Here is a 53,618-nt window from a genome sequence, read left to right on the forward strand (position 1 = left end):
TGAAGGGTGCTTTTATCGGCCCCCTATTTGGGGCCTTCATCGGGGTCTTCTTTCCCGACACCTCGGAAAACGAATTTGAACGGCAGGGCCCAGAGCACTCCCAAAGCCACATAAACCAGAAATTCCAACCAGATAGGTGGGCGCTCAAGCCAATTCACAACCGTTACAACAGCAACGATGTATATAGGCAACCCAACCAGCAATAGAACCATCGACCAGCGGCGACGGGCCTTATAGCTGAGCCCTGTCTTTTGGCCCTTTACCATCAGTCAGCAAACGGGTCGGTCACCAGAATGGTGTCCTCCCGCTCCGGACTTGTGGACAGAAGCGCAACGGGGCATTCGATCAATTCCTCGACCCGGCGCACGTATTTGATAGCGTTGGCGGGCAAATCCGCCCAACTGCGCGCGCCTTCTGTGGACTCACTCCATCCCGGCATTTCCTCGTAAATCGGAGTGCATCTTGCCTGCTGATCCGCCGCGGTTGGCAGATAATCCAGACGGGTGCCGTCCAGTTCGTAGCCGACGCAGATTTTCAGCGTCTCGAATCCATCCAGCACGTCCAGCTTGGTCAGCGAAATACCGTTCACACCGCTCGTCGCACAGGTCTGGCGCACCAGACAAGCATCGAACCAACCGCAACGACGTTTGCGGCCGGTGGTGGTGCCGAACTCATGCCCTCGCTCGCCCAGGCGCTGGCCATCTGCATCCTCCAATTCGGTCGGGAACGGGCCTTCTCCAACGCGGGTCGTATAGGCTTTGACGATTCCCAATACGAAATCTATTGAGCCTGGTCCGATGCCCACACCCGTCGCTGCCTGCCCGGCGATCACGTTTGATGAGGTTACAAACGGATATGTCCCAAAATCGATATCAAGTAACGCCCCCTGTGCGCCTTCAAACAGGATGCGCTTGCCCGCTTTGCGCTTTTCGTTGAGCACTTTCCAAACGGGCGCTGCAAAAGGCAATATCTCTCCGGCAATGTTTTTCAGCTGAGCAATCAGCGCGTCGCGATCCACCGGATCAATCCCCAAACCCTTGCGCAGCGGATCATGGTGCTGCAACGCACGGTCCACGCGTGCCTCAAGCGTCGCCTCATCGGCCAGATCGGCGACACGAACCGAGCGGCGCCCAACCTTGTCCTCGTAAGCCGGGCCGATACCGCGCCCAGTGGTACCGATCTTGGTGCCCTTACTCGCAGCCTCTTCCCTCGCGCGGTCCAACTCACCATGGATCGGCAAAATCAGCGGCGTATTTTCGGCAATCATGAGCGTTTCAGGCGAGATGTCGACGCCTTGTGCGCGTATTGTCCCGATCTCTTTGATCAGATGCCATGGGTCCAAAACAACGCCATTGCCAATCACACTCAGTTTGCCGCCGCGCACCACGCCCGAAGGCAACGCGTGCAGCTTGTAGACCTCGCCATCAATAACCAGGGTATGTCCGGCGTTGTGCCCGCCCTGAAAACGCGCGATCACGTCCGCCCTCTCGCTGAGCCAATCGACGATCTTGCCTTTTCCTTCGTCACCCCACTGGGCGCCGACAACAACCACATTGGCCATATCCGGTCCTTTTGCGCTGAGTTATCAAACTCGGCTCGTATAGCGATGTGTCCACCGCAGGGAAACCGGTATTTCGCCGCAGTCCAGAACCGCGCTGCGCGCGGTGCCTCCGGCGGGGATATTTTTGGCCAGATGAAGAACGGATCCCCAGCTTCATCTGGCTCTAAATATCCCGGGGGAGTCGCCCGAAACGGGCGGCGGGGGCAGCGCCCCCAATCTAGGACGGTATCAAGCGAACCGGTTGGCCATGGGGCGTCGTAAGATAGGCGTCTTCCCAAGCGGTTTTCAGGTCGGCGACGTCCTGCTTGGGTGCATCCCCTTTTTCTGCCAACAAAGCTTCGAGAGTCTCGAGCCACGCGTGAAAATAGTCATCCCCACCATCCAGGTCGCGGTTCAGGCCGTTGCGTTTCAGTGTACCCGAAAATCGCTCGGCCCAGTCGGGCCAGTCAAAACGTCCCGCTTCGTTCAATGCGACCGTGACCGCAAATACCTGCGCATGCCAAGGTTCCGCAAAGACTGGTTCTGGGGCTGCATGGGATAGGCACTCTGTCATGCGGGCTCCAGATAGCTTTGCCACAAGTCCAGAACCACTTCGTCCTTGGGGTTTTCCGGCCTCGCCCAAAGCTCGGACGCCGGGAATACTACGGCATAGAGTGGCTCGGGCGCTTCACCGAGCCCATGCGCATTGGAGTCCGGCAGTACGTGTGTGCCATGCATGCGCAAGACCCGTCCCGTCGCCGCTGCCGCGTAGACCGGCAGTCGCGTGTGTCCGCCATCCACCAACCGGTTCGCCACCGGTTGAACGGTCCGCACCGCCTGCCCGACTTCGAATTTCTGCTGCACATCAGACGGACGATCCGCCGGACCGCCCTTGGAAAGAGCCGCAGATACGGCATCGGCTTTCAGCGCGCGAGAGGCTAGAGGGTGAAGACCATCAGAATCTGACGACGTGAGGTCATCGCGCGTCAGAACCCCCTGCTCCACCAACAAGTCGGTCAAACCGGCAAGCCATTTTTCATAGTAGGAAAAGCGCGCATAGTCCTTTGGCGACAGTCTTTCGCGGGCATGGCGAGAAATATCGATGTTCCATTGGCCTAGAAACCCCGCCGCCAACGTGACCGCCAGCGCACGACCATGCCATTCTTCAGGAAAAACAGGACCGTTTTCGTCTTCGGGAATGACGGGCCCATCCCCAAACCGCCCGCCCATGTCATGAGCACGAGTCATGATGGCACCGTGGGTAGGCCCGTTCCGATCATGCTGTCGCGGGTCACCAATGCAGCCAGCGCGTCTTCGTCCAGTCCTTCGGTGTTTTCAGGGCGCATCGGCAGGACTAGGTAACGCATCTCGGCCGTGGAATCCCAAACTCGAACAGCGCTCGAATCGGGCAAAGTAACGCCAAATTCGGACAGAACCTTGCGCGGTTCACGCACTGCTCGGGCACGGTAGGCGTCGGACTTGTACCAGCCGGGAGGAATCCCAAGCAGCGGCCAAGGGTAACAGCTACAGAGGGTGCAGACGACCATATTGTGTTGTTCGGGCGTATTCTCGACAACAACCATATGTTCGCCTTGACGACCATAGTATCCCATATCGGCGACAACTGGAGTCGCATCCTCAAGCAAGGCTGCCTTGAATGCGGGATCGCTCCAGGCCTTGGCGACGACGCGTGCACCGTTCTGCGGGCCGATCTTGTTCTGATAGGTGTCGATGATCTCATCCAGCGCCGCCGGATTGATCAGACCCTTGCGGGTCAGAATCGTCTCAAGCGCTTTGACACGAAGCGCGGGTTCGGGCGGCAAAAGGGCGTGCGGGTGGTCGTGATCGTCATGTGGCATGAGACGCAGCCTGCGTTACAGATCAACGCCCTGTCCAGTCCCTTTGCCGTGATGTGCAACATCACCGACCGTGATGCCAACTCGTCCCTTGCCCCCGGAACCAAACTTGCATAAGTACCACGCGATACACGCCACGCTGTACAGGACCACCATGGAAAACGTCGTTCTCATCATCCATCTTCTTCTGGCTTTGGGCCTGATCGCCGTCGTTCTGATGCAGCGGTCCGAAGGTGGAGGCCTTGGCATGGGTGGCGGCGGTGGCGGGGCCATGACGGGCCGTGCGGCGGCGACGGCGTTGGGCAAAGTCACTTGGATTCTGGCCGGGTGCTTTATCGTCACCTCAATCACACTGACCATTCTGGCGGCTCAGAAATCTTCAGGCAGTTCGGTCATTGACCGTCTGGGCGTTCCTGCCCCGGCCGCGACCGAGGAAAGCTCGCCTGCGGTTCCGTCTGCGGATGACCTTTTGCCACCGGCACAGGGCGACAACGCGCCGCTGATCCCGCAGGCCGACTGACACACAAAACCTAGAATTGAGAAAGAGAACTGCAACAGCATCTTGCGGTTCTCTTGCGCTTTGGGCGCGAATCCTTTATACGTGAAGTCCCGTGGTGCTGCGGTTTTTTCAAGCCGCCGGGCAGCTGATTTTGACGTCTCACGGGAGCAGCCGAAAAACATGGCGCGTTTTATATTCATCACTGGTGGTGTGGTTTCGTCCTTGGGCAAAGGGCTGGCTTCGGCGGCTCTGGGATCGCTGTTGCAGGCACGGGGATACTCGGTGCGTTTGCGCAAGCTAGACCCCTATCTGAACGTGGATCCGGGCACAATGTCACCGTTTGAACATGGCGAAGTGTTCGTCACTGATGACGGGGCCGAGACCGATCTGGACCTTGGTCACTATGAACGTTTCACCGGCGTGGCGGCCCGCAACACCGACTCAGTCAGCTCGGGCCGGATCTATTCCAACGTGCTGGAAAAGGAACGCCGGGGTGATTACCTGGGCAAGACCATTCAGGTGATCCCCCACGTCACCAACGAGATCAAGGATTTCATCGCCATTGGCGAGGATGAGGTCGATTTCATGCTTTGCGAAATTGGCGGTACCGTGGGCGACATCGAGGGCCTGCCTTTCTTCGAAGCCATTCGTCAGTTCAGCCAGGACAAGCCCCGCGGTCAGTGCCTGTTCATGCACCTGACCCTGCTGCCTTACATCAAAGCCTCGGGAGAGTTGAAAACCAAGCCGACCCAGCACTCGGTGAAAGAGCTGCGCTCAATCGGTCTGGCCCCTGACATTCTGGTCTGCCGGTCCGAAGGCCCGATCCCGAAGAAAGAGCGCGAGAAGCTCGCCTTGTTCTGCAACGTCCGCCCTGACAGCGTGATCGCCGCACAGGACCTTTCGACGATCTACGACGCGCCTCTGGCCTACCACAAGGAAGGTCTGGATCAGGCGGTTCTGGATGCATTCCAGATCAGCCCGGCCCCCAAGCCCGATCTGACGAAGTGGGAAGATGTCAGCGACCGCATCCATAATGCCGAGGGCGAAGTGAAAGTCGCGATTGTCGGCAAATACACCCAACTCGAGGACGCCTACAAGTCGATTGCTGAGGCGCTGACCCATGGCGGCATGGCCAACCGTGTTAAAGTCAAAATCGAATGGGTCGATGCCGAAGTGTTCGACACCGAAGACGCCGCCCCCTATTTGGAAGGTTTCCACGCCATCCTTGTTCCCGGCGGGTTTGGCGAGCGCGGTACCGAAGGTAAGATCAAGGCCGCACAGTATGCGCGCGAGCATAAGGTGCCCTATCTGGGCATCTGTCTCGGCATGCAGATGGCCGTGATCGAGGCGGCCCGCAATGCCGCTGGAATTGCCGAGGCAGGTTCGGAAGAATTTGACCATGAGGCTGGTAAAAAACGTTTTGAACCAGTTGTTTATCACCTGAAAGAGTGGGTGCAGGGCAACCACAAGGTCGAACGCAAAGTCGGCGACGACAAGGGCGGTACCATGCGCCTGGGCGCGTATAACGCGGTTCTGGCCGAAGGTTCGAAGGTCGCGGACGTCTATGGCGGCACCCAGATCGAAGAACGTCACCGTCACCGCTATGAGGTGGATATCAAGTATCGCGACAAGCTGGAAAAGGCGGGCCTGAACTTCTCGGGCATGTCTCCGGACGGTCGCCTGCCCGAGATTGTGGAATGGTCGGATCATCCGTGGTTCATCGGCGTTCAGTATCACCCGGAACTGAAGTCGAAACCTTTCGACCCGCACCCCTTGTTCCGCGAGTTTGTGCGCGCTGCGAAAGACACCTCGCGCCTCGTCTAAGTCACCGCAAAGTGAGGGCTGCTGCGAAAAAAACTATACGCAGCGGCCTTTGTCACGGTTAACTGTCGGCAAGCAACCGACAGGAGACCGGCCATGACTGATCAGATCACGCGCGCAGAAACCTTTGCCGCCCTGCATAAGAAGGGCAATCCGGTCATCCTTTACAACATTTGGGACGTCGGCAGCGCCAAGGCGGTTCAGGATGCTGGTGCTCAGGCGCTGGCTACTGGCAGCGCACCAGTTGCGATGGCGCAAGGGTTCAGCGATGGCCAGAATATCCCGATGGACTACGCGCTGGATAATGCGCGCCGGATCGTTGGCGCGGTCGACCTGCCGGTCACATTGGATTTCGAAGGGGCCTACGCCGAAGACGCATTGGGCATCGCCAACAATGCGCGACGCGCGCTGGAGACTGGGGTCATTGGCTTCAATTTCGAAGACCAGATCGTCGGAACCAAGGACCTCCACGCCATCGAAGCGCAAGCAGCACGAGTCGCTGCAATGCGCGAAGGTTGTGACGCGGCTGGTATTCCCGCATTCATCAACGCGCGGACTGACATCTTTCTGAAGGCCGCCCCTGACACGCATAGCGAGGCAATGCTGGAAGACGCAATGGCGCGCGCGAAAGCATACGAGGATGCCGGTGCCAGCGGATTCTTCGCGCCGGGATTGAAAGATGAAGACATGATCGGACGTCTGTGCGAGGCAACTGCCCTTCCGGTCAACATCATCGCCCTGCCCGGCACGCCGGACACGCCGACGCTTGCCAAACTCGGCGTGGCGCGCATCAGCTATGGACCCGTACCCTACCGGCAGATGGTTGCATGGCTGCAGGAGAAGGCCAGCGAGGCCCTGCAGTCCGGGGGCTGAACGTTATTAGGGGATTGCAATCTGAGACGTTCCTTCGCACCTTGCGCTGGATAGCGGAGGAGGAATTAGATGGCCAAAGGGTATTGGGTTGCACATGTCGACGTGGACGACATGGAGACATATAAGAACTACATCGCGGCAAACGCCTCACCATTTGCTGAATACGGCGCGAAATTCCTGGTCCGTGGCGGCGAAAGGACCAATGTCGAGGGCAAAGCCCGCGCGCGGACGGTTGTAATCGAGTTCTCCAGCTACGAACAGGCGCTGGCCTGTTACGAAAGCGAAGGGTACCAGAAAGCCAAAGCTTTGCGCGATCCAGTTTCAACCGGCGATTTAGTGATCATTCAGGGCTATGACGGGTAGTCACCGCTTGGCGGACCACAAAATATGGAATAGGCTGGCCTCATGCTAAAGAAACTCTTTCAGGCGTTTCGCCCGCCACAGCACGACAACTTGCCAGACCCGGATGCCGAATTGGCGCTGGGTGCGTTGATGGTGCGCGTCGCGCAGGCGGATCGGGACTATAAGCTGGAAGAAATCAGTCTGATCGATCGAATCCTCGCCAGGTTGTATCAGCACAACGCGATTGAGGCCGCCAAAGTGCGCGCAACGTGCGAGAAACTGCACGCCGCCGCTCCGGAAACCGATACGTTCGGCAAGCTGATCCGTGAAACGACTGATCTGCAGGAACGCCTCGCCGCGCTGGATGCGCTGTGGGAGGTGGTTCTGGCCGATGGCAACTCGGACGAAGGTGAGATCAAGATCGTCGAGGAAGCCCGCGCCGCAATGGGGCTGAGCTTCAATGACAGCAAGGCCGCACGAGAACGCGTGCAAAGCCGCTTGGAAGCCAGTTAAGCCGGGGCTATATCTGTTCCCATGTTCAGTGAATTTCTGTCCAGGCTCACGCAGCCTCAGCCCGACCCACTTGCCGACGACGACGCCCGACTGGCCCTGACGGCCCTTCTGGTGCGCATCGCCCGCTCTGACAACGACTATGCCGACAGCGAAATGGCGCGAATCGACCGGATTTCGGCGGAACGCTACGGCTTGTCCCCTTTCGAAGCAGCCGGCCTGCGCGCCCGCGCCGAAGATCTTGAGGCCGAGGCCCCTGACACCGTTCGTTTCACGCGCGCCATCAAGGAAGCTGTGGCCTATGAGGATCGCTTGGCCGTAGTTCAAGCCATGTGGTCGGTTGCTTTGGCTGATGGGCACCGGACCGGTGAAGAGGACTCACTGCTGCGGCTGGTGGTTAGCCTGCTGGGGGTCAGCGATGTCGATTCGGCTTTAGCCCGCCAAAAGGCCGCCAAATCGTGATTGCGATGCTGGGCATGTACGACATGCCCGCGCTGCAATCGGTTAATGACCGGCTTTGGTCGTCGATTCGCGACAATCTAGGATTTGGACCCGATCACCTGACGCGCGACCGCGACGTTTGGGACGTCTGGCAGGACCCGGAACTGGTGCTGGCGCAAACCTGCGGCATGCCTTACCGCACCCGTCTGCACGGCAAAGTGCAGTTGGTCGGGACGCCACACTATGACCTTCAAGGCTGTCCGCCTGGCTACTACTGCTCGGTTTTTGTCGCCCGAGCCGAAGACAATCGCGACCTCCACGACCTGACCAAGGGCACCTTTGCTTTTAACGAGGCCGTGTCACAGTCCGGATGGGCCGCGCCGATTACTCACCTGACAAAGTTGGGTCTGGCCCCCGGCGAATTGCTGGAAACGGGCGGCCATGCGCTGTCCGCGCAGGCAGTTGAGGACCGGCGCGCTGACTTTGCGTCGCTTGACGCGCTGACTTGGGTCTTGCTGCAGGAAAACACCGAATTGGGTGGTGCGTTGCGCGAAGTTGCTACCACGCGTCCCACGCCTGCCCTGCCCTTCATTACCGCATTGAACCAGAACCCACACCGGATCGCAGAGGCCGTTCGTGCGGCGATAGGCGACATGCCAATCGTAGATCAGAGATCTTTGCATCTGTGCGGTCTGATCGATATTCCTGCCGATCAGTACCTCAGCGTCCCCAATCCGCCCACGCCAAAGGCATTGCGCGCATCGAACTGACGATTTCGGGCAGAACGTCTGGTCAATTTGGCCGTATCTGCGCTTGATCTTATCATTTGCGCATTGCATTGGTCCGATTTTTCGGCCCTAGTACCGCATCAACACCAACCACTCTTGGACCGCCCGTGACAGAAACCGCTCCCGTCATCGAGATCAGAAACCTTCACAAGAGCTTTGGACAACTCGAAGTCCTCAAGGGTGTCGACATCACGGCCCATCGCGGCGATGTGGTGTCATTGATCGGGTCATCCGGTTCGGGAAAATCCACGCTTTTGCGTTGCTGCAACCTCTTGGAAGACAGCCAGGAAGGTGAAATTCTGTTCAAGGGTGAACCGGTTCGGTGGGCCGGCAACCATCACCACCGCCGCCCTGCCGACCCCAAACAGGTCCTGCGCATCCGTACCAACCTGTCGATGGTGTTTCAGCAATTCAACCTGTGGGCTCATATGACCATCCTGCAAAACGTGATGGAGGCCCCGATCACCGTTCTGGGCCGCGACAGGGCCGAGGTCGAAGATAGTGCGCGCAAGTATCTGGAAAAGGTCGGCATCGGCGACAAATGTGATGTCTATCCCGCGCAATTGTCGGGCGGTCAACAACAACGCGCGGCAATCGCACGCGGTCTGTGCATGGAGCCCGAAGCGCTGTTGTTCGACGAACCGACCTCGGCGCTGGACCCCGAGCTGGAACAGGAAGTGATCAAGGTCATCAGAGACTTGGCCGCCGAAGGGCGAACCATGATCATCGTGACCCACGACATGAAAATGGCTGCCGATATCTCGAGCCACGTGGTGTTTCTACATCAAGGCCGGATTGAAGAAGAGGGCCTGCCAGAGGACCTCTTTACCACGCCCGAATCCGAAAGGCTTCGGGGTTTTCTCTCCGCCACTCAGGCGGCATAACTCAGGACAGAACAACTTAGGGGAGTTACCAATGAAAAACCTGATTCTGACCACTGCAGCGCTGGCGCTGACAGCCGGTTTCGCGATGGCCGACACCGTGCGCATGGGCACCGAAGGCGCCTACCCTCCGTACAACTTCATCAACGATGCCGGTGAGATCGACGGGTTCGAGCGTGACGTCGGCGATGAGCTGTGCAAACGCGCCGGTCTGGAATGCGAATGGGTCAAGAATGACTGGGATTCGATCATTCCGAACCTTGTCTCGGGTAACTACGACACCATCATCGCAGGCATGTCGATCACCGACGAGCGTGACGAAGTGATCGACTTCACTCAAGACTACTATCCTCCAACCGCTTCGGCATATGTAGCGACCTCTGACGCGGCGGATGTGGCAGGCGGTATTGTTGCTGCGCAAACTGCCACCATCCAGGCAGGTCACGTCGCCGAAACCGGTGCAACCCTTGTCGAATTCGCAACGCCTGAAGAAACCATCGCGGCCGTTCGAAACGGAGAAGCCGATGCCGTTCTGGCAGACCGTGATTATCTGGTCCCGTTGGTAGAGGAATCGGGCGGTGAACTGGTCTTTGTTGGAGATCCGGTTCCGCTGGGCGGTGGCGTCGGCATGGGCCTGCGTGAAAGCGACGGTGAGTTGCGCGGCAAGTTCGACGAAGCCATCACTTCCATGAAAGCCGATGGCACACTGAATGAAATGCTGATCAAGTGGTTCGGTGAAGAAACCGCCACTTACGGTACTGACGGTTCAGTCGTCACCAACTAGTACCTAACACATTCCGGCCCGGTGCCTCAGCGCCGGGCCGCGACACCGGCGTTGCCGGTAAAGACGTTCGAAAGACGCCATATGTTCTCCTACTGCGCTGATCCCGACACGCTCGGCACGTTCCGATGGTTTTCGTGTTATCTGACCAATGGCGTCCACTGGTCGTTTTACCTGTCATTCATCAAGGTCCTTGCCCTGCTGGCCGTCACCGCCCCGGTTGCGCTGAGTTTTGGTTTTTTGGGCGCAATGTCTGCCCGGTCGCACTTCCCGCCGCTAAGCTGGCTGGGCAAAGCGTATATCGCCATCGTGCGTGGCGTGCCCGACATCGCATTCTTTCTGTTTTTCGTGATTGCACTTGATCAGGGATTCGAGTGGCTTCGCCACAAGGTCTTGTGCCCCGAATGGACCGACCCGGTGCGCCAGGGCAATGACTTCATCGTTTGTCAGGCCGCGAAACTGCCGCTGGGAACGTCACCGGAATGGGTGCATGAAACCTACGGGTTCTGCCTGGCCGTCATCACCTTCTCCATCGTGTTCGGAGCCTTCGCAGCAAACGTCCTGTTCGGCGGCATGCGCGCCGTGCCTCACGCCCAACTGGAAACGGCCGAGGCCTATGGCATGACCCGCCGCCAGACCTTCTGGCGCATTCTCGTGCCGCAGATGTGGGTCTACGCTCTGCCCGGCCTGTCGAACCTGTGGATGGTCCTGATTAAGGCCACGCCGCTGCTGTTCCTGCTAGGCATCGAGGACATCGTTTATTGGGCCCGCGAACTGGGCGGCACCAAAACCTCGCGCTTTACCGACTACCCCCACGGCGACTGGCGCATGTGGTATTTCCTCGCACTGCTGATCTTCTACCTCGGCATGACCCGCGTGTCCGAGATCGGTCTTGAAAAACTGATGCGCCGCCTGTCCCACGGTCAGGCCACATCCGGCGGAGAGCTTCTGCGAAAGGAGACTACCGCATGAGCTGTCTCCAGACCATTCAGGATTACGGCCTGCGCTCGCTGGGCTTTGGCGAACGCCTGCTACCCAAAACTGATTTCACACTGTGCGAGCATTTCACGCTGATCGGCTCGGGCATGATCTGGAATATCTATTTCGGCATCATGGCGATGGTCACCGGCTTCTTCCTTGCTACCGCGCTGGCAGTCGGAAAGGCCTCGCCGAACAAATGGCTGCGCAATCCGGCCGAGTGGTTCATCTTTCTCTTCCGCGGTTCGCCGCTGTTTATTCAGTTCTTCTTTGCCTATTTCTTCTTCCTGTCGCTAAAGAAACCCTACCCGATGTTCGATGCCTTCACATCGGCGTGGTTGGGGGCATTGATCGTCCTTTTCCTGAACACCTCGGCCTATTCGGGCGAGATCTTCTATGGCGCACTTCGTTCGATCCCTAAAGGCGACATCGAGGCGGCAGACGCCTATGGCATGTCCGGCTGGTCGCGCTTCCGGCGCATTGTCTGGCCTACCATGCTACGACTGGCGTGGCCTGCCTATACCAATGAAGCGATCTTTGTGTTTCAGTCCACCACGCTGGTTTTCTTCTCGGCCTTCCCGGCCTGGCAGCAACGGGGTGACGCCCTGTATTACGCCAGTTACTTCGCGGACAAGACGTTCAACCCTTTTGTCCCTTACCCGATTCTGGCGTTCTATTTCATCCTCTTGACGCTTGTGATCGTCTGGAGCTTTGGCCGCGTCAACAAACGCCTGAACCGCCATTTGCCGTCAGACAAACGTGGCAAAATGCGGTTCAGATTGAACCTGGCGCGCTAGCTCCAGTCCGCCGGGTTCAACCTGAATAGCTGCGAAAGTTGTTCGTAAACCGCCGGAACTTCGTGCTTTAGCGCGCGGGGCTGCTCGAAGAACACTTCGACCGAGACAGCAAAGAACTCTTCGTGTCCAGTCGCGCCGTAAGGATCGATTACAGTGTGTTGTCCGCGCTCGACCGCTTGAACATGGGCGTCATAGGCGGTTAAAAACACCCTCTCCCATTCGGCAAAACTCTGCCCTTTGCTCAGGATCGGAACGCCATTGGTGCCGCCTGAAAGGTCATCGATCTGATGTGCGAATTCATGCAGGACCACGTTTTGACCGTCATGGTCGTTCAAAGCGCCTTGTTGGCTGTGTGCCCAGGACAGGATCACCGGACCCCGATCCCAGCTTTCCCCGGTGCGGACGATCTCTTTTTCGGTGACAACATATCCGGAATGCCGCTGCTGTTTTGACTTAAATGCATTGGGATAAATCAGGATCGTCGTCAGATTGTCGTACCAAAGATCGCTGTTGATCACGAGCAAACAGGCCTGTGCGGCGATAGACAGTTCCATCTCCTCAGTCACGTCCAGCCCGTCGCACCCGACAAAACTCACCTGATCCAGGAACAAGATAACCTTTCCATCCAGCTTGCTGCGCAAATCCTTTGGCAAGCGTTTGATGATCGGCACTTGCGCGTCAATCACACCGCGCTGATGTTCGGTCAGATTGGAGGCCAACAGGCGGTCACGTTTTTGCTTTTTGAACCAAAACCAAAGGGCGACCCCACCCGCAACAAGTGCCAGAAATAAGAACCAGTAAACCATAGGCGGACACTATCCCGTTCCAGAACGACAGGAAAACGGAAACTTAGATGGTCTGTTCACACCGACGCGTGCCGCTTTCACATAGTGCCGAGGACTCTTGGCGTATAATTTGATCAAATTTCGTGACATGCCAACAGACGTCATTTAAACCTAGTTCAGACAAATGTCCGGAGGATCAGATGGACCTGAGCGCCCTACACACTTTTCGCGTTGCCGCATGTGACCTGAATGGCCAGATGCGCGGCAAACGGGTGCCTTCCTCTTATGCCAGCAAACTGGACAAGGCAGCGGTTCGGATGCCGTTTTCGGCCTTGAACGTGGATCTTTGGGGGGCCGACATCGAGGGCAGCCCGTTGGTATTCGAATCCGGTGACGCAGATGGAGTGCTGTTGCCGACCGAGCGTGGACCTATTCCGGTGCCATGGCTGGACGTTCCTACGGCGCTTGTTCCGATGTGCATGTACGATGATGACCGTGTTCCGTTTGCAGGCGATCCTCGTCACGCATTGTCGCGGGTTTTGCATCGCTACGCGTCGCGCGGCTGGTCCGTCGTCGCGGCGACGGAGTTAGAATTCACCCTCATAGACGCCAGCGGTAATCAACCGCGCCCTCCGATCAATCCTGCAACCGACCGGCGACTATCGCACGAAGCGGTTCTGTCGATGGCGGAAATGGACGCGTTCGACGCGTTTTTCAACGACCTTTACGATGGGTGCGCCGCAATGGGCATCCCGGCACAAACCGCGATTTCGGAAAGTGGAATCGGTCAGTTCGAGATTAATCTCAACCATCAAGACGCGATGCGATGCGCCGACGACACATGGCTTTTCAAGGCTTTGACGCGCGGAATTGCACGTAAACACGGGTTTGCAGCCACGTTCATGGCCAAATCCTATGCCGATGACGCCGGAAACGGAATGCATGTGCATTTTTCGGTCGTTGATCGTCAGGGCAAGAACGTCTTTGACAATGACGGGCCTGACGGAACCGACATTCTACGCTCGGCGATTGCTGGCTGTCTGGCAGCGATGCCCGGCTGCACACTGATCTTCGCACCACACGGAAACTCTTACGCGCGGCTGGTGCCGGGCGCACATGCGCCGACTGGAGCAAGCTGGGCCTATGAAAACCGCACTGCAGCCCTGCGCGTTCCTGGGGGTGCTCCTTCAGCGCGACGGATTGAACATCGCGTGGCAGGGGGTGACATCAACCCCTACCTTATGCTGGCCGCTGTATTGGGTGCCGCGCTGAACGGAATCGAAGATGCCGCGCAACCGCCCGCTCCGATCACGGGCAACGCCTACGACATCGACGGGTTACCACAACTGGCAGGCAGTTGGGACGCAGCCATTTCCGCTTTTGAAACTGATCCGCATGTCGCGCGCATCTTCCCGGCTGACCTGATCCGATACATGGCCATGACCAAACGGCAGGAAATCCGCCGATTTGCCGACCGCGCACCCGAGGATCACTGGCTTAGCTATGTCGAGGCTGTCTGAGCCCCCTTGCCCGCCCAGTTTCCCTCGGCTACACTTAATTTGATCAAATTTGGTGACCCATGAAAATCGGTATCCTTGTAACCGGCCACCCTCCGGACGAGCTTTTCGACGAATTCGGTGAATATGACGGGATGTTTCGCGCCCTTCTGGATGGCAACGGTTTCACGTTCGAAACGTTCAACGTTGTCGACAATCAGTTTCCTGATGGCGTTGAAGACGCCGATGGCTGGGTCATAACTGGCTCGCGCCACGGTGCTTACGAAGACCACGCGTGGATCCCGCCACTTGAGGACCTGATCCGCGAGATCCAACGCGGCGGTAACCCTCTGATCGGAGTTTGCTTTGGCCACCAGATCATTGCGCAAGCGCTTGGCGGCAAGGTTGAGAAGTTCAAAGGCGGTTGGGCTGTCGGGCGCACGGATTATGACTTTGACGGTCAGACGGTTGCGCTGAACGCATGGCATCAGGATCAGGTTGTCGAATTGCCCGACGGCGCACGCGTCACTGGCTCTAACGACTTTTGCCAGAATGCCATGATTGCGTATGGCGATACGATCTGGACCGTGCAGGCCCACCCGGAATATGGCGACGCGTTCATTCAGGGTCTCATCGAAACGCGCGGCAAAGGGGTGGTCCCTGACGCGCTGTTGCAGGGTGCGACCAAGCGCATGAACGCGGGCAATGACAATCCGAAAATCGGTCAGCTCATGGCTGAATTTCTGAAGAAAGAGAGGGCCTGATGGCCGAATGGACAGAGCAGCTGCCACAGGCGGCCCGCACCTATATTGATGGCCACCGTTTAGACGAGGTCGAGTGCATCATCTCGGACCTGCCCGGCATCGCGCGGGGCAAGGCCGTGCCAGCGACCAAATTCGCCCGCCAATCCTATTTCCACCTGCCCGATAGCATCTTCTACCAAACCATCACCGGCGATTGGGGCGAAGCCGCGGGCGAGGATGGGTTCATCGAACGGGACATGATCCTGAAGCCGGATTTCTCGACCGCATCCGCCGCGCCATGGACCGGCGACTGGACGTTGCAGGTGATTCATGACGCCTATGATCGGGACAACAACCCGATCCCGTTCAGCCCGCGCAACGTGCTGAAACGCGTGGTCCAGATGTATCACGACAAAGGCTGCAAACCCGTCGTCGCGCCCGAGATGGAGTTTTTTCTGGTCGCCCCAAACGTGGACCCTGCGCAAAGCATCAAGCCGATGATGGGCCGCTCGGGTCGCCCGGCGGCGGCACGTCAGGCCTATTCCATGACCGCCGTAGATGAGTTCGGCCCGGTGATCGACGACATCTATGATTTCGCCGAACATCAGGGTTTTGAGATTGACGGCATCACGCAAGAAGGCGGCGCGGGCCAACTTGAGATCAACCTGCGCCACGGCAATCCGGTCAAGCTGGCGGATGAGGTATTTTATTTCAAACGCCTGATCCGCGAGGCCGCGCTGCGCCACAACTGCTTTGCCACCTTCATGGCGAAACCGATCGTGGATGAGCCGGGCTCGGCCATGCATATCCACCACTCGATCATCGACATGGAGACCGGGCAGAATATCTTCTCGGGACCGCAAGGGGGAGAGACGGACGCGTTTTACCACTTCATCGCCGGGTTGCAAAACCACCTGCCGTCGGGTCTGGCGGTGATGGCGCCATATGTGAACTCGTATCGCCGCTACGTGAAAGACCACGCCGCGCCGATCAATCTGGAATGGGCGCGCGACAACCGCACGACGGGCATCCGTGTGCCTCTGTCGGGGCCTGAGGCGCGACGTGTTGAGAACCGCATCGCCGGGATGGACTGCAACCCCTATCTAGGCATCGCTTTGTCGCTGGCCTGCGGTTATCTGGGACTGGTTCAACAGGAACGCCCACGCCGTCAGTTCTATGGCGACGCTTACGAAGGCGAAGGCGATATCCCGCAGGTCATGGGCAACGCGCTGGACCTGTTCGATGAGGCGACCGCCTTGCACGAGGTTCTGGGCCCCGAGTTTGCCCGCGTCTACGGCATCGTCAAGCGCGCCGAGTATGAAGAGTTCCTGCAGGTCATCTCTCCGTGGGAGCGCGAGCATCTTCTGCTGAACGTCTAAGACACGACGATGAACCTGCTTTATTCCAACGACCGCAAGGCTGAGTATCCGGCCAGTTGGTACGCGGCCACGGCCAATCCGATTGATCGCTTTCCCGCGCTAGCGGGTGATGAAAAGGCCGATGTCTGCGTGGTCGGCGGCGGCTATACCGGCCTGTCCGCGGCGCTGCATCTGGCCGAGGCCGGGTTCAGCGTGACCTTGTTGGAAGCGCATCGCGTGGGCTTCGGCGCGTCGGGCCGCAATGGCGGTCAGTTGGGCAGCGCGCAGCGAATGGATCAGGAAGACCTGGAGCGGCTGGTCGGTGACGGCGACGCTGCCAAGCTGTGGGATCTGGCTGAGGATGCGAAAGCTCTGGTCAAATCCCTGATCGCCAAACACCAGATCGACTGTGATCTGAAACCGGGCGTTGCCGTTCTGAGCCTGTCCGCCAGTGAACAGCAGGAATTGCACGACCACGCAGCGCATCTGTCCGACCGCTATGGCTATGACCAGATGGAGATTCTGGACGAAGGCGCGGGCCATAGCCTGTGCCCCTCGCCCGCTTATCGCGGAGGCTATCTGGATATGGGGGCCGCGCACCTGCACCCGCTTAACTATGCTCTGGGGCTGGCGCAGGCGGTGGCCAAGGCGGGCGTGCGGATTTATGAAAGTGCCGAAGTGACGCGAGTCGAGGAAACCGCGCCCGCCATCGTCCACACCGCACAAGGCAAGGTCACTGCCGATCACGTCATTCTGGCCTGCAATGGATACTTGGGCGATCTGAACGGCAAGGTCGCCGCGCGGGTCATGCCGATCAACAATTTCATCGCCGCCACGGAACCTCTGGGCGCGGACGCCGCTCGCGTATTGACCCGAGACGTGGCGGTGGCCGATACGAAATTCGTGGTGAACTATTTCCGGCTCAGCGCGGATAACAGACTGCTGTTTGGCGGCGGTGAAAGCTATGGCTATCGCTTCCCGGCAGACATTGCCGCCAAGGTGCGCAAGCCCATGGTCGAGATTTTCCCCCATCTGCGCGACGTCAAGATCGACTATGCTTGGGGCGGCACGCTGGCGATTACCATGCGGCGCATGCCTTATCTGTCGCGGGTTGCGCCCAACATCCTGTCCGCCTCGGGCTATTCCGGCCACGGGGTTGGCACCGCAACCCATGCCGGGCAGTTGATGGCGCTGGCTATACAAGGCCAGGCAGAAGGGTTCGATGCCATGGCCCGCGTCCCCGCACTGCCTTTCCCCGGAGGCCCTTCGCTGCGCAGCCCCCTGCTGGTGCTGGCGATGACCTGGTTTGCGCTGCGCGACAGACTGGGCATTTAAATTACGACAGATTGGTGAAATTTCGCCGCCCGGACGAATGGAGCCTTGGATTGTTTCGCATTTATATTTATTATATCCAAAGATAGAATTCGGGAAAATCAAATATGAAGCTTCCTCCAAATGTTCATGACGCCGAACCCATCCCCGCAGCCGCCCGCGAAGCCATCGATGCCCTGATGCAATCCGGCGACCTGTTTCGCTATTCCGCACCGCAGGACGCGCCGGTTGCACTTCTGGAAAGTGAATTCGCAAATTTGCTTGGCACGAAATATGCGCTGGCGGTTTCGTCCTGCTCGGCCGCGTTGTTTCTGTCGTTAAAAGCGCTCGGACTGCCCCGCGACGCGCGCGTGCTGATCCCCGGCTTTACCTTTGCCGCCGTACCGTCCTCGATCGTGCACGCAGATTGCATTCCGGTGCTGTGTGAGGTCGGTGAAAACTATCGCATCGACATGGCTGATTTCGAGGCCAAGCTGGACAGCGTTCAGGCCGTCATAATCAGCCACATGCGCGGCCACACGTCCGACATGGACGCAATCATGGCGCTATGCAACGCGCGCGAAATTCCGGTGATCGAAGACGCGGCCCATTCGCTGGGCACCACCTGGCATGGGCAAAATATCGGAACGATTGGCAAAGTCGGCTGTTTCTCATTCCAGTCTTACAAGATGATCAACGCAGGCGAAGGCGGCATCCTGATCACGGACGATGCCGACTTGGTAGCACGCGCGGTGATCATGTCAGGTGCGTATGAGCACAATTGGAAGAAACACAAAACCCCGCTCGGGGAAAACTCGCCCGAGTTGGAGCAAGCCTTTGCCCGCTGGCAGAATAAGCTTCCACTCTATAACCTGCGGATGAGCAATCTCAGCGCAGCTGTTATCCGCCCTCAGATCCCCGAACTTGCTGGGCGTGTGCATGACGGGTTGGAGAACCACGACTATGTCGCCGCGCGGCTGAACGGGTCCGAATTTATTGACGTCCCTGCCCCGCTTGCGCCTGAGCGTCGCGCGCCGGATTCGATTCAGTTCAATCTGGTGGGCCTCAGTGATGATGAAATCCGCGCTTTTGCTGCCGCATCAGAAGCGCGTGGCGTCAAAGTTCAGGTCTTTGGGATGAGCGAAGATAACGCGCGCGCCTTCTGGAACTGGCAATTCCTGCCCGAACAGTTCGAATTACCGCAGACACGAAAGATGCTCATGAAGGCCTGCGACGTGCGTTTGCCTGTACGACTGACCCGCGAAGAGCTGGACGTCATCACCGACATTTTGCTGGCTTCGGTTGGCGACATTGCCGGGCCTGTGCCAGTTTATGGCACTTGAAGCCCTAATTATCGCGCAAGCTGAATAGGCTGACATCCAGTATCAAAGCGTCAATCCCATTTGGGGTTGGCGCAATGCGCGACAGGATACCGGCGACCGCGAACCCGTCCTTGGTCGGAACCAAAAGCGGCGCGCCGGAATCGCCCATCATCACCGGACAGATAGCCTGCATTAAGCGATCGGTGATTTGCCGAGCGTTGCAAGTTCCTGTGCGGCTCAGAACATGACTGCGCAAACCGGAATAGCCAACGACAAAGGCGTTCTGGGTGCCCTCGTCAGCAAGTTCGAGGTACCCGAGGTGCCGGCCAATCGGGTCTGCCAGTTCCAAAACCGCCCAATCCAGTTCTGGGCGTGGGTCAAAGCGACCCTCTTGCCCTTGCTCGGCGGCCACGCGGTAAGCCGCAACGGTTGCCACCCCCTCGGCACCGCCGCGCTGGTATCCGGCTGCGAAACGAATGCTTGATGCCGGGATCCAACGTTTGCGGGACGCATTGTAAAGACAATGCGCGGCAGTCAAAACTTGCCGTTCCGAGATTAGCACACCGGTGCAATGAGAACGCTGCGCGAGCCCGGCAAAGTTCACGCGCCCGACAGCGTGCCACGGGTTTGTTGATGCGTCCAGTATTTCGCGGGCGCGAATGTCGTCGCACCCGGTGCTGGCGTCGCTACCCATCGTACAAACAGGTTGCCAAATGGCCGAGAACTTACCCTGCCCTGCCGCGGCATCTGCCCAAAGCAGAATGCCGAGGAGAAGAAGGATACGCATCGAGAAGGCTCAGCTGAGTTTGGACAGCTTTTGCTGCAATTCGGCCAACTGCTTTTTGATGTCGTCCAGATCCTCGGTCGGCTCGGGCTTGGGCTGTTCTTCGCTATCGGGGCCGGACCAATTGCCGGACAATCCGCCGGTCATAGCCTTCAAAAATGCCTGTTGCTGCGCCTTCATAGCCTCGAAACCCGGCATCTTGCTCATGGGGTTCATGGCGCTCATGTTTTCCATCATTTTGCTTTGGCTTTCGCGCAACATCTCAAATGATGACTGCAGGAATTGCGGCATCATCCCACCGCCGGGCAACATGTAACTGCGCACCAGATCGTTGAGCACGTTTACCGGCAGAACATTCTCACCGCGGCTTTCGTGCTCGGCAATGATTTGCAGCAGGTATTGCCGCGTCAGATCATCGCCTGTCTTCAAGTCAATGATCTGCACCTCGCGCCCGTCGCGGATAAACACCGCAATATCTTCCAGCGTGACGTAATCGCTGGTTTCGGTGTTATACAGCCGACGGCTGGCATAGCGTTTGATCAGCAACGGTTTTTCTTGGTCTGACACCGTTTACCCTCCCCAAGGATGATGCATTGCAGCAAAAGTTATGCGACTGCAGCACAAAAAGAAAGGGCAGGTCAATAGACCTGCCCAACGCGATTGCACCGAATGGGAGGAGTTAGGTGCTTTCGCGGCCTTACCTTACTTGGTGGCTGTTGCTTTCTTGGCAGCAGCAGTCACGTCGTTGGTGGCTTTTTTCACAGCTGCGGTTGCGTCTTCAGCAGCGTCTTTACCAGCAGCCATCAGCAGCTCGACGGTTTCGGTCTGTACTTTTTTCGCGATTTCAGCGAAAGCAGCCAGGTTTTCAGCAGCAACTTCAGCCGACGCGCTTGCGAAGTCGGTTGCAGCTTTTGCGTAGTCAGCAGGCTCGGTTTTTGCTTTCGACATCTCGGTCAGTTTGGCCAGAGTTTCCTTGGTCCATTTGTTCGAGATTTCAGCCGATTTGCCTGCGGCTTCCAGAGCAACACCCGACAGTTTTTCGTTCAGGGTTGCGGTCGATTTGAAGGCACCTTCCAGAGCGGAAGTGTCAACAGGGAATGCGCCCATGATGTCTTTCAGGGTCGCGGTGAAGTCTTGCGCTTTTGCCATTGTCCTAATCCTTTGTTTGCCGAACCAGGACCACCCCGGTTTTGATCAGCTTGAGGACAATATGATTGCTGCAGTGCAGCATTGCAATAAAAATCTTGCTGCAGTGCAGAAAATTTTTCGAAATCCAGCAAATTCAGTTGGTTGATTTGACCAAAACATACGTCCCAGGCGCTGGTGCCAGACGGGAATGCTGCGAATCGCCGGTATCTCGGGCTGGAACTTGCTTGCCTGACCTCTTCTTCAGCCAGGCTTCCCAAAGCGGCCACCAAGAGCCCTCGTGGAAATCGGCCCCTTTCAACCAGGCGTCCGGATCGACCTTCAGATCAGCGTTGGTATAGTGGCCGTATTTCTTCTTGCTGGGCGGATTGACTATTCCGGCAATATGGCCCGACTCGGACACAACAAAGGTTTTCGATCGCGAGCCCATCTGCTGAACCCCACGATAACAATTCTTCCACGCGGCAATATGATCGGTCTCGCATGTAATCGCCATCACAGGCACATCGACATCGCGTACATGCAACTTGTGACCCATCAGTTCCAACCCTTCGTTGACGAAGTCGTTGCTCTGACACAAACTCCGCAGGTACTGCACGGCCATACGCCCGGGCAGGTTCGCCCCATCACCATTCCAGAACAGCAGATCAAATGCCGGAGGGGTTTCGCCCATCATGTAGCTGCGGATTGCCGGGGCATAGACAAGATCATTGGATCGAAGGAAGGACATTGTGCGACCGATCACCCACGCCTTGAGCACGCCGTCTTTGCCAATCTGGTCTTCAATGCCATCTACGAAATCATTCTGCAGGAAAGGCGTGAACTCCCCTTGATCGCCGAAATCCGTCAGGGCGGTAAACAGCGTTGCGGACTTGACGGACTTGTCACCGCGCTGCTTGAGCAGCGACACCGTCAGACTCAGCGTCGTCCCGGCGATACAGTACCCTACGGCGTTGACCTGCTTTACCTTGCAGATCGATTTGGCCTCTTCAATGGCGGTCAGGAAACCGTCGCGGATATAGTCGTCCATCCCGATATCGGAATGGGACTTGTCGGCATTCGCCCAGCTGACCACAAACAGGGTATACCCCTGTTCGGTGATCCATTTGATCAGGCTGTTTTGCGGTTTGAGGTCTAGAATATAGAACTTGTTGATCCAGGGCGGAAACAAAACAATCGGAGTTTCGTGCACCGTCTCGGTTGTCGGTTTGTACTGGATCAGTTCCATCAGGTCGTTACGATAGACCACGTCACCAGGTGTCGTGGCCAGATTGCCGCCGACCTCAAAAGCGCTGTCGTCGGCCAGTCGCACGACCATTTCGCCATCATTGGCCTCGAGGTCCGCAACCAGATTCTCTAGCCCTTTGATCAGAGATTCACCTTCGGTTTCGACTGCCTTTTCCAACGCATCCGGGTTCGTCGCCAGAAAATTGGTCGGGGCCATCATGTCGATGACCTGCTGCGAGAAGAACTGAAGACGCTTTTTGTCCTTGCTTTTCATATCTTCGACCGAGGCAACCGCTTGCCGGATGGCCTCAGCATTGATTTGATACTGCTGACGTATCAAGCGGAAATAGGGGTTGGTTTCCCACAGCGGGTTCGAAAACCGTCTGTCGGCCGGTGCGCGGTCGCTGTTCTCAATCTCGCCTTTCGCAAATGCCTGCTGCGCTTCGGCAAAATTCATGACGGATTTTCCCCAGAATTCGATCTGGTGCTCAAGCAGCTTGGCGGGATTGTGCATGGCCTCGGCCCAATAGGCCGTTGCTGCTTTTGCAAAAAGCTCTTGATTCGGGCCGTCCAAGGCCGGCGTATGCGGCGTCTTTCCGGCCATCACGTCGACAAGCCGCCTGGACAAGGCTTCGACCTTCGCCATATTTTTCTTAAGGCGTTCAATATGTTCGTCGGTCAGCTGCTCGGTGCGGCCGTCACTTGTTGTCATTTTAACAATTCCCCCCTAACCTTGCTGCTATGCAGAATAACGCCGCGCATGCCCAAGGGTAAAGCGGCGAATAGTCCCAACTAAACGGCTGACACTCAGGAGCCAGACGAAATGCGCTATATGATGACCTACGACCTGATGGAAACCATGCGCAACACCAACCAGTGGCTTGGTGCCACGGCCAGCGCAATGGCATCTTACCCGCTGTTTTCGATGGTTCCAAATCCGGCGTTCAACTGGATGGCAGCTTGGGGCGAAGTGACTGAACGGACATTTCAGCGCATGGTGGTCAAACCTGACTGGGGTATTCGTACCTTTACCTGCGAAGACGGAAAGGACCATCTGGTCGACGTTGCCACGGTTCTGGAAAGACCTTTCGGTGATTTGGTTCATTTCCGCGTGAATGGCCGCGAAGAGCAGCCGCGGAAAGTGTTGCTGGTCGCGCCGATGTCTGGCCACTATGCAACGCTGTTGCGTTCGACCGTGAAAAGCCTGCTGGTCAATTGCGAAGTGTATATCACCGATTGGCATAACGCGCGCGATATCCCTGTTTCCGAAGGCAAATTCGACGTCGAAGACTACACGCTTTATCTTGTCGATTTCATGAAGGAGCTGGGCCCAGAGACACATGTCGTTGCCGTATGCCAGCCCGCACCGCTGACACTTGCGGCTACCGCCTATCTGGCCGAGGTCGAGCCCAAGGCACAACCCAGCACGCTGACCTTGATCGGTGGTCCGGTTGACCCCGATGCTACGCCGACCGAAGTCACGGATTTCGGGCGTCGCGTGACCATGGGACAGCTCGAAGAAACCATGATCCAGCGCGTCGGCTTCAAATACAAAGGCGTTGGGCGCATGGTGTATCCCGGCCTGCTGCAACTGGCATCATTCATGTCAATGAACGCAGATCGACACAGCAAGGCATTCTCGGACCAGATTCAGCGCGTCATTCGTGATGAGGCGTCAGATCATGATGCACACAACCGCTTTTACGATGAGTACCTAGCGGTCATGGACATGACGGCTGAATTCTATTTGTCCACTGTCGAACGCATTTTCAAATACCGCGAAATCGCGCGGAACGAATTTGTAGTGGCAGGTCACAAGATCGATATGGGCAAAATTACCGACGTGGCCGTCAAGACCGTCGAAGGTGCGAATGATGACATCTCGGCTCCGGGTCAGTGTATCGCCGCTCTGGATCTTTGTACTGGATTGCCGGATAGCAAAAAAGCCAGTCATGTTGAGCCCGGCGCCGGACATTATGGTATATTCGCCGGCCGCAGCTGGCGTGATAACATTCGCCCGCTTGTCATTGATTTCATGAATGAAAATAGCCGCAAGCCCAAACGCCGCGCTGCGAATAAAAACCGGGTCGCCTGATCTTCATGAGCAGCGAGACGTCACAAAAGCTCGCCTTTTCCTGCACCTGTGGGGCCATGCAGGGCCACATATCGGAAATCGGTCTTGCGCACGGAACGCATGTAGTGTGCTTTTGCCAAGATTGCCGGGCGGCCCAGCGATACTTTGGTCAACCCGACCCTGCACCTGGTCCGGTAGAGGTTTTTCAAACCACACCCGAGGACATACTCTTTGACGCTGGGGGCGAGAATCTGGCCGTCATGCGGCTTAGCCCGAAAGGTATGTACCGGTGGTATGCAATATGCTGCAACGCGCCGCTTGCAACGACGTCGCTGACACCTAAATTCCCCTTCGTTGGGTTCATCGTTGACAGAATACGGGACCCTGCTCCTTTGGGTCCAATCCGCACCCGCGGGTTCATTCCCGGCCCCAACGGCAAACAAAAGCATGAAAAGGTAATGTATGCGATTGGTGGGTTGCTGGTGAGGGTTTTGAAATCGCGCCTCTCTGGAAGCTGGAAGAAAACCCCTTTCTTCCGAATCGAAACCGGGGCTCCGGTCGCCGAACCGACAATACTGACCAAAGAGCAGCGCGCCAATCTGTACGGCTAGCGTGGGAACAAAGGCTCTTGCAGCCAAGTGCTTAATAGTCCTGTCACCTGCTCTGGTGCTTCAAGTGTCGGCAGGTGCCCAGCATTGTCGATTACTCTAAGCGTTGCGCCCGGAATCATCTCGGCCATGAACCTGTGTTTTCTTTCTGGCACCAGAGTATCGTGTGCGCCGCAAATGATCAGCGTCGGAACCCTGATGCAGGACAAGGCCGCTTGCTGATCCACACGTCGCTGCAATGCGCGCATCTGTGTGGCAAAAACTTGCGGTCCCAAATCATCAGCCATCTGCAATACATCGTTCATGATAGGAATACGGCGCGGCCCAGGTGCCAGGGCGTCCGACCCCATGACCTTGCGCATAACTTCATCCAAGCGACCGGCCTGCGCGCCAATGATCAACTCTTCTCGGTCCGCAGCAATGATCGGAGTGTCCGCCTGAGCGTCCGTGGATATCAGGCACAGACGTGTCACCCTGTCCGGAGCCTGATTGATCACCTCAAGCGCCACGACCCCGCCCAAACCGTGACCCACCAGAGCGAAGCGACCGGGCAGCTGCTCCAAAAGGGCGGTCGCAATGTCTTCGATACGCTCCGCCGCAGCGACAGGTGCCACGGTCACGGCCCTGTCACGCGACAACGGCTTGATTTGCTGTTCAAACAGCCGCACGTCGCACATGAAACCGGGCAACAGAACCAACGGCTCGATCACTTTACCCCCCTGTTCTGCAACTCCATTAACGCCATGAGGCCTTGCGGGATCAGTGCTTCCTGCGCGTTGGGCAAGTGCGATGTTCATGGGTATTGCACCCCACGAAAAGCTGGGAAATCGGCGTATCTTGCCCGGCGGGCTGACACGGGCTCAATCGGTTCCTGACCTGGGCGCAACAGACACCCACGGGGTGCGATGTAACTGTCGATCCGCCGCAACGGCGTTGGCCGCCAGACAAGGTTGAACGCGCAGAGTTTGGGGAAAAACCAAATCTCGGAATAATCCAGATGGTCGTGCATCCACCACGCCAAATCGCGCCAGTCGCGCCCGTGGTCAAACTGATCGGCAAACCAGGGCACAACAATTGACGCTCCAGCAATGCGCGCGTCACCTTCTCCACGATCCCAGATGTGACACTCCAAAGGATTGTCATTGCGCGCACAGTTCAATTTGTTCTCATTCCCGAATTGGTTCAGCGCAGGTGACCGATAACCCGAACGCACGGCGATACGGCCAAAGGTTTCCTCTAATGGGTCAAGCAGTGTTTCGCAAAACGCGCGCCCTGTCTCGATCGCCAAGTCAGGGTCGTCGGGGATATTCTGTAGCTGATGAAAGTTACCAATTTCGGAATACAGGAAATCCCGCATGAAAAAGTGCCGGGACAGGCGCACCCGTCCTAAGGTTTCGAGGCTCCACATACTGCCCGGTTTTCGCATATCGGGTCTGAGCCCCCTTCGATCAATCTATGCCCAGCGATGCGAGCCAGTCCAATATCCCTGCAACCGTTGTGTCAGTCTGCCCCGGAGACATCAAACGCCCGGCAACCACGTGCGACTGCGGATCATCCCCCGGCCCCATCGTCACATTTTGCACTGTAACTGGCCCGCCCCACGCATCAGCAACGGCTTGCGTCCGGTCTGGACGCACCACCTTATCGTCAAGCGAGAACCAAAACAGCGCCGGTATATCCGTGGCCGAAAAGTCCAGATTGCGGACGACCGCAACAAGCGCGGACATCGGAACCACAGCCTCCCAAGGGTAATCGGAAGTCCAATACTTGTCGCGTTCTGAACCTGTGCTTGGGACATCGTTCCTGGGCCCCATGATCACAGGAAGCCAGATCCGCGCCCAAGGCAGCGTGGGTATCCAGTCCCCTGCCTGATTCACGCCGAAGTTCGGTGAAACGAATACCATGGCAGCCACATTCTCGCTGAGATCCGGATTCAACGCGGCAGCTGCGGCCAACGTCCCGCCGGTGGACGTTGAAATCACGATGACCTGCTCTCCCACAGCCCGTGCCGCAGCCAGACCTTCTGCTGTATCCTGCATCCAGCCCGCCGCGGTCGCTTCGGCCATAGCCGGTCCATCCCGACCATGCCCGCGCAACCGCGTGTAAACCAGATTTGCACCCAAGGCATCGGCGACCCGATCCGGCACAGGGCGGATTTCTTCGGATGACGCGGAAAATCCGTGTATATAGAGCACCGAATACCGCGTCCTCTGCTCTTTGAAACCATGCTGCCAAATCACCCGCTTTTCGACACCGGGCACGATATCATCAAAGCCCGATTCAATGCTTTCAAAATAGACCTGTACGCCTTCTCCAAACTTTCGAGGATCAAATTCCGGGTTCAGGTCAACCTCTTCCTGCGGACCGAAAAAGTAGATCAATCCTGCAAGCAGTGTCAGGCCAAATAGAAGACGCCCGAGTATACGTCCAAACCGACGCATCACGCCGCCGCCATGACGTCGAGAATTGCGCGTTCGATTAGACCCAGACAGGGCCCATCAGAGAACCTATGATCCGCGTCCTTCACCACCTCCAACCGGATATCCGGACCCGACGCATGCTCCAACAACCTGATCGCTGTCTCAACGGATACGGCAGTGTCGGCTGTTCCCTGCAGAAACCTTACCGGGAAGGGCAGATGCAGCGGGTCGCGCAGGACAAGGTTCTGCCGCCCGTCCTCAATCATTCGCTTGGAAATGATGTAGGGCTCCATATAGTCCGACGGCAATTCCACATGTCCGACTGTCTCAAGCGCTGCCTTTTGCGCGTCGGTGAACGACGCCCAATACCCGTCTTCGGTGAAATCCGGCGCTGCCGCGATTGTGACCATTCCGGCAATTCGTTCCGGCAATCGCCGCGCCAGCAACAAAGCCTGCCATCCGCCCATAGAAGAACCAACGACGATCAATGGCCCCTCGGTCAAAGCCTGCACGGCAGCAACCGTGTCCTCATGCCAATCGCCGATACTGCCGTCCTCAAACTTCTCCGAGCTTTCCCCGTGACCGGAGTAATCGAACCTCAGGTATCCCTGCCCGCGCGCCTGCGCCCACGCCTCAAGATGCACCGCCTTGGTGCCTTCCATATCCGACTTCAGGCCGCCCAAAAAAACGACCATCGGCCCGGCACCCTCACTCTTATGATACGCCAACCGCCGGCCTTGGGCCGTATCCAAAAACTCCGTCGCAGTCATGAATTCCCTCACTCCGTTTTCTGCATCATGCACGGTGCCAACCCAAGTTCAAATCCCCGATCCGATCTTCATCTGGCCAAAAATATCCCGGGGAGCTGCCATTGGTGCGCCATTGGTTCGAGCGCCAATGGCAGCGGGGCTGGCCCCTCGCTCCCGCCCTTGACACCTAGGCCGCCACCTGCCAAAGCAGCCGAACACATAAACCCGCAACCGGGCGTTCAGTGGGCGCCAAACCGACGAGGAGAGCCGATATGGCCCTGGATTCAAAATCCGTCTCACTCACCTTCCCCGATGGCAATGCACGATCCTATGACGCCGGCGTCACGCCCGCGCAGGTGGCGGCTGACATCTCGACCTCGCTGGCCAAAAAAGCCATCTCGGCCACGGTCGACGGCAAGCATTGGGATTTGCAATGGCCCATCAACGCCGACGCGCAAATCGCCATCCACACCATGAAGGACGAGGCGCAAGCCAATGAGCTGATCCGCCACGATCTGGCGCATGTGATGGCGCGCGCGGTGCAGGAAATCTGGCCCGCGACCAAGGTCACCATCGGACCCGTTATCGAAAACGGCTGGTACTATGATTTCGACCGCGAAGAACCCTTCACGCCTGAAGACCTTGGCCTCATCGAGAAAAAGATGAAGGAAATCATCAACAAGCGCGACCCCGTAACCACTGAGGTCTGGGATCGCGACCGCGCGATCGAATTCTACAAAGCCAATAATGAGCCCTACAAGGTCGAACTGATCGAAGCCATTCCCGGGGACGAACCGCTGCGCATGTATTGGCACGGCCATTGGCAAGACCTCTGCCGCGGTCCGCACCTGCAGCACACCGGCCAACTGCCCGGCGACGCGTTCAAGCTGATGTCCATCGCAGGCGCCTATTGGCGCGGCGACAGCAGCCGCGCGATGTTGCAGCGCATCTATGGCGTGGCCTTCACCGGCAAGGAAAAGCTGAAAGCGCACCTGCACATGCTGGAAGAGGCCGCCAAACGCGACCATCGCAAGCTGGGCCGCGAGATGGACCTGTTCCATATGCAGGAAGAGGCTCCGGGTCAGATCTTTTGGCATCCGAACGGCTGGACCGTCTACACGCAACTTCAGGACTATATGCGACGCCAGCAACGCAAGGGCGGCTATGTCGAAGTCAACACCCCTCAGGTCGTGGATCGCAAACTGTGGGAAGCCTCGGGTCACTGGGACAAATATCAGGAAAACATGTTCATCGTCGAAGTCGATGAGGAACACGCACGCGAAAAGGCGATCAATGCGCTGAAGCCAATGAACTGTCCCTGTCACGTTCAGATATTCAATCAGGGCCTCAAATCCTACCGCGACCTGCCGTTGCGAATGGCCGAATTCGGGTCGTGCAACCGTTATGAACCTTCCGGCGCTCTGCACGGCATCATGCGCGTTCGCGGGTTTACGCAGGATGACGGCCACATCTTCTGTACCGAAGAACAGATCGAATCCGAGACCGCCGAGTTCATCCGCTTTCTGTCGGAGATCTACAAGGATTTGGGATTCGAGAAATTCTCAGTCAAATTCTCGGACCGTCCGGAAAAACGCTCGGGCTCGGACGACGTCTGGGACAAGGCCGAGGCCGCACTGCTCAGCGCAACCCGCGCGGCAGGCATCGAACCTAAACTGAACCCCGGCGAAGGTGCGTTCTACGGCCCCAAACTGGAATTCGTTCTGACCGACGCGATTGGCCGGGATTGGCAATGCGGCACCCATCAAGTGGATTTCGTTCTGCCTGAACGGCTGGACGCCACCTATATCGGCGCGGATGGGGGCAAACACCGGCCTGTCATGCTGCACCGCGCCACGTTGGGCTCGTTCGAGCGCTTCATAGGCATTTTGATCGAGGAGCACGCAGGCAAGCTGCCCTTCTGGCTGGCTCCGCGTCAGGTCGTCGTCGCCTCGATTACGTCCGAGGCAGACGACTATGTCATGGAAGTGGTCGATACCCTCAAAGCCGCAGGTGTCCGCGCCGAAGCCGACATTCGCAACGAAAAGATCAACTACAAGGTCCGCGAACACTCCGTCGGCAAAGTACCCGTGATTCTGGCCGTTGGTCACCGCGAAGTGGATGAGCGCACGGTCAGCGTCCGCCGCCTGGGCGAAAAACAAACGCAGGTTCAGTCGCTTGAGACTGTAACAAACGAGCTGTCACAGGCGGCAACCCCGCCGGACCTGCTGTAACATTCGGCGGTGAATTGCCGGAAATCCGGCCCCGGAATTGGGGCCGGACTGAAACAATTAGCATTTTTCTTTTCTAAAACAATTTGTTAACCTACAAGAGTGCATGACCAACTTTGACGGGGTTGTGAGACACGGGCTCGTGAATTCAACTACGCCGCTCCAAGCACTACCTTTGTCAGTGTCACAAACAGACATACGCAGTCACCAAAAGGATTACCGAGATGTCGAACACCGCAAAAACACTGGTTATCGCAAGCGCAGTCGCAGCCGCCGTTTCGGGCGTTGCCACCACAGCCAGCGCGCAAGCGAAAGAGAAATGCTATGGCGTATCGCTGGCCGGTCAGAACGACTGTGCCGCAGGTCCGGGCACCACTTGCGCGGGCACCTCGACCGTTGACTATCAGGGCAACGCATGGACGCTGGTCGACGCAGGCACCTGCGCCGAAATCGAACTGCCCAAATCGGCAGACGGCGCGGCACGCAAAGGTTCGCTTGAGCCGCTGGAGCGTGATCTGCCCGCATAACGTCGGCCATACGAATTCCGGGGGGCGGGCAATCACGCCCGCCCCTTTGTCGTGATCAGGGAATCTGCACATGTTGGACGATGCACTCAGGTCGAACCGCTTACCCGCAGCGCCGGGTGTTGGCTACAAACCGCAGCATTTTTCGCAAATCCTGGAACACGCAAAGCCAGTTGCATGGCTGGAAATTCACGCCGAGAATTACATGGGTGATGGCGGACGACCTTTGGCGCAACTGCGTCACTTGTCCGAGCAGTTTCCGATTTCCGTCCACGGCGTTGGCCTGTCGATCGGTGGCGAAACGCCGCTGGACGCCAATCATTTGGCGAGACTCAAACATCTTGTCGGCTGGCTGAACCCCGCCAGTTTTTCCGAACATCTGGCATGGTCTACCCATGACAGCCACTTCTTGAACGACCTTTTGCCCCTGCCCTATACCGATGCCACGCTGGCACGCGTCTGCGACCACATCGATCAGGTGCAGGAAACTGTGCGGCGGCAGATGCTGTTGGAAAATCCATCCAGCTACCTGGCCTTCGAAGAAAGCACATGGTCCGAACCAGATTTCCTGCGCGAAATCGCCCGCCGCACCGGGTGTGGCTTGTTGCTGGACGTGAACAACGTCTTCGTGTCAGCGACGAACCTGGATTTCTCACCGCAAGGCTATATCGACGCCTACCCGCTGGATCAGGTCGGCGAAATTCACCTCGGCGGTCACGATGAGGACGAGGACGACCACGGCAAGCCCCTGCTGATCGACAGCCACGGGCGCGAAGTCGTCGACCCGGTTTGGGCCTTGCTGGATTACGTTTTGGATAAATCCGGACCGAAACCTGTGCTGGTTGAGTGGGATACGGATGTCCCCGACTGGCCTGTTCTGCGCGCCGAGGCCGAGCGTGCCCAAGTTGCGCTGGATCGGGTTCCGGCATGAGCGTGTCTCAGACAGTTTTTCACGCGGCTCTGCTGGATGCCGGCCAACCCGTCCCGGACGGTTTGCTGGATGCAGAAAACCGGCCCGCCGGTCGCAGGTTCAGTGTTTACCGCAATAATGTCGCCGTCTCGCTGACCGAGGCGATGCATCAGGCCTTTCCGGTGATCACCAAGCTGCTGGGCACCCAGAACATGGACGGTTTGTCCGGGATGTTCCTGCGCCAACATCCTCCGTCATCGCCGCTGATGATGTTCTATGGCGAGACTTTCCCGGATTTTCTCACTGGTATGCAGCAACTGTCGCATCTTGGGTATCTGCCCGATGTCGCCCGGCTGGAACTGGCCCTGCGTCGGTCATATCACGCGGCCGACTGCCAGGCGATCGAGGCCGAGGCTTTGGCGATTGATCCCGAAGACCTGATGCGAGCAAAACTGACCTTTGCGCCTGCGTTGGAAATTGTGCGATCCGAATGGCCGATCCATTCAATCTGGCGCTTCAACTCGCAGGATGGTGCGCCCAAACCTGAACCCGGCGCGCAGGATGTCCTAATCACGCGCGCGGAATACGACCCTTCCCCGGGCCTTCTGCCCGAAGGCGGGGCAGATTGGATCACTCTGACCAAAGACGGCAAAACCATTGGCGAAGCCTATGAGACCGTCGCCGCTCACACCCCCAATTTTGATCTGGGGACCACTCTGGCACTGCTTTTACAGGGCGGTGCGATAACCTCTGTGACTATCGAAAGGCTGGACACATGACTGCCCTGATCTCAACCTACAACGACACGATGGAAAAGGTGGACAACGCGTCCGGCTGGCTCACGCCGACGCTGGCACGCCTGGTCTTCATCGCGGTCTTGCTGGTCTACTACTGGAACTCCGCGACGCTGAAGATCGACGGCTCGATCTTTTCGCCCTCAGCTGGCGCATTCGGCCAGATCTTTCCCAAAGCGGCCGAGGCGGTTCTGTATGACGTCACTCAGATGACCTTCTTTCAGCGCATCGTGATCTTTTTTGGCACCGTGGCTGAATTTGTTTTGCCTGCGCTGTTGCTGGTCGGTCTGCTGACCCGCCTGGCTGCACTCGGCATGATCGGGTTCGTTTGGGTTCAGACCCTGGCCGACGTCACCGGACACGGTGTCAAACTGGGCGGATTGTTCGACAACGCGATCACGTTGGTGGATCAGCGTGTGATGTGGACGTTCTTGTTGCTGGTCATCGTCATCAACGGCGCGGGCCCGCTCTCGTTGGATCGTATTCTGCGCCTGAAATGACTTAGAAATGCGCCTTGGGCTGGTCCGGCTTACCCGCCGCCAGCCCAAGCACCCCAGCGACGCCTGCAAAGGCAATGGGGAACATCGTGAAAACGCCAAACCCAAACGCGTAATACATCCCACCTGCCGAAATCAGCAGCAAAATCCCAGCCAACAGAGCCCGCGAATGCGCCATAGCTCCACCCGCAATGGCAAGCAACGGCGCCACGATTGAAGCGGTTTGGACAAGACCCGGGTTGCCAACCTGCTCAGCGATGCCTTCGATTTCGCCGAATTGTCGAATGACCTCGACAAAACCATAGCCGAAAAACCCGACGATCATTCCAACCAATCCGGCGATAACGCCCAGAACCATTGCAGCGTTGCGCATTCAATTCTTCTCCGCAATTGAACCAATCACATAAGTCGTCGCTCAGGCGACGCCAAGACCCTGCTGCGTTTCGACGGTCCAGCCTAGAAACAACTGACCCTCAGATTCGATCAAAGGCCGCTTCATGAGTGCAGGATGGGCTTTCAGCAACTCCAGCACGGTATGATTGCGTTCCTCGTCGCTCAAATTACGCCAGGTTGTGGATTGGGTGTTGAGCAAAACACTGCCGAAACGCTCAAATGCGTCAGAAAGCACTTCGGTGGGAACACCTTGCGCCCGCACATCAACCAATTCAGCTTGTGGAAGTGATTTCAACGCCTTACGGCACGTATCGCATGTCTTCAGGCCAAAAAGACGCATATTTTGATTGTTCCTTGTTTCGATACAAAATTGAGCAAAACGGTTGGTTTGCCACAGTTATTCTTGATTTTTTACTTTACCGTGCAATGTTGAAAAAGGCGCAACACCAATCTCTGACTATTTCGCGCAAGCGAAACAGCCAAGTGTTGCGACTGCGCCAACCACAGCCCCACCAATTTGTGGGACAACGTGAAAGTAAAAAGGAGACACGGGAAATGCCTACCGGCACCGTGAAATGGTTTAATACCACTAAAGGCTACGGGTTTATTGCCCCCGATGAAGGCGGCAAAGACGTGTTTGTTCATATCTCAGCCGTGGAACGTTCCGGTCTGACCGGGCTCGCTGACAATCAGAAAGTCTCGTACGAACTGCAGGACGGTCGTGACGGACGTCAGATGGCGGCTGATTTGAAGCCATTATAAAAGCATCTTCGTCATATAACGAAGCGCATGAAGAAAGGTTGGCGGCCTATTGATCGGCCGTTGACCGCCCTTTCGATAGACCATTACCCGCGCGCCGGATCATCCGTGACGTGAGCGGACCAGTTTTCCCCCATCGCAACAATGCAGGACGTACCTGTGGCGTAAGTCACAACCATCGTCCAGTCGCCCGATTTGCTGGTCCAGACCTCCATGATCTGTTCCGGTCCACGCATTCCGGTTGCCGCCCGCTCCGAACCGAACTGGCGCGTCAGTTTTTCATGCATTCGACCCGTGGGTTCGCAGATCACTTCGGCTATCGGCGATTTGGCTTGCGCGGGGCAAGCCAGTACCGACGCCGCGCAAAGCCCGAGAAGATGTCTGGTTGCTGTCATGCACCGAATGTAACAGGCTCATGACACTGCGTATAGACAAATGATATGCGATGTCAGCCTTCGCGGATCACCGCCTCGAACTCGCGCCATTCCCGTGCGGTCATGCCCGAGTTTTCCTGCGTCACCGCCTCACCCGACAGCATCCGGCGCAGACAGGTAACCATCTGAGCCGACAAGTTGACCGCGCCCAAACGATAATCCTCGAACGCGCGATAGGCGAACGGCACCCAGTCCGAGACGATCTTGCACATCATCTCGGCATAAACCCGAATTTCGTATTGCGCGTGCGGATCGGCGCGCAAACGCAGGAAATGGAACAGGTTGTGCAGGTCAACTTTCCAGTACCACTGCGTATAGATGTTGGCCGGCAGGTTCATCCGGGCGAGTTCCCGCGCCAGACCCTGCTGCCCATCCTGCCCGATCATCGCTTCGTAATTGTCATAGCACCGGGCGCTGTCAGCCTTGAGGATTTCAAGGACACGCGCCGCCTCTTTGCCTTGCAGCGCGTCACCGCGCCCCTGGTTGTTGACCTCGGACTGGGCCGCAACATGCTCTGGCGTGGGGATATAGAATTCACGATCCAGAATCGAATACCGCGCCGAGTATTCGTTCACATTCGCCGTCCGATGTCGAATCCACTGCCGGGCGACAAACACGGGCAATTTAACGTGCAGCTTGATCTCGCACATTTCGAATGGGGTCGAATGCCAATGCCGCATGAGGTAGCGGATCAGGCCCTCATCATTCTGGACCGACTTTGTGCCCTTGCCGTAAGACACCCGCGCGGCCTGACAGATGGCCGCATCATCGCCCATATAGTCGATGACGCGGACAAAGCCGTGGTCCAGCACCTGGTGCGCCGTGTACAGATGGTCTTCCATACCTTCGGCTACAACACGCCGAGTTGGGCTCGAATGTGCGCGTTGCGCTTCGATCTCGGCCAATTGGTCGGAAGAAAGAGGCATGAAGGTATCCTTTCCAGCAATGAGTCGCCGACCACTATATATCGAGCCTCACAGCACAGGAACCGCGATATGTACTGTCGCGTGCGCATTCTTTGGATTCATGGCCGGCGCGCCTCTCGACACGCCGCCTTCACGCGCTAAGCTGCTGGACATCGCAATCCAAAATAGGGAAACCCGCAATGGGGCTGACATATCTGCATACCATGGTCCGCGTGAAGGACCTTGAAAAATCCATGGCGTTTTACCAGTTGCTGGGCCTGAAAGAGACCCGCCGCTATGAAAGCGAAGCCGGGCGATTCACGTTGATTTTTCTGGCCCCTCCGGGGCAGGAGGATGCGCCGATCGAGTTGACATACAACTGGGATGGCGATGACGGCCTGCCCGGTGACAGCCGTCATTTCGGTCACCTCGCCTATGGCGTCGACAACATTTACGAGACATGTCAGACGCTGCAGGACAATGGCGTTATCATAAACCGCCCGCCGCGTGACGGCCACATGGCGTTTGTGCGCTCGCCCGACAATATTTCGATCGAATTGCTGCAAAACGGCGATGCTTTGGCCCCTGCGGAACCGTGGGCCAGCATGGAAAGCACCGGTCACTGGTGATCCGGTGGCTAACCTGCCTGGGGCCGACCGTTTGTGTCGGCCCCGCCTGGGCCGAGCAATGTCGATTGGCCCTTGCCCTGGCGATGGACATTTCAACGTCTGTCGATGCGACCGAGGACATGCTGCAACGCCGTGGGCTAGCTAGTGCACTGATCGCACCCGAGGTTGAAGCGGCGTTTTTCGCTTCTCCCCTTCCCGTTGCGCTGGCGGTTTACGAATGGTCGGGCAGCTTCAATCAAACCTTGATCGTGGATTGGCGGCTGATTGACAACCCTGCCACGTTGATCTCTACCGCGCACCGGATCGGCACCTCTACACGTTCGGCGATGGATTCTCCTACTGCAATGGGTCATGCGCTGGCCTACGGAGCGCGGCTGATGCAGCGCGCACCTGACTGCCTGTTTCAGACCATCGATATTTCCGGCGATGGAAAAAACAATGATGGCTACGGCCCCAGGACTGCATATAAGCACTTTCCCTTCGAGACCGTAACCGTGAACGGCCTTGTCATCAACGCCGCCGATTTCGAGGGTGAAATCGACCTGATCCCTTTTTTTCAACAAGAAGTTCTGCATGGCCCCGGGGCGTTTCTGGAAATCGCCGAGGGGTTCGAGGATTTCGAACGCGCCATGCGACGCAAGCTTGAACGGGAATTAAAAGGTCTGGAGCTAAGTGCGTTACCTTTGAACCCTAAACGGTAGCCCTCTGATCCGGTGTCGCGGCCGCTCACGTCAATAAATGTAGCGGATCTGATCTGTCCAATACCGCTCGACCCGTTTCAGTGACCCGGTGATGTCCTCGATCCCTTCAATACCCAAAACACCGCGCCCCTGTAGCCCTTCCGCATGACGTGCAAAAAGTTTCGACACGATATCCCGAATCTCCCGACCCTGCGGTGTCAGCCGCACCCGCACTGAACGGCGATCAATCTCGCAGCGTTGATGGTGCATATAGCCCATCTCGACCAGCTTCTTGAGGTTGTAGCTGACGTTGCTGCCCTGATAGTAACCTCGGCTTTTCAATTCGCCCGCCGTAACTTCATGGTCGCCGATATTGAACAGCAACAACGCCTGTACAGCGTTGATTTCCAGAATACCGACCCGCTCGAACTCATCCTTGATGACGTCCAGCAATAGTCTGTGCAAACGCTCAACCAGTGCCAACGCTTCAAGGTAACTGGTCATGAAGCCCCTGGTCTCCTGCGCAGAGACCTGCATTTCCATACTCATCCGATCCTCCGATTCACTCGCGCCGTTTTCAGCACGATGACGTGAATTTCCGAAAAATCAGTTAAGCAGAATTATACCTTATTTTTGAAAGGTTTGAGCAATATCCGCGATCAATTTGGCGAATTGCTGGGGCGGCGGCACCTGCCCAGTGACCCATTGATAGAGGTCCTGATCATTCTCGTGCAGCATCGCATCATAAAGGTTCAGACCCGCGTCATCCATCCCGGCCAGATTGCGCTCGGCATAGGCGGAAAGGATCAGGTCCATTTCTTTGATCCCACGCCGCATCGAGCGCATTTTCATGCGCTTGATACGGGTGTCACGTGGTTCGTTCACTGCGACTGCTCCAGCATAAGGCGCAACTTTTTCTCAAGCCGGGCAGCGCGTTCGGCGCTCGCCCGCATCTCGCCACGGATTGCGCGAAGCTCGGCAACGGCCCCGGCGAGGTCCAGATTGCTGTCATCTACATCGACAGGCGCATCCATACCTTCGCCCTCGCCGGTCAGCAGCCACATGATCGAGACGTTCACCATCCCGGCCAGCATCGACAATCGATTGGCCCGTGGTTCGGAAAGATCGTTTTCCCAAGCCGCAATGGTCGCCTTCTTGACCCCAAGCCGTCGCGCAATCTGCGACTGGGTCATTCCCGCCGCCTCACGCGCGCCTGCCAGCCGGTCCCCGAAGGTGGCCGCGTCCGGCCCGTACCAGTCTTTGTCGTCGTCCATCGGGGTCTCCAAAATCCATTCTTCATATTGCTTGATCGTCATTCGGGCGCACCCTATGACAGACAGGTTGATCATACAAACCGAGGCCGGTCATGAGTTTCCTGTCTGCGACACTCTCTCGCGTAAAACCATCACCCACAATCGCAATGACGGCCAAAGCCGCCGAATTGAAGGCCGCAGGACGTGACGTCATCGGCCTCAGCGCGGGCGAGCCGGATTTCGATACGCCACAGAACATCAAGGATGCGGCCGTAGCGGCAATCGCGGCGGGTAAAACCAAGTACACGGCACCGGATGGGATTCCTGAACTCAAGCAAGCCGCCTGCGCCAAGATGAAACGCGATCACGGGCTGGATTACACGCCGGCCCAGATCTCGGTCGGGACCGGTGGCAAGCAGACGCTTTACAACGCGCTGATGGCCACCATGAACGAAGGCGACGAAGTTATCATTCCCGCGCCCTACTGGGTCAGCTACCCGGATATGGTTTTGCTGGCAGGCGGGACGCCGGTGGTTGTCGAGACGACGCTTGAGAATGCGTTCAAGCTCACCGCCGCACAGCTTGAGGCTGCGATCACGCCAAAGACCAAGTGGTTCATCTTCAACTCGCCATCCAACCCGACCGGCGCGGGGTACAGCCGTGACGAGTTGAAGGCCTTGACTGACGTTCTGATGCGCCATCCGCATGTTTGGATCATGTCCGATGACATGTATGAACATCTGGCCTATGACGGGTTCCAGTTCTGCACCCCGGCCGAAGTTGAGCCTGGACTGTATGACCGCACCCTGACTTGCAACGGGGTCTCCAAAGCCTATGCGATGACCGGGTGGCGCATCGGCTACGCGGCAGGCCCGGTTGAGATCATTGCCGCAATGCGAAAAATCCAGTCGCAGTCGACCTCGAACCCTTGCTCAATCAGCCAATGGGCTGCGATTGAGGCGCTGAACGGAACGCAGGAGTTTCTGGCTCCGAACAACGTGACCTTCAAACGCCGTCGCGATCTGGTGGTTGAGATGCTGAACGCCATTGACGGCATCACCTGCCCGGTGCCCGAGGGGGCGTTCTATGTCTATCCGTCCATCGCCGGTTTGATCGGTAAGACCACGCCAGCAGGTACTCTGATCGACTCGGATCAGGCGTTCGCGACAGCATTGCTGGAAGAAGCAGATGTTGCCGTCGTCTTTGGTGCGGCGTTTGGTTTGTCTCCGAACTTCCGGGTCAGCTATGCGACCTCGGATGAAGCGCTGAACGAAGCCTGCACGCGCATCCAGAACTTCTGCGCTGCGCTCACGTAACCCCGGGGGTCCGATGTCCGAACTTCTGCCCGACTACTACTTCCGTATCCGCGAAAACGGCGCGGTGGTTTTCAGGATCGACACTGAAAACCGCCACCGCCGGATCGAGATGGAGCAAATCGCTGTCGTCAACATCCGCAACGGTGAGGTGAAGCCTCAGGGGCAACGGGAATTGACCGACGCGGATCAGGCGGAAATTGCGCGCTGGATGAATGAACGCACCGCCCTTCTGGCCCGCCGGGATATCGATGACATCCACCGCACAGTCGACCACCTGAACCTGACGACGCAATGGGCGCAGTCCAAGGCGACGGACGAGCAGCTTGAGGACGTCACTGACCGGCTGCTGATGGCAATGCACGATCTGCGCTCGGTTCTGGTGCGCAAGAAATCGGATCGTCTGAGCGACTAGGCGCTATTCGGCGGCCACGCCAACGGTCCGCACAGACCGCATCCAGAACCGCGCCATCAGCAAGACCCCGGCGCAGGCAAGCCCAAGCACGAGGCCCAGCCAAACGCCGATGCCATCCATGCCCTGAATGAAACCAAAGTAATAAGAGGCCGGGATACCCACGGCCCAATAACTGAGCGCTGCCATCACCATCGGAATCTTGGCGTCCTGCAATCCGCGCAGCAAACCCAAGGCGATCACCTGAGCCCCGTCCACCAGTTGGAACAGAGCTGCCATTGCCAACAAGCCGCTGCCGATCAAAAGAATCTCGGGACGTAGAGGATCGTCAGACTCCATGAACAACGAGATCAGCGGTTCGGCGCAGGTCAGGAACAGGATGATCGTCAGAAGCGACATGATCAGCGACATGGCCGTCACTACGATCGCCCCTTTTTCCAGATGTGCCCGATCCCGGCGGCCCAGCGCATTGCCCGCTCGGATCGTAGCAGCGTTGGACAGTCCCAAATGCACCATGAACGTGGCTGAAGCCAGGTTCAGCGCGATCCCGTGCGCGGCCAGCGGCACCTGCCCCAGCCACCCCATCATGATAGCGGAGGTGGCGAACAGCGACACCTCGGCCAATGTGGTCAGGCCAATGGGAACGCCCAGTCGCAAAACGCTGGCAAACATCTCCCAATCCGGTCGCCAAAAGCGTTGGAACAGGCTGTGCTCGGGCAAGGCCCGTACCGCATAAGCGACTACTGCCACCAAGGACACCATCTGCGTAACGACTGATGCGATGGCGGCACCGATCACACCCAGTTCCGGCGCGCCCCAATTGCCAAAGATCAACGCATAGTTGGTGACAGCATTTACGACCGCGGCAGTCACGGTGATCCACAGAACGATCTGCGTGCGCTCCAATGCAGCCAAATACGATTTCAGTACCATGACGAACAGCGCGGGGAACAGGCCCCACCCGGCCACGCGCAGATATTTGGAAGCGGTTTCAGCGACTTCCGGTTCTTGCTTCAACGCAATCAGAATTGGGTACGACCACCAGAGCAGCGGCATCATCAGCCCCGCATAAAGCAGTGACAACCACAACCCCATACGGGTCGAGCGGCGAATACTGGTCTCATCTTCCTCAGCCGCAGCCGTAGCGACCATCGGCATGACGGCCCAGCCGAACCCGGCCCCGAAGAGGAACAGAACAAAGTAGTAGCTATTGGCCAACGTCACGGCCGCAAGTGCTTCGACCCCGTACCATCCCAACATGATCGTGTCGGTCAACCCGATGGCAAACTGCGCCAGATGCCCGCCGATCAAAGGCAGGCCCAGCACAGCGATGGCCTTGGCGTGGCCACGATATGTCATCGGATTGCTCATCCCGCCAGCCTTAGGCGCGGCCCGCGCCTGAGACAAGTGGGGATGCACAAAATTTCAGCTTGAGACTTGAATTCCCGCCGCCCAACCGAAGGCGGCGGCGATCAATCTGCCGCGCCGACTATGACACCTTGCCATCAGGATGCAGCGACGTGCCCAGAATGTGCTCGGACCGGTGAATGACATGATGCGCCTGCCCGACAATCAGCGGGTCGGGCTCACCCACGACCGAGTGATCCTTGTCCGGATAATCCAGCGTCGACAGGAAGTGCCGCATACAATTCAGACGCGCGCGTTTCTTGTCGTTGGACTTGACGATGGTCCAGGGCGCATCTGCGGTATCTGTGTAAAAGAACATCGCCTCTTTCGCCTCGGTATAGTCGTCCCATTTACTAAGGCTGGCCTTATCGATCGGCGACAGCTTCCACTGCTTCAGCGGGTCTGTTTCGCGGCTTTTGAACCGGCGCTGCTGTTCTTCCTGCGTAACCGAGAACCAGTATTTATAAAGCTGTATACCCGAGCGAACCAGCATTCGCTCCAACTCGGGCGTCTGCCGCATGAACTCCAGATATTCGTTGGGTGTGCAGAACCCCATAACGCGCTCAACGCCCGCGCGGTTGTACCAAGAGCGGTCGTAGAACACCATTTCGCCAACGGTCGGCAATTGCTGGACATAGCGCTGGTAGTACCACTGCCCCTTTTCTTCCCATGTGGGTTTGTTCAAAGCCACGACGCGGGCCTGACGTGGGTTCAGGTGCTCCATGAACCGCTTGATCGTACCGCCTTTGCCAGCCGCATCCCGGCCCTCGAACAAAAGAACAAACCGCTGACCCGTTTCCTGCGCCCAAAGTTGAACCTTCAACAATTCGGCCTGCAACTGGGCCTTTTGCCGTTCATAGACGCCCCGCGCCATTTTGCGGCCATAAGGATACTTGCCGCTTTCAAATGCGTGCCGAATCTTGTCCGGGCTTGGCAACGCGGGCTCGGTTTTGATTTCGGGCAAAACTTCGATCTGGGGTGATTTCTCTTCGGTTTGTGCAATCGCAGCCATTCAGTTTCTCCAATTGTTCACTGTCTGGCTAAGCGCTAGCAAAATATCAGGATTTCTGCTTTGATCAGCATCAAATTGCAGTGAAATACTGACCTCGAACAACCCAAAACACACATGAAAGGGCGTCCGATGGAAAGCGACTTTGTTACATTGAATGACCAGCAGTTTTTCGTCCGTCGCTGGGGAGATTCTTCGAGACCGCCACTGCTGATGTTGCACGGTTTTCCCGAATATGGCGGCGCATGGGGCGATCTGGCACCGCATTTGTCCGAAACGTATCACTGCATAGCTCCAGACCAGCGCGGCTATGGCCAAAGCTGGGCACCTGAAGGTGTTCAGAATTATGTTCTGTCCAAACTGGTTGCAGACATGAGCGCGCTGATCGATCACATCGGTGGCCCTGTGACCGTCCTCGGCCACGACTGGGGCGCGTCCGTGGCCTACGGGCTTGCTATGTTCTACCCCGCACAGGTCGACCGGTTGATCATCGCCAATGGCGTCCACCCTGCACCGTTTCAGCGCGCTATGGCCGCAGGAGGCGCTCAGTCAGAGGCTTCACAATACATCACCCAGTTGCGGGCACCGGACGCGGCCGAACGGTTCTCGGCCGACAATTTTGCCCTGCTGGAGCGGTTCTTTCGTCACGGTATGGGGCTGGACTGGCTTACGGATGCACGCATGGAAGACTATCGCCATGAGTGGGCCCGCCCCGGAAGGTTGGACGCGATGTTGAATTGGTATCGCGCCTCGCCTCTGGTCGTCGCCGAACCCGGCAAAGCCCGAACCGATCTGCCCTCTCTTCCGGTCGAGCGCCTTCGGGTTATCTGCCCACACCTTCTGCTTTGGGGACCAGAAGATCGCGCCCTGCTACCGGAAACCACCCAAGGGCTCGAAGAATTTGCCCCAAATCTCAACCGCATCGACATCCCCGGCACTGACCACTGGCTGCACCATCAAAAGCCAGATGCCGTCGCCCATGCTATCCTCAACTGGCGAACGTGACGCCTTAGCCTTGTCACATCTACAATCGAGAGCGCGAAAGGCTGAGCCCTTCGTCCGCTAGCGATGCCCCCAATCGTCGGGATTGTCCGAGTTGTTCGGCGACAGACCCAAGACATCTCCTTTGGTTGAACACCCCAACCCCAAGACTGTTCGATTGGCATAGGCGAAATACGAACATACCTGATTGATCTCAAGAATCTCGCCATCATCCCAACCTGCCTGCCGCAGGTCTTCCACATCCCGCTCGACCAAATCCGCCGGAGCCTTGGTCAACTTCCGTGCATAGTTCATGGCCGCAATCTGCGGCGGACTCAGCGGCGCATCACCGGGATGTTCCGCCTCAATCGCGGCACGGATCGCATCGCCTTTTGCCGGATCCCCCAAAAGCCGCTGCAAGCCACTGAAATGATGCTCGACGCAATACGCGCACTGGTTCAATGAACTTACCCATACACCCAACACCTCAAGAAACCATTTTGGCACCTGATTGGCGGTGTGATGCAGAACGTTCTTGTAGATTGCCATGTGACCTTCCATCGAATGCGGTCGCAGCGAATGCACCATCATGATGTTGTCCACGTTGTTGTTCGGTCCTGTGACCCGTTCGTACAACTTCTTCAGCTTGCCTGTGGCGTCGTCGAATGGAATTGTTCTGATCCAACTCATATCGCAGGGGTCCTTACCGATTTTTCAAACTCGCACCCAGCCTAGAGGTGAAAGGTCCAGGCTTCGAGGGCAAATCACCTGCAGCGCTTCGTGACTTTCGAACTTTGAGAGGCTACCCTGAGCGCCATTTCAACCGGAGTTTTCCACATGATCGTCATTTCGCGCGCAGAATTCCCCGTCGATTTTGAAACGGTTGCCGATCTGTTTCTTGGCTACATCAACTTTTTGTTCGAACGCACCCCCGAAGAGCGCAAGAACATTGCTCGAAAATATGACCCTGCGAAAATTGACAGTCTTGTCAGCCAGTTTGCCAAGATCCACGCGCGCCCGAAAGGAGACCTGCTGATCGCGCGTCACGGGTCAAACCCCGTTGGTTGCGGCATGATGCGCGAACTGGAGCCGGGCATCGCCGAAATCCAACGCGTTTTTGTGACCCCCCAAGCGCGCGGCATGGGGGCGGGAAAAACCCTGACGCAAGCGCTGATCAAACAGGCCCAAGAGGACGGACACCACACAATTCGGCTCGACACCGGCCTCCAATTGATCGAAGCGCAATCGCTTTATGAAAAGCTCGGGTTCAAGCGGCGTCCTCCATACCATCAGGAAACGCCCTACCTTGACCATCTGATCCAGTATTACGAATTGAAGCTGTGACAGGCGTGTAATGTGCTGTTCCAAGCACACAACACCTCGGGGCCCTCTTCCCCCGGACCACATCACCTGCCATAATGGGGTAAACTCAAAAACAAGAGCAGCGCCCATGCCCGACGATCTTTTGACGCCCGAAAACACGACCGCCTATGACGCCTCCTCGATCGAGGTGTTGGAAGGTCTGGAACCGGTCCGCAAACGCCCCGGCATGTATATCGGCGGCACCGATGAACGCGCGCTGCACCATATGGTGGCCGAAATCCTCGACAACTCGATGGACGAAGCGGTCGCAGGCCACGCCAACCGGATCGAGGTCGAACTGCACGCAGATTACGCCCTGACCGTGCGCGACAACGGGCGCGGCATTCCGATTGATCCGCATCCCAAATTCCCCGACAAATCCGCGCTGGAGGTCATCCTGTGCACCCTGCACGCGGGCGGCAAGTTCTCGGGCAAAGCCTACCAGACCTCGGGCGGTCTGCACGGCGTGGGCGCGTCCGTGGTCAACGCGCTATCCGATTCCATGGTCGTGCAAGTGGCCCGCGACAAGACCCTGTTCGAACAGCGCTTCTCGCGCGGCGTCCCTTTGGGCCCGGTGGAAAAGATCGGTGCGGCCCCCAATCGGCGCGGCACAACGGTCACCTTCCACGCCGATGCCGAAATCTTCGGCCATCACAAGTTCAAACCGGCGCGCCTGTTCAAATCCATCCGCTCCAAGGCCTACCTGTTTTCGGGCGTCGAGATTCGCTGGAAATCCCATATCGACGATGGCGAAACCCCAACCGAGGCCACCTTTCACTTCCCTGGTGGCCTGTCGGACTATCTGAAGGAGACGATGAACGGCTCCTCCACTTATGCCGAGCAGCCTTTTGCAGGCACCGTGGACTTTCAGGAAAAATTCGGCACCCCGGGCAAGGTCGAATGGGCGATCAACTGGACGCCCTCACGCGACGGGTTCATTCAGTCCTACTGCAACACCGTTCCTACGCCCGAAGGCGGCACACATGTCGCCGGGTTCTGGGCCGCCGTCCTCAAAGGCATCAAGGCCTACGGCGAGTTGATCAATAACAAGAAAGCCGGTCAGATCACCCGCGACGACCTGATCACCGGCGGTTGCGCGCTAGTGTCATGCTTTATCTCTGAACCAGAATTCGTCGGCCAGACCAAGGACCGCCTCGCCACGGTCGAAGCGCAACGGCTGGTTGAAAACTCCGTCCGCGACCATTTCGACAACTGGCTCGCCGCCGACACCAAATCCGCCGGTGCGATACTGGATTTCCTCATCCTAAGGGCCGAGGAACGTCTGCGCCGACGGGCCGAGAAGGAAACACAACGCAAGTCCGCCACTAAGAAACTTCGACTTCCCGGCAAGCTGGTGGACTGTTCTAGTTCAACACGCGACGGCACCGAGTTATTCATTGTCGAGGGCGACTCGGCAGGCGGTTCCGCCAAAATGGGCCGCGACCGCAAGACGCAAGCCCTGCTGCCCCTGCGCGGCAAGATTCTGAACGTGCTGGGCGCGGCCAGTTCGAAACTGGGCACCAATGCCGAGATCAACGACCTGACCCAAGCGCTGGGTGTGGGCCTCGGCACCAAGTTCAACGTCGACGACCTGCGCTATGACAAGATCATCATCATGACCGACGCGGACGTGGACGGGGCGCATATTGCCTCGCTGCTGATGACGTTTTTCTTCACTCAGATGCGCCCAATGATCGACGCGGGACACCTGTACCTGGCCTGCCCGCCCCTCTACCGCCTGACTCAAGGCGCCAAGCGCGTCTATTGTCTGGACGAGGCCGAGCGCGACGAATGGCTGGAAAAAGGTCTGGGCGGCAAAGGCAAGATCGACGTCTCACGCTTCAAAGGTCTGGGTGAGATGGACGCCAAGGACCTGAAAGAGACCACGATGGACCCGGCATCCCGCAAACTGATCCGCGTCACGATTGATGAGGATGAACCCGGCGAAACCGGAGACCTCGTCGAGCGCCTGATGGGCAAAAAACCCGAACTGCGGTTCCAATACATTCAGGAGAACGCTCGGTTTGTTGAGGAGTTGGATGTTTAGTTCTCATATTTCGATAACTAGAGCGCCATAATCTTACCTATCTTCAATTAGCAGGTCATGATTGTCGATCACGTCAAAGTCCGTAGTCGGCCCAACTTTAACAACGGAGTATTTCGTTGTGCGTCCTAGTTTAGATTTTGTTGGCAAGACATCAAACTCCAAAAAGGCTGAAGTATCGGTCCTATCGTTCAGATTCTTAGAATAGCTTTCACCAATAAGCTTGAAAGCCGATGGGCTTCTCCCTGCTGGTGTCAAATAAAAAGGAATGGTTCTTTCTTGTTCATCAACAAACAAGCGACCATTGAATGTATTCGGATTAAATACTGATATCTTTGCCTTAATCTTCTCAATTTGATCTAATCTACTCCGATACTTCATACCCGCGAAAGTATTGTGGTTCAGCTTGATTTCTTCGTCTTGTTTAGGGGCCGCAGACAGAAGTCGGACACTCGCTTTTTCTGCTGTTCCAGACTTAAGAAAGGGTCTGTGCATACTTGTAAGTGGCGGTTCAATTTTTTCGGCAAGAGAATTCAACCGGTTTTTGCCGGGCATCTTTAAACCAAGTGTCTCTTCGATCTTTCCCTTTTCGTAGATTTCACGAATTGACTTGTCATAATCAACGGGTTGTCCCGTCACAGAATGCACTAGGTAATCATAAGTTGAATAAACCAAGTGCCCTAGGGGGTTGTCCTTCTTCAAAGTACCAAGCTTATACAACCCAGCAGCCGTCAACCCAACGACCGCCATTATCGAGAAGCTTCCCTCTTCAGGTGGCTTCGCAAGAATATCAGCACCTTTTAACGCAGTAGCCTGCGTTATTACCTCATCATTCAGGACCAAATGCGTAGTCAATGCTAGGCATCGCTCAAATCCATAAAGAGCTCTCGATAGGTCATAAAGGCTAATGTGATGCTGGTCGGACATTGCACCTTCGTACTTTAGTCCAACTTGAAATCTATGTTCGTACTCCAGCAAGTTACACCTCAAGATTGAAATTGATGTCTACGCATTCACTTGTGTCCATCACAGACCTCAGTTTTAACACCTATGTTACCCCATCCAAGCAAAATAGGAACGGAACGCGCCCGCCCATGGGGGCGGATCGGACGTGTGCTTGACACAAAGCATCAAGCATTGGATGGGTATTGCTCGACATCTCCCCACCCGTAGGCCGGGCTTCTGCCCTGCGCACCGCAACCCCCTTGCTTAACCCGTTGATCCCGTTCACACTTACGCTATCCAACACGTAAGCCCCTATTCCAACGAACACAGTTTCCGAACGGGAGGACGAAATGAAAACACTAACCCTTGGGCTGACCCTGACCCTGATGGCCTCGGCAGCCTCTGCGCAGCAGATGCTCAGCACCGCATCGCCCATTCCGGATGGGGCCGAGACGCGGTTTTGTTATTACGAAGGCATGGCCTATTCCGAGGACGCCTTTGTGGTGCTGTTCGGCGACAACACCGTGACCTCAACCGTCAACACGCGCGAGGAACACCTGCTGCGTTGCGCGCGGGGCGAGGATGGTCAGCTGCGCTGGAAACCGCAAAGCAGCTTCCAGACCAGCCGGTAAGACGGTGGGCGTTCTAGCCCACCTTGTCACCCAACCAGTCCGCGATCTGCCTGGCGGGGGTTTCCCAGTCGGGTTCCATAAACAGAAAATGCGCGTGGTTTTTTACGGGTAAGAAAGTCGCGCGGTCTCCGTAGAGTTTCGCCAGCGCGCGGCAGGTGTTGGGGTTCACGGCCCGGTCCTCGGTGCCTGACACTATCAAAACCGGGCAGTCGACCTTGTCGATATCCACCTTCATCGCGTGGTTGTCATCGAACATCCAAAAGAACATCTCGAACATCACCCGCCCGCTTTCCGGGCCAAGCTGGTCGAACACCGCATGCTGCTGCGCCTCGGGCATTTTGTTCAGCGCAAAGGGGGCCATCAAGTCGAAATCGACGCGCATGGGCTGTTTCCAGAACGCCCCGCCCTCCATCAACGCGCGCGGCACCGCGCGTTCGTCGTCGGTTTCGGGCAACGTCCCCCAAGCCGCGTTCGGATTGATCAGGACAATCGCACTGGCCAGCCCGCGAGACGCCACCTGCTGCGCCACCACCCCCGCAATGGCATGGCCCAGCAGCACTGGCTTGCTGTTCAGCCCTTGCACAAACGCGGCGATGTCATCGGCGTAATCCATGACGCTGGTGTCGGTCAGGCCTGGATCGGGCTCGGCCTTGGGGTCTCCGCCATGATAGCGCAGCGCGGGGGCGTGAACAGTCCAGCCGCGCGCACGAAAGAAGCCCGCGTAGTCTTCCATACACCACGGACCGGCAAAGGCCCCGTGGATCAGAACAATCTCTTTTGTCATGAAAATCTCCCTCACCTCAGCACAGTATGCGAGGTGAGGGAGCGGGTCCGCAAGCCTGTTAAAGCGCGGCTTTGAACAGCGCGGTCAGATTGTCTTCGGTTAGCTCAATCGGGTTGCCGCCGCAGGACGGGTCGATGATCGCGCCTTTGACCAGCTCAGAGATCGACGCTTCGGTCACGCCCAGATCGGAGAGTTTGCGCGGAATGCCCAGCGCGTCGTTGAACTCCTGCACGAAGGCGCGGAAGCCGTCAAAGCCGCCTTTGATGCCCAGATAGGCTGCGGCCTGTTGGAACCGGTCGGCGATGGCAGTGGCGTTGAAATCCAGAACAGCGGGCATACAGACCGCATTGGTGGTGCCGTGATGGGTGTTGAACACCGCTCCAATCGGGTGGCTCATCGCGTGGATCGCGCCGAGGCCCTTTTGGAACGCTGTCGCCCCCATCGCCGCCGCGCTCATCATCTGGGCGCGGGCTTCGATGTCGGTGCCATCAGCATAGGCGCGCGGCAGGTAGTCCTTGACCAGCCGCATCCCCTCCAGCGCGATGCCCTGGGACATGGGGTGGTAATGCGGGCTGCTGAACGCCTCAACACAATGGGCGAACGCATCCAGACCGGTGCCTGCGGTGATGAACTTAGGCATACCGACCGTCAGTTCGGGGTCGCAGATCACGACCGTGGGCAGAACTTTGGGGTGGAAGATGATCTTCTTGGCGTGCGTTTCCGAGTTGGTGATAACGCTGGCGCGCCCCACCTCGGACCCCGTCCCGGCGGTGGTCGGCACGGCGATGATCGGCGCGATGGTGTCAGCATCGGCGCGTGTCCACCAGTCGCCGATATCCTCAAAATCCCACACGGGTCGTGTCTGGCCGCACATGAAGGCAACCATCTTGCCAAGATCCAGGCCCGAGCCGCCGCCGAACGCAATCACCCCGTCATGGCCGCCTGCATTATAGGCGGCAACCCCGGCCTTAAGGTTCTTTTCGTTGGGGTTCGGGTCCACGTCGCTGAACAGACCACGGCCCAGCCCTGCGGCATCGAGGATATCCAGCGTGGCCGTGGTGATCGGCAGATCGGCCAACCCTTTGTCGGTCACCAGCAGAGGGCGCTTCATCCCAGCGGCTGCGCAAGCCTCGGGCAGTTCCTTGATCCGGCCAGCGCCGAACTTGATCGCGGTCGGGTAAGACCAGTTTCCAACAAGGCTCATGATGTCACCTTTTTCAGATGGTAGGATTTGGGGCGTGTGAGGTTGTGATAGCCGATGACCGACAATCCGCCTCCGCGCCCGGTATTCTTGCAGCCGGTCCAGCACAGGCCCGGGTCCAAATAATCAGCACGGTTCATAAACACAGTGCCGGTTTCGATCTGGTCACCAACCCGTGCCGCACGATCCACATCGCGGGTCCAGAGGCTGGCGGTCAGGCCAAACTCACTGTCATTCATCAGCGCAATGGCTTCTTCGTCGGACGAGACTTTCATGATGCCCACCACCGGACCAAAGCTCTCATCCTGCATCACACGCATCTCATGGGTGACATTGGTCAGGATCTGCGGGGTCAGATAGGCACCGCCATCATCCTCGGCGAAGGTTTCGATATGGGCAACGGCACCCGCCGCGACTGCCTCGGCAATCTGCGCGCGCACCTCATCGGCAAAGCGGATATTGGCCATCGGGCCAATTGTCGTCGCGGCCTCCAGCGGGTTGCCCAGCTTGTAGCTCTTCACAACGTCAACCGCCTTGGCAACGAAGGCGTCATAGAGGCTTTCATGCACGTAAATCCGCTCGATCCCGCAGCAGCACTGGCCCGAGTTGAACATGGCCCCGTCGATCAGCGTATCGACCGCTGCATCCAGATCCGCGTCGTCCATGACATAGCCTGGATCCTTGCCGCCCAACTCGGTGCCAACACCGGTAAAGGTTCCCGCCGCCGCGCGTTCCATCGCCTGCCCGCCCCCGACCGAGCCGGTGAAGTTCACGAAATCAAACGCCTTGCCCGCGATCAGATCATTGGTCACATCGTGGCTGAGGAACATATTCTGGAACACGTCCACGGGCACTCCCGCCGCATGGAAGGCCCGCGTCATACGTTCACCCACCAGCAAGGTCTGCGTGGCGTGTTTCAGCACCACCGCATTGCCCGCAATCAGCGCAGGTGCCACCGTGTTGATCGCCGTCATATAGGGATAGTTCCACGGCGCCACAACAAACACGACCCCATGCGGGATACGCTTGATATAGCGTTTGAAGGTCTCATCCTCACCCACGGCGATATCGGCAAGAGCATCTGAGGCAATCTCTGCCATGTGGCTGGCGCGCTCATTGAACCCACCAAATTCACCGCCATACCGCACCGGGCGACCCATCATGTGCGCAAGCTCAGGCACGATCTCATCATTCATCGCACCCACTGCGGCCACGCCGGCCATCACACGGCGGGTCCGCTCCTGTATTGAACGCGCGGCCCAATCCGCCTGCGCCGCACGCGCCCGCGCGGCGGCCTCGAATGCCGCCTCAGATGACAGCACTTCACGTTCTGCGTAAACCGAACCATCAATCGGCGAGACACATTTCAACATCTGCCCCATGTCCACTCCATATCCGAAAGAAACAGGATCCCTGCTTCATCTGGCCAAAAATATCCCGGGGGTCTGGGGGCAGAGCCCCCAGCCAACTCCCTAAGCCCGCTCAAACCCGCGGGCAATTTCCCAATCGGTCACCACACGCTCAAACTCTTCGATCTCGACTTCCGCCGCACGGGCATAGTGATCGACCACCTCATCCCCCATGGCCGCGCGCAACATGGCCGACCCATGCAACGCATCCCGCGCCGCACGCAAGTTGCCGGGGATCATGCCCGTATCGCCCTGATAGACGTCTCCCTGTGTCGGAGGCCGCAATTCCAGCGCTTCCTCGATTCCGGCAATCCCAGCGGCCAGCATCCCTGCCATCGCCAGATACGGGTTCATGTCCGAGCCTGGAATCCGGCACTCCACACGCACGGCCTTGGTGCCTTCGCCGCACAGACGGAACCCCGCCGTGCGATTATCTACCGACCAGATGATCCGCGTCGGCGCAAAGGTGCCCTTCATGAACCGCTTGTAGCTGTTGATATAGGGGGCCATGAAATAAGTGTAATCAGCGGCGTATTTCAGCAAACCCGCCATGTAGTTCTTCATGACATCAGACATCCCGAGCGGATCTTTTTCGTCGAAAAAGATCGGCACCCCGTCCGACCACAACGATTGATGCACATGGGACGAGCTGCCCACCTTGTCATGATGCCATTTCGGCAGGAAGGTCGCTGCGTGGCCGTGCTGCCAGGCGATCTCTTTCACCGCGTTCTTGGCAATCGAATGATACTCGGCCGTGTCCATCGCAGGCGCGTATTTGATGTTCAGCTCTTCCTGTCCGGTCTCGGCTTCACCTTTGGTATTTTCAACCGGAATCCCCGCGTCCCACAGATGGTTACGGATCGGGCGCATCACATGCTCTTCCTTGGTGGTCTGAAGGATGTGATAGTCTTCGTTATAGCCCGAGATCGGCTCTAGGGCGCGGAAACCTTCCTTACGGATCTGGTCAAAGCTCTTCTCGAATAGGAAAAACTCCAACTCGGTGGCGCACATGGCGTCATAGCCCATCGCCTTCAGCCGGTTCACCTGCTTTTTCAAAATGGACCGCGGCGCATGCGGTACTTCCTCATGCGTGTGATGATCCAGCACGTCGCACATCACCATGGCGGTGCCCTCCAGCCACGGCACAGGGCGCAACGTGTTAAGGTCTGGCTTCATCACGTAGTCGCCATAGCCGCGCTCCCAGCTCGTCGCCGCGTAACCGTCGGGTGTGCCCATCTCAAGATCGGTGGCCAGCAGGTAGTTGCAGCAATGAGTCTCTTCCCAAGCACCGGCCACAAAATGCCCGGCGTGGAACCGCTTGCCCATCAAACGCCCTTGCATGTCCACCATGCAGACAAGCACTGTGTCGATTTCTCCAGCGGAGACCTGTGTCTTAAGATGCTCGAGTGTCAGCATGCGAAACCTCTGAGACGTGAGAGAATTTTCGACGAAAATTCTTGCTGTGGTGGCGACCGGCCCGCCATGTGACAGGCCGGTCCTGTTGCATTAACCGTAGCGATAAGGCCGTCCGGCCTTGAGCATCTCGGCATTATAGCGCTTGAAGATGTCGACAACTTTCGCTTTGGTCTCGGACTCGGCCGCGATTTCATCCCAGAATTTAACCGCCGCCTCTTCGACGGTAGCCCATTCTTCGTCCGGGATTGTTGTCAGCTGCATTTTTGTGCCGTTGACGCGCAGGTTGGCCTCGCCGCCCCAATACCACCACTGGCGGTAGTAATGCGACTGGTCACAGCAGACCTTGAACAGGGTCTGCAGATCTTCAGGCAGCTCGTTCCAACGATCCATGTTGGCAAAGAAGTGACCCGCCCAGGCACCTGACACGTTGTTGGTCAGGAAATAGTTGGTCACATCGGCCCAGCCAACGGTGTAGTCTTCTGTGATGCCCGACCAGGCGATGCCGTCCAGTTCGCCGGTTTGCACTGCGACTTCGATGTCTTCCCATGGCAGGGTGACGGGCACCAC

Annotated in this window: 63 protein-coding genes (2 of these 63 running past the window's edge); 33 read left to right on the top strand and 30 right to left on the bottom strand. The window is 57.6% G+C overall.

Going from position 1 to position 53,618, the window contains the following annotated elements; translation table 11 throughout:
- A protein-coding gene (locus ACR0CR_RS02530; protein WP_480596443.1) for a GNAT family N-acetyltransferase crosses the window boundary here: on the top strand, nt 1-3 show its 3' end. It extends 546 nt beyond the left edge of the window; the window shows 3 of its 549 coding nt (coding positions 547-549); its start codon lies off the left edge, out of view; it ends in the stop codon at nt 1-3.
- A 20-nt stretch (nt 4-23) separates the two neighbouring features.
- On the opposite strand, the gene ACR0CR_RS02535 is transcribed toward ACR0CR_RS02530, so the two are convergent.
- The 5 genes from ACR0CR_RS02535 to nthA form a co-directional block, all read right to left on the bottom strand.
- Nucleotides 24-266, bottom strand: coding sequence for a DUF2842 domain-containing protein (locus ACR0CR_RS02535; RefSeq protein ID WP_480596445.1), 243 nt, complete (start codon nt 264-266; stop codon nt 24-26).
- The gene (locus tag ACR0CR_RS02540) at nt 266-1,561 is read right to left on the bottom strand and encodes an adenylosuccinate synthase (protein WP_480596446.1); all 1,296 of its coding nucleotides are present in this window, start codon (nt 1,559-1,561) and stop codon (nt 266-268) included. Before ACR0CR_RS02540 ends, ACR0CR_RS02535 begins: the two co-directional genes overlap by 1 nt.
- A 217-nt stretch (nt 1,562-1,778) precedes the next feature.
- Nucleotides 1,779-2,114: a nitrile hydratase accessory protein gene (locus ACR0CR_RS02545; protein WP_480596448.1), complete on the bottom strand. Its 336-nt coding sequence runs from the start codon at nt 2,112-2,114 to the stop codon at nt 1,779-1,781.
- Nucleotides 2,111-2,788 (bottom strand): nitrile hydratase subunit beta, encoded by a 678-nt coding sequence (gene nthB / locus ACR0CR_RS02550; protein WP_480596450.1) that lies wholly within the window; start codon nt 2,786-2,788, stop codon nt 2,111-2,113. Before nthB ends, ACR0CR_RS02545 begins: the two co-directional genes overlap by 4 nt.
- Entirely contained in the window at nt 2,785-3,399 is a 615-nt protein-coding gene (nthA, locus tag ACR0CR_RS02555; protein ID WP_480596452.1) for a nitrile hydratase subunit alpha, read from the bottom strand. Before nthA ends, nthB begins: the two co-directional genes overlap by 4 nt.
- Nucleotides 3,400-3,550: 151 nt before the next feature.
- On the opposite strand from nthA, the gene secG reads away from it, so the two are divergent.
- The 11 genes from secG (at nt 3,551) to ACR0CR_RS02610 (ending at nt 12,107) form a co-directional block, all read left to right on the top strand.
- Nucleotides 3,551-3,916 (top strand): preprotein translocase subunit SecG, encoded by a 366-nt coding sequence (secG, locus tag ACR0CR_RS02560; RefSeq protein WP_480596454.1) that lies wholly within the window; start codon nt 3,551-3,553, stop codon nt 3,914-3,916.
- Between the two features lie 159 nt (nt 3,917-4,075).
- Complete coding sequence (locus tag ACR0CR_RS02565) at nt 4,076-5,719, top strand: CTP synthase (RefSeq protein WP_480596456.1); 1,644 nt, start codon at nt 4,076-4,078, stop codon at nt 5,717-5,719.
- A gap of 93 nt (nt 5,720-5,812) precedes the next feature.
- Nucleotides 5,813-6,589 (top strand): isocitrate lyase/PEP mutase family protein, encoded by a 777-nt coding sequence (locus tag ACR0CR_RS02570; RefSeq protein WP_480596458.1) that lies wholly within the window; start codon nt 5,813-5,815, stop codon nt 6,587-6,589.
- Between the two features lie 69 nt (nt 6,590-6,658).
- Nucleotides 6,659-6,952 (top strand): DUF1330 domain-containing protein, encoded by a 294-nt coding sequence (locus ACR0CR_RS02575; protein WP_480596460.1) that lies wholly within the window; start codon nt 6,659-6,661, stop codon nt 6,950-6,952.
- Nucleotides 6,953-6,994: 42 nt separating this feature from the next.
- Nucleotides 6,995-7,444: a tellurite resistance TerB family protein gene (locus ACR0CR_RS02580; RefSeq protein WP_170652574.1), complete on the top strand. Its 450-nt coding sequence runs from the start codon at nt 6,995-6,997 to the stop codon at nt 7,442-7,444.
- Nucleotides 7,445-7,465: 21 nt separating this feature from the next.
- Nucleotides 7,466-7,903, top strand: coding sequence for a tellurite resistance TerB family protein (locus ACR0CR_RS02585; protein ID WP_480596462.1), 438 nt, complete (start codon nt 7,466-7,468; stop codon nt 7,901-7,903).
- 5 nt (nt 7,904-7,908) lie between these two features.
- Nucleotides 7,909-8,652: a phosphate/phosphite/phosphonate ABC transporter substrate-binding protein gene (locus tag ACR0CR_RS02590; RefSeq protein ID WP_480597509.1), complete on the top strand. Its 744-nt coding sequence runs from the start codon at nt 7,909-7,911 to the stop codon at nt 8,650-8,652.
- A 125-nt stretch (nt 8,653-8,777) separates the two neighbouring features.
- Nucleotides 8,778-9,554, top strand: a complete 777-nt coding sequence (locus ACR0CR_RS02595) for an ABC transporter ATP-binding protein (protein WP_480596464.1) — start codon at nt 8,778-8,780, stop codon at nt 9,552-9,554.
- Nucleotides 9,555-9,585: 31 nt separating this feature from the next.
- Entirely contained in the window at nt 9,586-10,335 is a 750-nt protein-coding gene (locus tag ACR0CR_RS02600; RefSeq protein WP_480596466.1) for a transporter substrate-binding domain-containing protein, read from the top strand.
- A gap of 81 nt (nt 10,336-10,416) precedes the next feature.
- The gene (locus ACR0CR_RS02605; RefSeq protein ID WP_480596467.1) at nt 10,417-11,304 is read left to right on the top strand and encodes an ABC transporter permease; all 888 of its coding nucleotides are present in this window, start codon (nt 10,417-10,419) and stop codon (nt 11,302-11,304) included.
- Complete coding sequence (locus ACR0CR_RS02610; protein ID WP_480596469.1) at nt 11,301-12,107, top strand: ABC transporter permease; 807 nt, start codon at nt 11,301-11,303, stop codon at nt 12,105-12,107. The genes ACR0CR_RS02605 and ACR0CR_RS02610 overlap by 4 nt, the downstream gene beginning before the upstream one ends.
- Here ACR0CR_RS02610 and ACR0CR_RS02615 read toward each other — a convergent pair.
- Nucleotides 12,104-12,913: a M90 family metallopeptidase gene (locus ACR0CR_RS02615; RefSeq protein ID WP_480596471.1), complete on the bottom strand. Its 810-nt coding sequence runs from the start codon at nt 12,911-12,913 to the stop codon at nt 12,104-12,106. The two genes, ACR0CR_RS02610 and ACR0CR_RS02615, sit on opposite strands and share 4 nt — an antisense overlap.
- A 179-nt stretch (nt 12,914-13,092) precedes the next feature.
- Between ACR0CR_RS02615 and ACR0CR_RS02620 the strand changes: the two genes are divergently transcribed.
- The 5 genes from ACR0CR_RS02620 to ACR0CR_RS02640 all read left to right on the top strand — a co-directional run bounded on the left by ACR0CR_RS02620 (nt 13,093) and on the right by ACR0CR_RS02640 (nt 19,143).
- Nucleotides 13,093-14,412: a glutamine synthetase family protein gene (locus ACR0CR_RS02620; RefSeq protein WP_480596473.1), complete on the top strand. Its 1,320-nt coding sequence runs from the start codon at nt 13,093-13,095 to the stop codon at nt 14,410-14,412.
- A gap of 59 nt (nt 14,413-14,471) precedes the next feature.
- Nucleotides 14,472-15,152 (top strand): type 1 glutamine amidotransferase, encoded by a 681-nt coding sequence (locus ACR0CR_RS02625; RefSeq protein WP_480596475.1) that lies wholly within the window; start codon nt 14,472-14,474, stop codon nt 15,150-15,152.
- The gene (locus tag ACR0CR_RS02630) at nt 15,152-16,510 is read left to right on the top strand and encodes a glutamine synthetase family protein (protein WP_480596477.1); all 1,359 of its coding nucleotides are present in this window, start codon (nt 15,152-15,154) and stop codon (nt 16,508-16,510) included. The genes ACR0CR_RS02625 and ACR0CR_RS02630 overlap by 1 nt, the downstream gene beginning before the upstream one ends.
- A gap of 9 nt (nt 16,511-16,519) precedes the next feature.
- The gene (locus tag ACR0CR_RS02635; protein WP_480596478.1) at nt 16,520-17,824 is read left to right on the top strand and encodes an NAD(P)/FAD-dependent oxidoreductase; all 1,305 of its coding nucleotides are present in this window, start codon (nt 16,520-16,522) and stop codon (nt 17,822-17,824) included.
- A gap of 104 nt (nt 17,825-17,928) precedes the next feature.
- Nucleotides 17,929-19,143 (top strand): DegT/DnrJ/EryC1/StrS family aminotransferase, encoded by a 1,215-nt coding sequence (locus ACR0CR_RS02640; RefSeq protein WP_480596480.1) that lies wholly within the window; start codon nt 17,929-17,931, stop codon nt 19,141-19,143.
- 4 nt (nt 19,144-19,147) lie between these two features.
- On the opposite strand, the gene ACR0CR_RS02645 is transcribed toward ACR0CR_RS02640, so the two are convergent.
- The 4 genes from ACR0CR_RS02645 to ACR0CR_RS02660 all read right to left on the bottom strand — a co-directional run bounded on the left by ACR0CR_RS02645 (nt 19,148) and on the right by ACR0CR_RS02660 (nt 22,991).
- Nucleotides 19,148-19,909 (bottom strand): trypsin-like serine peptidase, encoded by a 762-nt coding sequence (locus tag ACR0CR_RS02645; protein WP_480596481.1) that lies wholly within the window; start codon nt 19,907-19,909, stop codon nt 19,148-19,150.
- A 9-nt stretch (nt 19,910-19,918) separates the two neighbouring features.
- The gene (gene phaR / locus ACR0CR_RS02650; protein ID WP_480596483.1) at nt 19,919-20,473 is read right to left on the bottom strand and encodes a polyhydroxyalkanoate synthesis repressor PhaR; all 555 of its coding nucleotides are present in this window, start codon (nt 20,471-20,473) and stop codon (nt 19,919-19,921) included.
- A 135-nt stretch (nt 20,474-20,608) separates the two neighbouring features.
- Nucleotides 20,609-21,055 carry a phasin family protein gene (locus ACR0CR_RS02655; RefSeq protein ID WP_480596484.1) on the bottom strand — a complete coding sequence of 149 codons (447 nt, stop codon included), beginning with the start codon at nt 21,053-21,055 and terminating at the stop codon, nt 20,609-20,611.
- 133 nt (nt 21,056-21,188) lie between these two features.
- Nucleotides 21,189-22,991, bottom strand: coding sequence for a PHA/PHB synthase family protein (locus tag ACR0CR_RS02660; RefSeq protein WP_480596485.1), 1,803 nt, complete (start codon nt 22,989-22,991; stop codon nt 21,189-21,191).
- Between the two features lie 111 nt (nt 22,992-23,102).
- On the opposite strand from ACR0CR_RS02660, the gene phaZ reads away from it, so the two are divergent.
- Both phaZ and ACR0CR_RS02670 read left to right on the top strand, forming a co-directional pair.
- A complete protein-coding gene (gene phaZ / locus ACR0CR_RS02665; RefSeq protein ID WP_480596487.1) occupies nt 23,103-24,374 on the top strand; it encodes a polyhydroxyalkanoate depolymerase in 1,272 nt (423 codons plus the stop codon).
- 5 nt (nt 24,375-24,379) lie between these two features.
- Nucleotides 24,380-24,964 (top strand): DUF6151 family protein, encoded by a 585-nt coding sequence (locus tag ACR0CR_RS02670; RefSeq protein WP_480596489.1) that lies wholly within the window; start codon nt 24,380-24,382, stop codon nt 24,962-24,964.
- Here ACR0CR_RS02670 and ACR0CR_RS02675 read toward each other — a convergent pair.
- From ACR0CR_RS02675 to ACR0CR_RS02690, 4 genes are all read right to left on the bottom strand, one after another.
- Nucleotides 24,961-25,671, bottom strand: coding sequence for an alpha/beta fold hydrolase (locus tag ACR0CR_RS02675; protein WP_480596491.1), 711 nt, complete (start codon nt 25,669-25,671; stop codon nt 24,961-24,963). The two genes, ACR0CR_RS02670 and ACR0CR_RS02675, sit on opposite strands and share 4 nt — an antisense overlap.
- 83 nt (nt 25,672-25,754) lie before the next feature.
- Complete coding sequence (locus tag ACR0CR_RS02680) at nt 25,755-26,369, bottom strand: hypothetical protein (protein ID WP_480597510.1); 615 nt, start codon at nt 26,367-26,369, stop codon at nt 25,755-25,757.
- Nucleotides 26,370-26,409: 40 nt separating this feature from the next.
- On the bottom strand, nt 26,410-27,402 hold the full coding sequence (locus ACR0CR_RS02685; protein ID WP_480596493.1) for an alpha/beta hydrolase: 993 nt from the start codon (nt 27,400-27,402) through the stop codon (nt 26,410-26,412).
- Nucleotides 27,402-28,151: an alpha/beta fold hydrolase gene (locus ACR0CR_RS02690; protein WP_480596495.1), complete on the bottom strand. Its 750-nt coding sequence runs from the start codon at nt 28,149-28,151 to the stop codon at nt 27,402-27,404. The genes ACR0CR_RS02685 and ACR0CR_RS02690 overlap by 1 nt, the downstream gene beginning before the upstream one ends.
- A gap of 251 nt (nt 28,152-28,402) precedes the next feature.
- Here ACR0CR_RS02690 and thrS point away from each other — a divergent pair, with 251 nt between their 5' ends.
- The 5 genes from thrS to ACR0CR_RS02715 all read left to right on the top strand — a co-directional run bounded on the left by thrS (nt 28,403) and on the right by ACR0CR_RS02715 (nt 33,086).
- A complete protein-coding gene (thrS, locus tag ACR0CR_RS02695) occupies nt 28,403-30,361 on the top strand; it encodes a threonine--tRNA ligase (protein WP_480596497.1) in 1,959 nt (652 codons plus the stop codon).
- Nucleotides 30,362-30,582: 221 nt separating this feature from the next.
- Nucleotides 30,583-30,885, top strand: a complete 303-nt coding sequence (locus ACR0CR_RS02700; protein WP_170652532.1) for a BufA1 family periplasmic bufferin-type metallophore — start codon at nt 30,583-30,585, stop codon at nt 30,883-30,885.
- A gap of 70 nt (nt 30,886-30,955) precedes the next feature.
- Nucleotides 30,956-31,813, top strand: coding sequence for an MNIO family bufferin maturase (gene bufB, locus ACR0CR_RS02705; RefSeq protein ID WP_480596499.1), 858 nt, complete (start codon nt 30,956-30,958; stop codon nt 31,811-31,813).
- A complete protein-coding gene (locus ACR0CR_RS02710) occupies nt 31,810-32,571 on the top strand; it encodes an HvfC/BufC family peptide modification chaperone (RefSeq protein ID WP_480596501.1) in 762 nt (253 codons plus the stop codon). Before bufB ends, ACR0CR_RS02710 begins: the two co-directional genes overlap by 4 nt.
- Nucleotides 32,568-33,086, top strand: coding sequence for a hypothetical protein (locus ACR0CR_RS02715; protein ID WP_480596503.1), 519 nt, complete (start codon nt 32,568-32,570; stop codon nt 33,084-33,086). The genes ACR0CR_RS02710 and ACR0CR_RS02715 overlap by 4 nt, the downstream gene beginning before the upstream one ends.
- A 1-nt stretch (nt 33,087) precedes the next feature.
- Here the strand turns inward: ACR0CR_RS02715 and ACR0CR_RS02720 are convergent, their stop codons facing one another.
- The gene (locus ACR0CR_RS02720) at nt 33,088-33,456 is read right to left on the bottom strand and encodes a hypothetical protein (protein ID WP_480596504.1); all 369 of its coding nucleotides are present in this window, start codon (nt 33,454-33,456) and stop codon (nt 33,088-33,090) included.
- A 42-nt stretch (nt 33,457-33,498) separates the two neighbouring features.
- Nucleotides 33,499-33,816: an ArsC/Spx/MgsR family protein gene (locus ACR0CR_RS02725; RefSeq protein WP_480596506.1), complete on the bottom strand. Its 318-nt coding sequence runs from the start codon at nt 33,814-33,816 to the stop codon at nt 33,499-33,501.
- A 215-nt stretch (nt 33,817-34,031) separates the two neighbouring features.
- Here ACR0CR_RS02725 and ACR0CR_RS02730 point away from each other — a divergent pair, with 215 nt between their 5' ends.
- Entirely contained in the window at nt 34,032-34,238 is a 207-nt protein-coding gene (locus ACR0CR_RS02730; protein WP_008758035.1) for a cold-shock protein, read from the top strand.
- 83 nt (nt 34,239-34,321) lie between these two features.
- Here ACR0CR_RS02730 and ACR0CR_RS02735 read toward each other — a convergent pair whose 3' ends face one another.
- Nucleotides 34,322-34,630 carry a hypothetical protein gene (locus tag ACR0CR_RS02735; protein WP_480596508.1) on the bottom strand — a complete coding sequence of 103 codons (309 nt, stop codon included), beginning with the start codon at nt 34,628-34,630 and terminating at the stop codon, nt 34,322-34,324.
- A gap of 53 nt (nt 34,631-34,683) precedes the next feature.
- Complete coding sequence (thyX, locus tag ACR0CR_RS02740) at nt 34,684-35,595, bottom strand: FAD-dependent thymidylate synthase (RefSeq protein ID WP_480596509.1); 912 nt, start codon at nt 35,593-35,595, stop codon at nt 34,684-34,686.
- Nucleotides 35,596-35,774: 179 nt separating this feature from the next.
- Between thyX and ACR0CR_RS02745 the strand changes: the two genes are divergently transcribed.
- Nucleotides 35,775-36,203: a VOC family protein gene (locus tag ACR0CR_RS02745; RefSeq protein WP_480596511.1), complete on the top strand. Its 429-nt coding sequence runs from the start codon at nt 35,775-35,777 to the stop codon at nt 36,201-36,203.
- Complete coding sequence (locus ACR0CR_RS02750) at nt 36,200-36,904, top strand: DUF1194 domain-containing protein (protein ID WP_480596513.1); 705 nt, start codon at nt 36,200-36,202, stop codon at nt 36,902-36,904. Before ACR0CR_RS02745 ends, ACR0CR_RS02750 begins: the two co-directional genes overlap by 4 nt.
- Before the next feature lie 30 nt (nt 36,905-36,934).
- Here ACR0CR_RS02750 and ACR0CR_RS02755 read toward each other — a convergent pair whose 3' ends face one another.
- The 3 genes from ACR0CR_RS02755 to ACR0CR_RS02765 form a co-directional block, all read right to left on the bottom strand.
- A complete protein-coding gene (locus tag ACR0CR_RS02755) occupies nt 36,935-37,432 on the bottom strand; it encodes a MarR family winged helix-turn-helix transcriptional regulator (protein ID WP_480596515.1) in 498 nt (165 codons plus the stop codon).
- Nucleotides 37,433-37,510: 78 nt separating this feature from the next.
- On the bottom strand, nt 37,511-37,768 hold the full coding sequence (locus ACR0CR_RS02760; protein WP_480596517.1) for a succinate dehydrogenase assembly factor 2: 258 nt from the start codon (nt 37,766-37,768) through the stop codon (nt 37,511-37,513).
- Nucleotides 37,765-38,157, bottom strand: a complete 393-nt coding sequence (locus ACR0CR_RS02765; protein ID WP_480597513.1) for a helix-turn-helix domain-containing protein — start codon at nt 38,155-38,157, stop codon at nt 37,765-37,767. The genes ACR0CR_RS02760 and ACR0CR_RS02765 overlap by 4 nt, the downstream gene beginning before the upstream one ends.
- Nucleotides 38,158-38,249: 92 nt before the next feature.
- On the opposite strand from ACR0CR_RS02765, the gene ACR0CR_RS02770 reads away from it, so the two are divergent.
- Entirely contained in the window at nt 38,250-39,452 is a 1,203-nt protein-coding gene (locus ACR0CR_RS02770) for a pyridoxal phosphate-dependent aminotransferase (protein WP_480596519.1), read from the top strand.
- 13 nt (nt 39,453-39,465) lie between these two features.
- A complete protein-coding gene (locus ACR0CR_RS02775) occupies nt 39,466-39,864 on the top strand; it encodes a hypothetical protein (RefSeq protein WP_480596521.1) in 399 nt (132 codons plus the stop codon).
- A gap of 3 nt (nt 39,865-39,867) precedes the next feature.
- Here ACR0CR_RS02775 and ACR0CR_RS02780 read toward each other — a convergent pair whose 3' ends face one another.
- Nucleotides 39,868-41,220 (bottom strand): MATE family efflux transporter, encoded by a 1,353-nt coding sequence (locus tag ACR0CR_RS02780; RefSeq protein WP_480596523.1) that lies wholly within the window; start codon nt 41,218-41,220, stop codon nt 39,868-39,870.
- Nucleotides 41,221-41,350: 130 nt separating this feature from the next.
- Nucleotides 41,351-42,280, bottom strand: a complete 930-nt coding sequence (gene ppk2 / locus ACR0CR_RS02785; protein WP_480596524.1) for a polyphosphate kinase 2 — start codon at nt 42,278-42,280, stop codon at nt 41,351-41,353.
- A gap of 129 nt (nt 42,281-42,409) precedes the next feature.
- On the opposite strand from ppk2, the gene ACR0CR_RS02790 reads away from it, so the two are divergent.
- Entirely contained in the window at nt 42,410-43,282 is an 873-nt protein-coding gene (locus ACR0CR_RS02790; RefSeq protein ID WP_480596526.1) for an alpha/beta fold hydrolase, read from the top strand.
- A gap of 57 nt (nt 43,283-43,339) precedes the next feature.
- Here ACR0CR_RS02790 and ACR0CR_RS02795 read toward each other — a convergent pair whose 3' ends face one another.
- Nucleotides 43,340-43,948, bottom strand: a complete 609-nt coding sequence (locus ACR0CR_RS02795) for a peroxidase-related enzyme (protein WP_480596528.1) — start codon at nt 43,946-43,948, stop codon at nt 43,340-43,342.
- Nucleotides 43,949-44,095: 147 nt separating this feature from the next.
- On the opposite strand from ACR0CR_RS02795, the gene ACR0CR_RS02800 reads away from it, so the two are divergent.
- Together ACR0CR_RS02800 and parE are read left to right on the top strand one after the other, a co-directional pair.
- Nucleotides 44,096-44,602: a GNAT family N-acetyltransferase gene (locus ACR0CR_RS02800; RefSeq protein WP_480596530.1), complete on the top strand. Its 507-nt coding sequence runs from the start codon at nt 44,096-44,098 to the stop codon at nt 44,600-44,602.
- A gap of 106 nt (nt 44,603-44,708) precedes the next feature.
- Nucleotides 44,709-46,667 (top strand): DNA topoisomerase IV subunit B, encoded by a 1,959-nt coding sequence (parE, locus tag ACR0CR_RS02805; protein WP_480596531.1) that lies wholly within the window; start codon nt 44,709-44,711, stop codon nt 46,665-46,667.
- Nucleotides 46,668-46,700: 33 nt separating this feature from the next.
- Here parE and ACR0CR_RS02810 read toward each other — a convergent pair whose 3' ends face one another.
- Nucleotides 46,701-47,654, bottom strand: coding sequence for a DUF7946 domain-containing protein (locus tag ACR0CR_RS02810; protein ID WP_480596533.1), 954 nt, complete (start codon nt 47,652-47,654; stop codon nt 46,701-46,703).
- 305 nt (nt 47,655-47,959) lie between these two features.
- Between ACR0CR_RS02810 and ACR0CR_RS02815 the strand changes: the two genes are divergently transcribed.
- Nucleotides 47,960-48,241, top strand: a complete 282-nt coding sequence (locus ACR0CR_RS02815) for a DUF1496 domain-containing protein (RefSeq protein ID WP_480596535.1) — start codon at nt 47,960-47,962, stop codon at nt 48,239-48,241.
- 13 nt (nt 48,242-48,254) lie between these two features.
- On the opposite strand, the gene ACR0CR_RS02820 is transcribed toward ACR0CR_RS02815, so the two are convergent.
- From ACR0CR_RS02820 to ACR0CR_RS02840, 5 genes are all read right to left on the bottom strand, one after another.
- Nucleotides 48,255-49,025, bottom strand: a complete 771-nt coding sequence (locus ACR0CR_RS02820; RefSeq protein ID WP_480596537.1) for an alpha/beta hydrolase — start codon at nt 49,023-49,025, stop codon at nt 48,255-48,257.
- Nucleotides 49,026-49,083: 58 nt separating this feature from the next.
- Nucleotides 49,084-50,229, bottom strand: a complete 1,146-nt coding sequence (locus tag ACR0CR_RS02825; protein WP_480596539.1) for an iron-containing alcohol dehydrogenase — start codon at nt 50,227-50,229, stop codon at nt 49,084-49,086.
- Complete coding sequence (locus ACR0CR_RS02830; protein WP_480596541.1) at nt 50,226-51,608, bottom strand: aldehyde dehydrogenase family protein; 1,383 nt, start codon at nt 51,606-51,608, stop codon at nt 50,226-50,228. Before ACR0CR_RS02830 ends, ACR0CR_RS02825 begins: the two co-directional genes overlap by 4 nt.
- 90 nt (nt 51,609-51,698) lie before the next feature.
- Nucleotides 51,699-53,051 (bottom strand): glutamine synthetase family protein, encoded by a 1,353-nt coding sequence (locus ACR0CR_RS02835; RefSeq protein WP_480596543.1) that lies wholly within the window; start codon nt 53,049-53,051, stop codon nt 51,699-51,701.
- Between the two features lie 90 nt (nt 53,052-53,141).
- Nucleotides 53,142-53,618, bottom strand: partial view of a TRAP transporter substrate-binding protein gene (locus ACR0CR_RS02840; RefSeq protein WP_480596545.1) — the 3' end only. Its footprint extends 558 nt past the window's final position; the window shows 477 of its 1,035 coding nt (coding positions 559-1,035); the start codon falls outside the window, past its right edge; the stop codon is at nt 53,142-53,144.

This window comes from Ruegeria sp. AM2, from assembly GCF_056540685.1.

What these genes read in the sequence shown, in the direction of transcription:
- ACR0CR_RS02800 (WP_480596530.1), top strand. Translation starts at nt 44,096, where the DNA reads ATGATCGTCATTTCGCGCGCAGAATTCCCCGTCGATTTTGAAACGGTT.
- ACR0CR_RS02575 (WP_480596460.1), top strand. Translation starts at nt 6,659, where the DNA reads ATGGCCAAAGGGTATTGGGTTGCACATGTCGACGTGGACGACATGGAG.
- ACR0CR_RS02765 (WP_480597513.1), bottom strand. Translation starts at nt 38,157, where the DNA reads ATGGACGACGACAAAGACTGGTACGGGCCGGACGCGGCCACCTTCGGG.
- ACR0CR_RS02710 (WP_480596501.1), top strand. Translation starts at nt 31,810, where the DNA reads ATGAGCGTGTCTCAGACAGTTTTTCACGCGGCTCTGCTGGATGCCGGC.
- ACR0CR_RS02635 (WP_480596478.1), top strand. Translation starts at nt 16,520, where the DNA reads ATGAACCTGCTTTATTCCAACGACCGCAAGGCTGAGTATCCGGCCAGT.
- ACR0CR_RS02795 (WP_480596528.1), bottom strand. Translation starts at nt 43,948, where the DNA reads ATGAGTTGGATCAGAACAATTCCATTCGACGACGCCACAGGCAAGCTG.
- ACR0CR_RS02655 (WP_480596484.1), bottom strand. Translation starts at nt 21,055, where the DNA reads ATGGCAAAAGCGCAAGACTTCACCGCGACCCTGAAAGACATCATGGGC.
- ACR0CR_RS02645 (WP_480596481.1), bottom strand. Translation starts at nt 19,909, where the DNA reads ATGCGTATCCTTCTTCTCCTCGGCATTCTGCTTTGGGCAGATGCCGCG.
- ACR0CR_RS02720 (WP_480596504.1), bottom strand. Translation starts at nt 33,456, where the DNA reads ATGCGCAACGCTGCAATGGTTCTGGGCGTTATCGCCGGATTGGTTGGA.
- ACR0CR_RS02770 (WP_480596519.1), top strand. Translation starts at nt 38,250, where the DNA reads ATGAGTTTCCTGTCTGCGACACTCTCTCGCGTAAAACCATCACCCACA.
- ACR0CR_RS02535 (WP_480596445.1), bottom strand. Translation starts at nt 266, where the DNA reads ATGGTAAAGGGCCAAAAGACAGGGCTCAGCTATAAGGCCCGTCGCCGC.
- ACR0CR_RS02610 (WP_480596469.1), top strand. Translation starts at nt 11,301, where the DNA reads ATGAGCTGTCTCCAGACCATTCAGGATTACGGCCTGCGCTCGCTGGGC.
- ACR0CR_RS02820 (WP_480596537.1), bottom strand. Translation starts at nt 49,025, where the DNA reads ATGACAAAAGAGATTGTTCTGATCCACGGGGCCTTTGCCGGTCCGTGG.
- ACR0CR_RS02815 (WP_480596535.1), top strand. Translation starts at nt 47,960, where the DNA reads ATGAAAACACTAACCCTTGGGCTGACCCTGACCCTGATGGCCTCGGCA.
- ACR0CR_RS02755 (WP_480596515.1), bottom strand. Translation starts at nt 37,432, where the DNA reads ATGAGTATGGAAATGCAGGTCTCTGCGCAGGAGACCAGGGGCTTCATG.
- ACR0CR_RS02540 (WP_480596446.1), bottom strand. Translation starts at nt 1,561, where the DNA reads ATGGCCAATGTGGTTGTTGTCGGCGCCCAGTGGGGTGACGAAGGAAAA.
- nthB (WP_480596450.1), bottom strand. Translation starts at nt 2,788, where the DNA reads ATGACTCGTGCTCATGACATGGGCGGGCGGTTTGGGGATGGGCCCGTC.
- ACR0CR_RS02830 (WP_480596541.1), bottom strand. Translation starts at nt 51,608, where the DNA reads ATGGGGCAGATGTTGAAATGTGTCTCGCCGATTGATGGTTCGGTTTAC.
- parE (WP_480596531.1), top strand. Translation starts at nt 44,709, where the DNA reads ATGCCCGACGATCTTTTGACGCCCGAAAACACGACCGCCTATGACGCC.
- ACR0CR_RS02590 (WP_480597509.1), top strand. Translation starts at nt 7,909, where the DNA reads ATGCTGGGCATGTACGACATGCCCGCGCTGCAATCGGTTAATGACCGG.
- thyX (WP_480596509.1), bottom strand. Translation starts at nt 35,595, where the DNA reads ATGCCTCTTTCTTCCGACCAATTGGCCGAGATCGAAGCGCAACGCGCA.
- ACR0CR_RS02620 (WP_480596473.1), top strand. Translation starts at nt 13,093, where the DNA reads ATGGACCTGAGCGCCCTACACACTTTTCGCGTTGCCGCATGTGACCTG.
- ACR0CR_RS02685 (WP_480596493.1), bottom strand. Translation starts at nt 27,402, where the DNA reads ATGCGTCGGTTTGGACGTATACTCGGGCGTCTTCTATTTGGCCTGACA.
- ACR0CR_RS02715 (WP_480596503.1), top strand. Translation starts at nt 32,568, where the DNA reads ATGACTGCCCTGATCTCAACCTACAACGACACGATGGAAAAGGTGGAC.
- ACR0CR_RS02730 (WP_008758035.1), top strand. Translation starts at nt 34,032, where the DNA reads ATGCCTACCGGCACCGTGAAATGGTTTAATACCACTAAAGGCTACGGG.
- ACR0CR_RS02570 (WP_480596458.1), top strand. Translation starts at nt 5,813, where the DNA reads ATGACTGATCAGATCACGCGCGCAGAAACCTTTGCCGCCCTGCATAAG.
- ACR0CR_RS02745 (WP_480596511.1), top strand. Translation starts at nt 35,775, where the DNA reads ATGGGGCTGACATATCTGCATACCATGGTCCGCGTGAAGGACCTTGAA.
- ACR0CR_RS02545 (WP_480596448.1), bottom strand. Translation starts at nt 2,114, where the DNA reads ATGACAGAGTGCCTATCCCATGCAGCCCCAGAACCAGTCTTTGCGGAA.
- ACR0CR_RS02775 (WP_480596521.1), top strand. Translation starts at nt 39,466, where the DNA reads ATGTCCGAACTTCTGCCCGACTACTACTTCCGTATCCGCGAAAACGGC.
- ACR0CR_RS02580 (WP_170652574.1), top strand. Translation starts at nt 6,995, where the DNA reads ATGCTAAAGAAACTCTTTCAGGCGTTTCGCCCGCCACAGCACGACAAC.
- ACR0CR_RS02780 (WP_480596523.1), bottom strand. Translation starts at nt 41,220, where the DNA reads ATGACATATCGTGGCCACGCCAAGGCCATCGCTGTGCTGGGCCTGCCT.
- ACR0CR_RS02700 (WP_170652532.1), top strand. Translation starts at nt 30,583, where the DNA reads ATGTCGAACACCGCAAAAACACTGGTTATCGCAAGCGCAGTCGCAGCC.
- nthA (WP_480596452.1), bottom strand. Translation starts at nt 3,399, where the DNA reads ATGCCACATGACGATCACGACCACCCGCACGCCCTTTTGCCGCCCGAA.
- phaZ (WP_480596487.1), top strand. Translation starts at nt 23,103, where the DNA reads ATGCGCTATATGATGACCTACGACCTGATGGAAACCATGCGCAACACC.
- ACR0CR_RS02660 (WP_480596485.1), bottom strand. Translation starts at nt 22,991, where the DNA reads ATGACAACAAGTGACGGCCGCACCGAGCAGCTGACCGACGAACATATT.
- ACR0CR_RS02725 (WP_480596506.1), bottom strand. Translation starts at nt 33,816, where the DNA reads ATGCGTCTTTTTGGCCTGAAGACATGCGATACGTGCCGTAAGGCGTTG.
- ppk2 (WP_480596524.1), bottom strand. Translation starts at nt 42,280, where the DNA reads ATGGCTGCGATTGCACAAACCGAAGAGAAATCACCCCAGATCGAAGTT.
- ACR0CR_RS02600 (WP_480596466.1), top strand. Translation starts at nt 9,586, where the DNA reads ATGAAAAACCTGATTCTGACCACTGCAGCGCTGGCGCTGACAGCCGGT.
- ACR0CR_RS02605 (WP_480596467.1), top strand. Translation starts at nt 10,417, where the DNA reads ATGTTCTCCTACTGCGCTGATCCCGACACGCTCGGCACGTTCCGATGG.
- ACR0CR_RS02825 (WP_480596539.1), bottom strand. Translation starts at nt 50,229, where the DNA reads ATGAGCCTTGTTGGAAACTGGTCTTACCCGACCGCGATCAAGTTCGGC.
- ACR0CR_RS02670 (WP_480596489.1), top strand. Translation starts at nt 24,380, where the DNA reads ATGAGCAGCGAGACGTCACAAAAGCTCGCCTTTTCCTGCACCTGTGGG.
- ACR0CR_RS02615 (WP_480596471.1), bottom strand. Translation starts at nt 12,913, where the DNA reads ATGGTTTACTGGTTCTTATTTCTGGCACTTGTTGCGGGTGGGGTCGCC.
- ACR0CR_RS02630 (WP_480596477.1), top strand. Translation starts at nt 15,152, where the DNA reads ATGGCCGAATGGACAGAGCAGCTGCCACAGGCGGCCCGCACCTATATT.
- ACR0CR_RS02640 (WP_480596480.1), top strand. Translation starts at nt 17,929, where the DNA reads ATGAAGCTTCCTCCAAATGTTCATGACGCCGAACCCATCCCCGCAGCC.
- ACR0CR_RS02835 (WP_480596543.1), bottom strand. Translation starts at nt 53,051, where the DNA reads ATGCTGACACTCGAGCATCTTAAGACACAGGTCTCCGCTGGAGAAATC.
- bufB (WP_480596499.1), top strand. Translation starts at nt 30,956, where the DNA reads ATGTTGGACGATGCACTCAGGTCGAACCGCTTACCCGCAGCGCCGGGT.
- ACR0CR_RS02680 (WP_480597510.1), bottom strand. Translation starts at nt 26,369, where the DNA reads ATGTGGAGCCTCGAAACCTTAGGACGGGTGCGCCTGTCCCGGCACTTT.
- ACR0CR_RS02690 (WP_480596495.1), bottom strand. Translation starts at nt 28,151, where the DNA reads ATGACTGCGACGGAGTTTTTGGATACGGCCCAAGGCCGGCGGTTGGCG.
- ACR0CR_RS02585 (WP_480596462.1), top strand. Translation starts at nt 7,466, where the DNA reads ATGTTCAGTGAATTTCTGTCCAGGCTCACGCAGCCTCAGCCCGACCCA.
- secG (WP_480596454.1), top strand. Translation starts at nt 3,551, where the DNA reads ATGGAAAACGTCGTTCTCATCATCCATCTTCTTCTGGCTTTGGGCCTG.
- ACR0CR_RS02735 (WP_480596508.1), bottom strand. Translation starts at nt 34,630, where the DNA reads ATGACAGCAACCAGACATCTTCTCGGGCTTTGCGCGGCGTCGGTACTG.
- ACR0CR_RS02565 (WP_480596456.1), top strand. Translation starts at nt 4,076, where the DNA reads ATGGCGCGTTTTATATTCATCACTGGTGGTGTGGTTTCGTCCTTGGGC.
- ACR0CR_RS02790 (WP_480596526.1), top strand. Translation starts at nt 42,410, where the DNA reads ATGGAAAGCGACTTTGTTACATTGAATGACCAGCAGTTTTTCGTCCGT.
- thrS (WP_480596497.1), top strand. Translation starts at nt 28,403, where the DNA reads ATGGCCCTGGATTCAAAATCCGTCTCACTCACCTTCCCCGATGGCAAT.
- ACR0CR_RS02625 (WP_480596475.1), top strand. Translation starts at nt 14,472, where the DNA reads ATGAAAATCGGTATCCTTGTAACCGGCCACCCTCCGGACGAGCTTTTC.